Genomic DNA, 57,671 nt, shown 5'->3' on the forward strand with positions numbered 1-57,671 from the left:
ATTATTATAAAAATTCATTATTTTCGAATAGCCCCATATTTGTCTTTCTTTGTTATCCGATAAGAGCGCCATCCTGCCTAGAAAAAATTCTAAAACATCATCGAAAGGCTCCAGCTTCAATGCCTTAATCTCCTCTTTGAATACATTTTTTAAAAGTTTAATATCTTGACATTGTAAAAAAGTATCCATTAAGGCATAAATTTCCAAATTTTCCCTAGTGTGCGTAGCTAAAATATTACTACTAATATTACTTTTTTTTTCAAGCTCTCTTCGATATTTTATAAGTTGCCTTTCTATGAAAATGGGTTTACCTCTTAAGAGTAAATTGATATGTATTTGCGTATCTTGTTGATTACACATAGAACTTGGCAAAGGAAAGAAATCACAAAAATCTTTTTTTATCATCATGCCAGGAGAAGTAAGTCCATTTCCTTTCATGAAAAGATAGTGCAACAACTCTATTCTATCTTGAAAAACTTCTTTATGAGTGGTTTTAATGATATTATTATCTTCATCAATCCATAAAGTTCTAGGGTATGCAACAATTGCATCACTTGTACTTAAAGTTTTATACAAAATTTCCAAAGCATCAAATTCAAACATATCATCGCTAGCCATAAATACTATATAATCTCCATTTGAGTTTTCAAAAGCGGTGTTTAGGGCTGCATTTATACCTTGGTTAAATTCATGCTTTATAAGCTTTATTCTAGGATCATGAAATTTTTCTATTTCTTTTATGCTTTGGTCACTAGAACAATCATCTACTATAATAAGTTCAAAATCATTAAAAGTTTGATTTAATACACTCTGTAGATAAGCACTGATATATTTTTCATGGTTAAAACATGGCGTTAAAATTGAAATCTTAGGCATTTTCTAACCTTTTGTAGTAGAATTTAATTTTATGAAACAACACAATAGATTTTCCCATTTTATCTCTTTCTTTCCTAAAAAAATAATCTCTTATTATTCTATAAGGTTTTAAAAGTTTTTGGTTTTCATCTAAATATCTTTCAATCTGATTTTTTTCTTCGTTATTGAAATTATGCTTGTTTTTACAATATAACTCCTGTAAACTATAAAACATTTTATATCTATCTTGATTAATTTTCTTTATTATATCTTTAGACATATTAAAACTTTTTGCCAAAGTCTCTAGCTTATAAAGACCTTTAAAGGTATCAAACAATTTTATACTTAGTTTTTTAGTGACACTATCTTCATTTTGATAATATATATACACACCATTTTTAGCAAAAGCAATATATCTAGAATTAATAAAAAATTCTCTAGTGCTATACTCATCGCCATTCATCCCCTCTTCATACCATTTAAGCTTTTTAACTAATATTGTCTTATACATTCCCAAACCCGATATTCTCCAATCCAAACTATAAGAAAATGCTTTTTTTCCATCTAAAATTTTGCTCTCACTCCCGCATTGGTTAACTATACCGCAAATAGTGCGCTTTTTAGCCTGATTGGGATATAAAAATACAAGTTTTGGTATAATAATATCAACATCAATATCTTTTGCTTTTAATTCCTCGTAGCGTTTCACACACTCACTAAGACACTCTGGGTTGATTTCATCATCACTATCTAAAACAAATATAAAGTCACCGCTGATAAATTCTAAAGCATAATTTCTATTTGGAGCTGCCATCCCACTGTGCTTTTTTGTAAAAGCTTTTATTCTATTATCCTGTCTAGAAAATCCTAATAATTTATCATATGTACCATCGGTAGATCCATCATCAACACATATTAATTCCCAATTTTTATAAGTTTGATTCAAAACAGACATTACACTTCTTGACAAATAAGCAGTGCAATTATAACAAGCCATAATAATTGAAATTTTTAACATCTAAAAAACTTTTAATATTTTACAATAATAAGTTGCATTTGGTAATACATCTCTTGTAACAATTGCTCCAGCTCCTATCATTGCATTTTCACCTATGGTAATGCCTGGCAAAATAGTTGCATTTGCTCCTATGCTTGCGCCTTTTTTAACAATCGTTTTGGAAAATTCTTCGGGATATTGTTTAGATCTTGGATATTTGTCATTGCAAAAAGTTACATTAGGGCCTATAAAAACATTATCTTCTATTGTTATACCATCCCAAATTTGAACACCGCATTTAATTGTAACATTATTTCCAATTACAACATCGTTTTCTATAAAACAATGAGAGCATATATTACAATTATTTCCTATTTTGGCATTGGGTAAAACTACACAAAATTGCCATATATTTGTATCTTTGCCTATATTATTACTTTGCACATCTGACATTTTATGTATCATTAATATTCCTTAAAAATTCTTCATAGTCTCTAATGTATTCTTTTTCATTATAAAAATCGCTTGCTAATACAAGTAATTTCGCTCCATAAGAAAAATTTTTCATCTCTCGCCACATATTTTTACCTATAAAAATCCCCATATCCGGACGATTTAAGATTATATTTTTAATATTTTTTCCATCATTTAAAACAAGCTCGCATGATCCCTCCATCATGATTAAAACTTGCTCTAATTCTCTATGTGCATGAGCTCCTCTTGGAAATTCTGGCTTGGTATCATAAATATAATAAATCCTTTTTATTTCAAAAGGAATTTCTTTTAAATTTTCCAAAGCTATCAAACTTCCCCTATTATCACTTTTTGCATTAAAATTTAATATTTTATAATTCAAAAATTATCCTTATATTTTTCCACATACCATTCAATAGTTTTTAAAATTCCACTTTCAAAACTTTCCTTAGGCTTCCATCTAAGCTCTTTTTGCAATTTTGAAGAATCGATTGCATAACGTTTATCATGCCCTGCCCTATCTTTTACAAAGGTAATTTGCTCCTTATGGGATCTTGCTTTAGGAAATTTTTTATCTAAAATTTCACAAATTAAAGTAGCAATGTCTATATTTTTCCATTCTTCATTGCCTCCTATATTAAAAGTATCAAAAAAATTTCCTTTACTTTGCAAAGCAAAGTGTAAAATCTTATCAATCGCCTCACAATGATCGTTTACATAAAGCCAATCTCTAACATTTTTTCCATCACCATAGATAGGAATATTCTCCCCATTTAATGCCTTGCGAATTATAGTAGGAATAAGCTTTTCATCATGTTGCTTAGCTCCATAATTATTGGAGCAGTTGGAAATCACCGCATTTAAGCCATAAGTATGGTGAAATGATCTTACTAGCATATCACCAGAAGCCTTAGAAGCAGAATAAGGAGAATTTGGAGCATACGGAGTACTTTCGCTAAAATACCCCTCTTCTCCCAAGCTTCCAAAAACCTCATCGGTGCTAATATGATAAAATAAAGCATTTTCAAATCCTACTTTAGCTTTAAAAGGCTCATCAAACCATATTTTATATGCACCATATAAAAGATTAAAAGTGCCGTTAACATTTGTTTTTATAAACACATCAGGACTACTGATGGAATTATCCACATGAGATTCTGCGGCAAAATGAATGATAATGTTAATTTTATGTGCATTAATGATCTTTTCAACCAATTTTATATCACAAATATCACCCTGATAAAAAACATAGTTTTTATTACCGCTAATATCTTTTAGATTTTCTAAATTTCCAGCATAAGTTAATAAATCAAGATTAACAACTTTATCATTTGGGTATTTATTGCAATAAAATTCAATAAAATTCGAACCTATAAATCCTGCTCCACCTGTAATTAAAACATTATTCATCTTTTAAATACCTTGCTCAAGTAGTTTTCTAAGATAGACTCCGTAGCCACTTTTGTCAAGCAGCTTTGCGCGATCTAACAATCTTCTCTCATCTATCCAGTTATTTCGAAAAGCAATTTCTTCCAAACATGCAATCTTGTATCCTTGTCTAAGTTCTATTGTTTGCACAAATTCTGAAGCTTCTATTAAGCTGTCATGCGTACCTGTATCAATCCAAGCAAAACCTCGTCCTAAAATTTGCGACTTTAATCTATTTTGTTTCAAATATTCTATATTAACATCAGTAATTTCAAGTTCTCCTCTAGAGCTAGGTTTTACACTTTTTGCTATTTCAATAGCTGAGTTATCATAAAAATAAAGCCCAGTTACCGCATAATTGCTCTTAGGATATTGAGGTTTTTCTTCCAAACTTAAAACCTCGCCATTTTTAGAAATTTCAGCTACACCAAAACGATCCGGATCTTTTACATGATAAGAAAATATACTAGCATAGCCATTTTTAGAATCATTTTTAGCATTTTGCAACAAATCGCTAAATCCTTGTCCATAAAAAATATTATCCCCTAAAATTAAAGCTATATCATCATTTTTTATAAAATTATCCGCTAAAATAAGTCCTTCTGCTAAGCCTTTTGGCTGCTCTTGTACACAATACGAAATTTCCATGCCAAGCCAAGAACCATCACCAAAAAGCTCTTGAAATTTACTCGTATCTTTAGGCGTGGAGATAATCAAGACTTCGCGAATTTTAGCCAACATCAAAACAGATAGAGGATAGTAAATCATGGGCTTATCATAAATTGGCAAAAGCTGCTTACATAAAGTTAAAGTGATAGGATAAAGCCTCGTACCACTACCACCGGCTAAAATAATTCCTTTCAAACACACTCCTTAAGCAAGATCTAAAGTATCTATTTTAGCAATTCTAGCCTTTAAATCTTTTTCCTCTTTCTCCAAAACCTCAAGCAATCTTTTACAAAATTCATCGTCTTTTGATTCCAAAGAAAGCTTTTTTATAAGCTCATTGCTTCTTTTTTTGTCTTTGTAATTTTGCCACAAAATTTCTTTATTTTTGTTTTCATATCTACCCTTTTCATTAAATTCATAATGATAAATACACTCTTTAAAAACACCTATTTTATCGCATTCTAAAAAATTCATATAGCAAAAAAGTACATCTTCGCCATAGCTCAAACGCTCGTATAAATTTATCCTTTCAAAGCTTTTCAAAATCAAATCTTTCCTAAAAAGCTTCGCCCAAACCGACCAGCAAAAATGTCTTTGTTTGCCTAAAAATTCGAAAAATTCTTTTTGATTAAAAACTTCATCTTGTTTAAAACGATAAAATTGTTTGGTTTTGACTCTATGCACAAAAGCATCAAAGCAAATCAAATCAAAGCCTTGTTTTATTTTACCTAAAGCCACCTCACAAGCATTTAAAGCTAAAAAATCATCGCTATCTAAAAATATGATAAAATCAGCCCTAGATTTTAAAACTCCTAAATTTCTAGTCGCAAAAGTGCCTAAATTTTCATCATTTTGAAAGATCCTTATCCTCTCATCTTTTTTAGCCAATTCTAAGGCTATTTTTACACTCTCATCTTTGCTTTTATCATCAATAACCAAAATTTCAATATCTCTTAAAGTCTGATTTATACAGCTTTGCAAAGCTCTTGTGATAAATTCACAAGAATTAAAAAGCGGGATTATGATCGAAAGTTGTGGCATATTTTTCCTAAATTTTGTTAAAATAATAAAAACAATTCTATCAAAGTTTAGGAAATTTATGAAAATTTTTATACATCTTCCCACTTGGCTAGGCGATGCAGTGATGGCTTCGCCTGCTTTATACGCTATAAAAGAACATTTTAAAAATGCCCAATTTATCCTTTATGGCTCTTTGGTTTCCACAGCACTTTTTAAAGAATTTCCTAATTCTAAAATCATCATAGAAAATAAACAATCTCGCTATAAACAAGCCCTATCTTTACGCAAAGAACTTGGCAAAATCGATTTTAGCTTTGCTTTTAGGTCTGCGTTTTCTTCTAAGATTATCTTACATATTCTTAAAACAAAGCAAAGATATTTTTTTGACAAAAACAAGCACAAAGAAGAACATCAAGTTTTAAAATACCTTTATTTTATAGAAAACTCACTTAGTATAAAAGCTCATTTTAAAGACTTAAAGCTTCCCTTTAAGCTAAAATTTCAAAACCCTCTTGTCTTAAAAAATGGTAAAAAAATTCTAGGACTCAACCCTGGTGCAAGCTTTGGAAGTGCAAAAAGATGGGATGTGAGTTATTTTGCTAAAGTGGCTTTAAATTTCAGCCAAAGTCATGAGATTTTAATCTTTGGTGCAGGAAAAGCCGAACAAGAACTTTGTAATGAAATTTATCAAATTTTAAAAGAACAAAACATAAAAGTAAAAAATCTTTGCAATAAAACTACCATCAAAACCCTTTGTCAAAATATCGCTTTTTGCGATCTTTTCATCACAAATGACAGTGGACCTATGCACATAAGTGCGGTTTATAAAGTAAAAACCGTGGCTATTTTTGGGCCTACCAAATTTACTCAAACTTCACCTTGGCAAAATGAAAATGCAAGATGGGTGCATTTAAATCTAGCTTGTATGCCTTGTATGCAAAAAACCTGCCCTTTAAAACACCACAAATGCATGAAAGATTTAAAACCAGAAATCATCATAGAAGTAAGTAAACAATTGCTATTTCTAAATTAATTAAAATTATACTTCACGTCTTAAAAATTTTATTGCCTTTTGTTTATATGTAAATTTTAAATAAATAAAATACAACCTACAAATTTCTTTAATTATTCTTTTAAAAATAGGTCTTTTGTCTTTTTTTCTCTCTTCAATAGTGGAATTAATATCTGTTGTCTTTAGTAAAAGAGGAGTGTAAGTTATAGTAAAAACTTTACTATAATAATACATATCCATAACATTATCCACTGGTTTAATCCAAAATTTTAAATTATCAATAAATTTTAAAGCCGAAATAGGTTTTATAAGATACCCTTGTGTTCCGCCAATACTATCCAAAGTAAACAAAAAATTATCATTAAGCTTCAACATTTTACCTTGTGTTAAATAACAAAGTCTTACATATTCATACTCACTCTTTGATAATTCTTCTATGTATTCTTCCCCATTATTTAAAAATTCATCGCTAAATTCCACATCATCTTCTAGGATGATTATAGGCTCATCAATTTTTACGCATTCTTGCCAAAGTTTATAATGACTCGCAAAACAAGCCTTTTCTCCATCGCTAAGCTCTCTACCTAAAACCCAAGAAGCCCACCAAGGAAAATGTTGTTTAAATTCTAAATGTTCTTTATTTTTAGCATCAACTGCCTTAAAGAAAATAAATTCTAGCTTGTTTTTTAAATTAGGATTCTTTTCAAAAAGTTTTTGAATTTGCTTTTGCATGTACTCTTTTCTATCTAAAGAACGCTCTAAATTAATGATAAATGCCTTCATCAAAAGTTCTCATCCACTATCTGACAAAGCGTGTGTATGATTAAGATATGCATTTCTTGAATTCTAGCCGTATCATCACTTGGCACGACAAGATTATGATCGCAAAGCTCATTCATCTTTCCACCTCCTTTGCCACTAAGCCCCAAGCAAAGCATATTTAGTTCTTTAGCCTTTTTAAATGCTTCTAGGACATTAGGACTTTTTCCACTGGTTGAAATGCCTATTAAAATATCATTTTCATTTCCCAAAGCTTCTACTTGCCTTGAAAAAACAAACTCAAATCCATAATCATTGCCTATAGCACTAAGTGCTGAAGTGTCTGTTGTCAAAGCTATACCCGCTAAAGCTTTGCGTTCTTTTTTATATCTGCCGCTAAGCTCCGCTGCAAAATGTTGAGAATCCGCGGCACTCCCACCATTTCCACAAATTAAAATTTTTCCACCTTTTTTTAAACACTCACACAAAAGCTCGCCTACTTTTGCGATTTGCCCTTTTAAAATTTCACTTGCTTTGGCAACTTTTTGATGTTCTTGCCATTCTTTTTCTACTAAATTTATCATTTTTTATCCTTGATTTTTTCTATAATCTTACTCGTACTAAAACCCTCTTCAAAATCGATCAATTCAACTCTTGAAACCAAATTTGAACCCACCACAAGCTTGTCTTTATAATCAGCTCCTTTTACCAAAACATCAGGCTTTAAAAAGCTTATAAGCTCTAAAGGTGTATCCTCATCAAAAATCACTACAAAATCCACAAAATAAAAAGCCGCAAGCATACAAGCTCTTTGAAATTCTGAATTTACAGGACGATCTTCGCCCTTAAGCCTTTTTACACTTTTATCAGAGTTTAAGCCCACGATTAAAATATCGCCCAATCTTTTTGCTTTTTCAAGATATTTTATATGTCCAAAATGTACGATATCAAAACAACCATTTGTAAAAACGATCCTTTTATCACTTTGTTCTAAAATCTTTAAAAGCTCTTCTTTGGTTTTGATCTTTTTTTCAAAGCCCACGCGTTTAAAGCTTTTCATCTCATCAAAACTCACACTCACGCTGCCTATTTTACTCACTACAATAGCTGCTGCTTCATTTGCTATCTCACAAGCTTTAAAAATTTCCACTCCACTAGCTAAACAAAAAGCCAAAACAGCGATCACGCTATCACCTGCTCCAGTTACATCATAAACTTCTAAAGCTTTAGCAGGAGCTATGCGTAAATTCTCATCAAAAAAAGCAATCCCTGCTTCTGAAAGTGTGATGATAGAATAACGCAAACTAAAATCTTCTTTTAGTTTTTTAATACCTTTTTCTAAATTTTCGCCCTCTAAATTCTCAAATTTCAAAACCTCTAAAGCTTCTTTTTTATTGGGTGTTAAAAGCGTTGCTCCACTGTATTTACCAAAATCATTTCCTTTAGGATCGATTAAAATAGGTATATTTAGCTCATTTGCTTTTTGGATAAAAGCCTTACACACTTTAGGCGTTAAAACTCCTTTTGCATAATCACTTAAAACCACAGCTTTAAAATTTTCAATTCTTTTGTTAAACAATTCTACAAGCTCATCTTCTAGCAAAATCGCACTCGTATCCTCTTCATCAAGTCTTAAAACTTGCTGATTATGTGCCATGATGCGATTTTTAAAAGGGGTTTTGCGTCCTTTTTGGATTAAAAATTCTCCTTTTAAATTTTCTTTTAAAAATTTCCCACTCTCATCATCTCCTACGACACCAAGCGCAAAAACATCTGCTCCTAGACTTTTTAAATTTGCATAAACATTTGCCGCTCCGCCTAGTCTTTTATCTTCTTTTAAGGTTTTTGCCACTAAAACAGGAGCTTCAGGACTAATGCGCGAACAATCACACCAAGTGTAATTATCCACCATGAAATCCCCTATGATAAGAATTTTTGGATTTTGATCACTTAAAAATTCAAGCATTCACTTCCTTTTCAAAAAGTCTTTTGATTTCTTCCAAATAATCCCTTATACCCTCTTCTAAACTAAATTTTGGCTTATAACCCCAAGTTTCATCTAATTTTGCTTGAGTATGAAATTGATAAGATTTTGCATAAGGATTAGGGATATACTCGCAAGTTAAATTTGTATGAAGTTCTTTTTGTAAAATATCTACTATATCTTGAAAGCTTCTTGCTACTCCACTTCCTACATTATAAACCCCGCATTTTGATTCAAGAGCGATTAAATTTGCACTGATAACATCTTTAATATAAGTAAAATCTCTAAAAATTTGATCACTTCCTTCAAATAAACGCGGATTTTTTCCAGCTAAAATTTGATGAGCAAACTGCACCACCATCGAAGCGGTTTTATTTTTATAAAACTCACCCTTACCATAAACATTAAAATACCTAAGTCCTACCAAATGGGCTTTATCGTAGTATTTTTTAGCTAGCTTATCCATCATAAATTTGGAAAATGCGTAAGGATTTTTAGGCTCTTCATCCTTGCCTACGGTTTGTGGGCTTTTTGCATCGCCATAAACAGAAGCTGAACTAGCATAAACAAGCTTTGCGTGAAGTTTTATGCTGAGTTCTATAAAATCTTTAAAAGTATTAAGATTCGTCTGTAAAACCTTAGTTTGATCAAAAACCGTTGTATCTGAAATCGCTGCTTGATGAAAAATCACTTCGGGTTTAAAATCTTCGATTTTTTTTAAAACCTTTTCATCATTAATATCACCCACAAAAAGCTCACCATTAAAATCGAGTAAATTTTTAAAGTGTCCAAAACTTTGCAAATTTCCATTTTCAAAAGTCGCATAACTACGCATTTTATCGATGATTAAAATTTCATGCTTATCTTGTAAATTTAAGGCAAGTTGTGAGCCTATAAAACCTGCGCCTCCTGTGATTGCTATTTTCATCTATCTTCCTTTTTTTTTGAAAAAATCTAAAAGTTCGTTTAAATTTTTAAATTGTCTAAAAAAATCGCCTTCTTTTTCTTCTTCATTTACCAAACACAAAGTGCCAATTTGTGCATTTTTTCCAGCTTGCATATCGCTAAGATTATCCCCTATAAAAATGGAGTTATCCATATCTATATCAAATTCTTCCCTAGCTTTTAAAAGCATCCCTGCCTTAGGCTTGCGACACTCACAACCCTCCAAATGAGGACAATGATAAATTTTATCAATCTTTATATTCTCTTTCAAGAATTCATTAAGCATAAAATCACAAAGCTTAAAAAAGTCTTCTTGGGTGTAATATCCTCTCGCAATGCCTGATTGGTTTGTGGCTACAAAAAGCAAGTATTTTTGCGCTAAAAAATATCTACAAAGCTCAAAAATTCCATCACAAAACTCAAAATCCTGAATTTTATAGACATATTTTTTATCTATATTTATAATACCATCCCTATCTAAAAATAACGCTTTTCTTTTCATAGAATATATTATAATATAATTCAAATTAAAGAAAATAAACATTTTGATATTTTTAAGAAAAATGTTAAAGTTAAAAATATATAATTATTATGTATTAAAACTTTTCAAGGAGAATATAATGAAAAAATTATTAGTAGTTTCTGCTTTAGCATGTCTTGGCGTATCAGCTTTCGCCGCAGATGGAGCTACACTTTTTAAAAAATGTGCAGTATGTCACGGCGCAAAAGCAGATAAAGTTTATCTAAATAAAGTTCCAGCATTAAAAAGCATCTCTTCAGCTGAAAGACTTCAATATATGAAAGAATACTCAGAAGGTAAAAGAAATGCTTATGGACAAGGCGCTATCATGAAAATCAACCTTAAAGGTTTAACTGAAGAAGATTTCAAAGCTATCGAAGCTTATATCGAAACTTTATAATTTTAAGGCTTTCAAAATTTAGAAAGCCTTTATTTTCTCTTTTCTAAAGCTTCTTTTTTTCTTTTTTCTAATTCTATAGCATCGCGCAAAGCATCCTCATCATCATTTAGAGTAGTAAATTTATAATCATCATCAAATTGTTTAGTCCTTATCCCCCAAAGCAAGGTAGCCAGTATAATAAAAAAACCCAGTATTGAAACCCCTATCATCATCATGATTACACTATTCATTTTTTATCCTTAAAGCATTTAAAATCACCATTATACTACTAAAAGACATAGAAAGCGCTGCAATTAAAGGATTAATTAAACCTAAAAATGCCAAAGGTATGGTAAAAGCATTGTAAGCTAAAGAAAGGATTAAATTTTGCTTGATAATTTTATAAGTATCCTTAGAAAGCTTAATGGCGTATTTTAAAGAAAGCAAATCATTTTTTAAAAGCAAAATATCACTATTTTCAATCGCCAAATCACTCCCTTCTCGCAAAGATATTGCCACAGCAGCATATTTTAAAGCCAAGGCATCATTGACTCCATCGCCTACAAATAAAACTTTTTTCTTATGACTTAAATTTTCAATTGCTTGCATTTTATCTTGAGGCAAGCAGGAAGCATAAAAAGAAGTAATTCCTAATTCTTTGGCAATTTTTTCAACCGCTCTTTCATTATCTCCACTTAAAATCATCGTATCAATCTTAGCTTGTTTAAGATAAGATATAAGCTCTTTAGCACCTTCTCTTAATACGCTTGAAAATTCAAAATAAGCAAGAATTTCATTATCACGCACAAAGATAAAATGAGAATTGTTAAATTCTTTTTTACATTTTATCCCATTATCTTCTAAAAATTTCGAACTTCCGCCCAAAAATAAAGTATTATCAAGACAAGCTTTAATGCCCTTTGCTTGAATATTGCTCAAACCCTTAAAATCCAAATTTAAAAGCTTTGCATTTTTATCTTGTAAAAACTGCGCTACACTTTTAGCAATAGGATGATTTGAAAGCGATACAAAGCTATAAAACTCATTTAAATTTAGCCTTTCATCTAAAAAAACTTCAGCTATTTTTAATTGGGTTTGAGTAAGAACTCCTGTTTTATCAAATACTGCTATATCGCATTTTGAAAGTTTTTCAACCACGCTTGAATCCTTAAATAAAATCGCTCTTTTTAAAGCCTGACCCAAAGCGATAAGATTGCTTACTGGAGTAGCTAAAGCTAGAGCACAAGGACAAGCAATGATTAAAACAGAAATCGCATGAACAAGTGAAATTTCGACACTTTCTTGATGATAAAACAGCCAAAAGAAAAAACAAAGCAAGGCAAGAGTTAAAATGGTACGAGAAAAATAAGCAGAAATTTGAGAAACCAAGCTTTCAAGTCTAGCTTTTTTGGTGCTAGCAAATTCCAAAAGCCTTATGATTTGATTTAATTTAGAATCCTTATAAAGCTTGCTTGCTTCATATTCTATACTTCCATCTAGCACAATACAAGCTGAATTTACAACACTACCCACGCCCACAAAGCAAGGCTCATTTTCGCCACTTAAAGAAGAAGTATCGATACTTGCTTCACCCTTTTTGCAAATTCCATCTATGAGAATTTTATCCCCACTTTTAAGTAAAATCCTATCTCCGATATTGACCTTTTGAACATCTTTAGGCTCAAAATCTTTGCCATTGAAAACCAAAACTTCATTTTGTAAAAAATCATTTAGGCCATCTACTGTATCCAAAGCGCGTTTTTTGCTAAACATTTCAAGATATTTACCTATAAAAACAAAGCAAATAATCATAGCCACAGAATCAAAATACACCTCGCCTACTCTAAAAAACATCGCCCATAAAGAGTATCCATAAGCCAAACTTGCTCCGCTTATAACCAAGCTATCCATATTTAAACTACGCATTTTTAGAGCTTTAAAAGCACTTTTATAAAAATTTGAACCTGCATAAAAAAGCACAGGAGAGCAAAGGATAAATTCAGCAAAATTTAAAATATCTTTAATATCCCTATCCATACCGCTAAAAAATCCCGCATATTTTGCTACTGCTATCCACATGATATTCATCACACAAGCAATGGCAACTATGAGCTTAGAGTAAAATTCTCGCTTGATCAAATCTGCTTTTTTGGAATTTTTAGATGGATCATAAGCACTGGCTTTATATCCTATACTTTCGATAAGATTTAAAATTTGCGCCAAAGAAACACTTTGTTCATCAAAAACAATGCGTGCTTTATGCGAAAGATGATTGATATCTAACTCCAAAATTCCTTCTTGTTTGGTTAAAACTCTCTCATTAAGCCAAACACAAGCGGAGCATTCTATGCCGTGTATCATGAGATAAATTTCGCTAAAACCCTCTTTGGTTTTGGTGATAAACTCATCATAATTTTTGTTAGAAAATTCCAAGCTAACTGGCTTTAGTGCGTTATTGCCCAATCTTTCGTAAAATTCATCCAAGCCACTTTCATGTAAAATTTCCCAAACACTCAAACAGCCCCTACAGCAAAAAAATTTACCCTTAGCTTCTATCATTTGAGATTTTTGATAATCTAGTCTACAATGTTCACATTTCATAATCATTCTTTAAAAAAATATTTTTTATAATTATAGACAAATTTGACAAAAAGTATATTTTTTTACTAAAATCACGGTTTTAATTTGCTACAAAATTACTGCTTTCTTGCGAGGACTTATGGAAAAAGAAAAAAAACAACATCAAAGAACCCACATTCCAGTGGAGGGTTATAAAATTGAAGACTTAAAACTACTTGACTTAGAAAACCTAGTTAAAATAGCTAATGAATGCGAGATAGAAAATCCTAGAGAATTTCGCCGTCAAGAACTCATTTTTGAAATTTTAAAAGCCCAAACCAAAAAGGGTGGTTTTATCCTTTTTACAGGAATTTTAGAAATTTCTTCAGAAGGTTATGGCTTTTTAAGGGGTATGGATTCAAATTTAAGCGATAGTGTCAATGATGCTTATGTTTCAAACTCACAAATTCGTAAATTTGCTCTACGCGTGGGCGATATAGTAACTGGACAAGTTAGAGAGCCTAAGGATCAGGAAAAATACTATGCTCTTTTGAAAATAGAAGCGATTAATTATTTGCCTTTGCAAGAAGCTAAAGAAAGACCTTTATTTGATAACTTAACTCCTATTTTTCCAACAGAAAAAATCAAACTCGAATACGATGCTATGAAATTAACTGGAAGAATTTTAGATCTTTTTACCCCTATAGGTAAAGGACAACGCGGACTCATCGTAGCACCGCCAAGAACGGGTAAAACAGAACTTATGAAAGAGCTAGCAAGTGCGATTGCTAAAAATCATCCTGAAATGCATTTAATCGTTCTTTTAGTCGATGAAAGACCTGAAGAGGTTACTGATATGCAAAGATGTGTAAAGGGTGAAGTGTTTAGCTCTACTTTTGATTTGCCTGCTTATAATCATGTTCGCGTGGCAGAACTAGTTATCGAAAAAGCAAAAAGAATGGTAGAAACAGGCAAAGATGTTATCATTTTGCTAGATAGTATCACAAGGCTTGCTAGAGCTTATAACACTGCAACTCCAAGCAGTGGAAAGGTACTAAGTGGTGGGGTAGATGCTAATGCACTTCATAAACCTAAACGCTTTTTTGGTGCAGCAAGAAATATAGAAAATGGCGGATCTTTGACCATAGTAGCAACTGCACTTATCGACACAGGTTCAAGAATGGATGATGTGATCTTTGAAGAATTTAAAGGAACGGGTAATAGCGAAATAGTCTTAGATAGAAATATTTCAGATAGAAGAATTTATCCTGCGATTAATATCATCAAATCTGGAACTCGAAAAGAAGAACTTTTACAAGGAGTGGCAGAACTACAAAAAATTTGGGCTATTCGTTCAGCGATTTCTCAAATGGATGATATCGAAGCGCTTAAATTTCTTTATTCAAAAATGTTAAAAACTAAAGACAATGTAGAACTTTTATCTATTATGAATGAGTAGAGATGCTTCAAGCCTTAGCGATTAAATACAGACCTAAAACCTTTGATGAACTCATAGGACAAAAAACAGTCAGCACAAGCTTAAAATATGCATTAAATCACAATCGCCTAGCTCATGCTTATCTCTTTTCAGGCTTACGCGGAAGCGGTAAAACTTCAAGTGCCAGAATTTTTTCTAGAGCTCTAGTTTGTGATAATGGCCCAAGTGATACTCCTTGTGGAACTTGCAAACAATGCCTTGCCGCACTTGAAGGTAAACATATAGACATCATAGAAATGGACGCCGCTAGCAATCGCGGGCTAGAAGACATACAAGCTCTTATTGAACAAACTAAATATACCCCTTCTATGGCAAGATTTAAAATCTTTATCATCGATGAAGTGCATATGCTAACACCTCAAGCTGCTAATGCACTTTTAAAAACACTAGAAGAACCTCCAAGCTATGTGAAATTTATCCTAGCGACCACCGATCCTTTGAAATTGCCCGCTACCGTGCTTTCAAGGACACAACATTTTCGCTTCAAACAAATTCCACAAAATGAAATTTTAAATCATTTAAAAGAAATTTTAAACAAGGAAAATGTCAAATTTGAAGAAGAAGCCTTGAAATTTGTCGCAAGAAGTGGAAATGGCTCTTTAAGAGATACTCTTACCTTGCTTGATCAAGCTATTATCTTTTGCCAAAATGATATAAGCACGAGTAAGATTACTGATATGTTGGGTTTTTTAGATCCTGCTAAAATCAAAGAATTTTACCATGCCATTTTAACCAAAAACAAGGATAGAGTTTTTGATTTTTTAGAAGAGCTTAAAGACTATGAAGCCTCAAGCGTGATCGATGAAATGCTTTTTTATCTAAAAGAAAGTTTTTTTGCAAAAAGCAGTGAATTTTCAACTCTCATTTATGAAAGGTTTTTCCGTATCCTAGCAAGAGCAAAAAATCTCATCTGTGATGATGATGGCTTTACGCTTTGTGTGATGGCTTTTATGATGATGGAAGCAAGTCATTTAAAAGAAATCGATACACAAATTAATGAAATTCAAAAAAACCTTACAAATACAAATTCTAATCTAGAAAAACAAGAGGTGAAAACCCCTATAGTATTAGAGATTCAAAAATCTTCAACGATTAAAAATGCATACGAAATTTTACTTGAAAAAATCTACGATAGAGATTATGAACTTGGAGAATGCTTTAAACAAAGCACTCAATTTATAAGTTATGAAAATGAAATTTTAACTATTAGTTCAAATGCGCAAGGAAGTAACCGCGATAAGCTTAATAAGGGCTTTAAACTCATTCAAGAACTTTTTAGAAATCATTTTGGCTCTAATGCTAAAATTGTCGTGCAAAAAGCAATCATTATAGATGAGAGCAAATTACAATCCCTAACCCAAGAACTGCCTCAACAAAATAATGAAGCACAAGCTCCTAAAAAAATAGATCTTCACTCTTCTTTTAATGAGCTAAAACAAGGAGCAAAGAAATTTGATCCTCAAGAGGATACAAAAGAAGCTTTAAGAGAATATTTTGGCGAACCCAAAATAGAAAACTAAGTCTCTAAAGCTTAGACTTTTCTAAGTCTTAGAGAATTAAGCACTACACAAAGTGAGCTAAAACACATTGCAAGTGCTGCTAAATGAGGACTTAAAGTGATGAAAGGCACAAAGCCTGCGGCTATGGGAATACAAAGAATATTATAAAAAAACGCCCAAAAAAGATTGAGCTTAATAATATTTTTTGTCTTTTTAGCAAGCTTAAAACACCAAGAAATAAGCCTTAAATCATCTTTCATAAGTATAAAATCTCCAGCATTTTTAGCTAAATCACTTCCTTCTTTAAAACTCATACTCACACTTGCTAAATTTAAAGCAGCTGCATCATTAATCCCATCTCCTACAAAAAGTGAATTTTGCTTATGCTCTTTAATGATTTGCAATTTTTCTTCAGGCAACAATCCTGCCTTAAAATCAGCAATACCCAATAAATTTGCGACACTTTGTACGCTTTTTTCATTATCTCCACTTAAAATAATGCTTTGAATTTTTTGCTTTTTAAAATCCTCTATAAGCTCTTTAGCCCCTTCTTTTAAGGTATTTTTTAGAGTAAGCACCCCTAAGCACTCACCATTTTTAGCAAAATACACACAAATTAAAGCTTCTTCTTTTAAACTCTGTAAAAATTCATCTGCCTTTTCTAAATTTTTTACTCCACTCTCTTGCATAAATTTTAAATTTCCTAGCAAGTATTCTTCATTTTCTTCTATGTATTTTACACCCTTGCCTATAAAAATTTCACTACTTCCTTTTAGAATTTGAGCTTTTATCTTAGAAGCTTCAAAGATAGCCTTAGCGATAGGATGAGAACTTGAACTTTCGATTAAGGCTAGCATTTGAAAATCTTTAGCATTTAAATTGTGCCTAAAAAGTTCTAAATTATTTTGCGTTAAGGTGCCTGTTTTATCAAAAAAAGCTGTCTTGATTTTATTTAAATTTTCTAAAGCAGCAGGGTTTTTGATTAGGATAAAATTTTTCATCGCCGCACCTTGAGCGGTGATTAAAGCGATAGGAGTTGCAAGCCCTAAGGCGCAAGGGCAAGAGATTAAAAGGACTGCACAAGCGTGTAAAAAAGCTTCACTTACGCCTGCTTTAAAGCTCCAAAATACAAAAACTGCCAAGGCAAAAGCGATTATTGTGATGACAAAATATCTAGAAATTCTATCGACTGAATTTTCCAAAGGAGTTTTGACATTTCCTGCTTTAAAGACAAGATCTTTGATCTGTTCTAAAGTACTATCCATAGCCTTTTTACTTGCTTTTATATGTAAATTTCCATTTAAAAGTATAGAGCCTGCCTTTATCTCATCATCAACTCTTACACTGCTAGGCAAAAATTCTCCGCTTAAAAAACTCGTATCAATCTCGGCCTTACCTTGGATCACTACCCCATCAACTGCTACGCTTTCACCCTCTCTTACTACTATAATATCTCCATTTTTAACAAAAGCACTTAAAATTTCATTAAGCTCCCCTGCTTCGTTTAAAATTTTAGCCTTTTTTATATCAATTTCATTGAGTCTTTTTTGATAATTCAAAGCCTTAAATTTAGCATTTGTCTCTAAAAATTTACCCAAAAGCACAAAACTTATAATCATGGCCGCACCACTAAAATAAAGGTGCTTTTCATCTTCAAAAAGATTTAAATATATACAAAAAGAGTAAGCAAAGGCACTGATACAGCCTAAAGCGATTAAGGTATTCATATCTAAATTCCAATTTTTTAAACCCTTAATCGCATGAGAAAAAAAAGTCCTACCGCAATAAAAAATCACAAAAAAGCTTAGAAGCATTTGCATATTTTGACTTAAAAAACTTGTGTCAAACATTTCAAAATACATAATCAAAGCACTTAAAACTATGCTTAAAAGCAAATTTTTACGCAAGGAGATGAGTTCTTTTTTACGGTATTCTTCCAAATTTTGCTCATTTTCTAAAATCTCAAAGCCAAGACTTTGAATTTTTTCAATCACATCTTGACTCCTTGCCTCATCTTCGAGTAAAAATACCCCACTAGAATTCACATAAGAAACACTTGCATCACTCACTCCTTGTATTTTCTTACAAGCACGCTCTATGGCATTAGAGCAATTTACGCAAGTCATTTTGCCTATTTTTACACGAAATTCTTGCATTATTCAATCTTTTCTAAAACTTCAAAACCAAGTTCGCCAAGTTCTTTTTTAAATTCTTCTTCTCTTGAGCTATCTAAATTCAAACTTAGCGTGCGGGGATTTGCATCAAGATCTATTTTGATCTCTCCAAAAATATCTTCTAAAGAATTTTTAATCAAATTTGCACAATTTTGACAATTGATATTTGCGACTTTAAATTTCATTTTTACTCCTTAAAGGTTGAATGGTAATATGCCCTATTTCAAATCGGTGTAACAAATCATGCGACAAATCATAAGATAATTGTTCAAATTCTTTTAAATCATCGATATTAACTCGTAAATGCATAGAAGCTACTAACATTTTATTGGTAATTTGTGTGATATGCAAATCAATCACCTCTTCTACTTTAGAATTTAAAAGCAAAGCTTGTTTTACCTCTTCTATATCCACAGGAGAGGTTTCAAGTAAAATATTTACACTTTGCTTAAGAAGTGTTATAGCCCATCTTAAAAGTAAAAGCGATAAAATAATAGCTAAAATCGTATCTATATAAACTATACCGCTAAAATATACAGCAATACCACCTATAATCACTACCAAAGAGCCCAGCAAATCACTCATCATATGCAAAAAGGCTGATTTCATATTGACATTTTCTAAATTTGCGCCTCTAAACATCATAAAAGCATTTATAGCATTGACTAAAAAACCTAAAACAGCTACTATAATCATAGTTTTAGCATCGATACTGCTTGGATTTATAAGCTTTTCTATAGCTTCATAGATGATAAAAATCGCTGATAAAATGATAGTTAAAGCATTGATAAATGCGACCAAAATTTCTAAGCGAAAATAACCAAAAGTCTTTTGATGATCCTGCCATTTTTCTATAGCGATAATAGCTAAAAAACTAAGTGTTAGAGCAAAAACATCTGAAAACATATGCAAAGTATCACTTAAAAGCGCAAGAGAATTAGAAAGTAAAGAGTATATAAATTGAACCAGCATCATTGAAAAAGTCATCAAAAGAGAAATTTTCAATATTTTTTTATCCACACTCCTTGCATCAGCATGATGATGTTCATGAGAGTGATCTTCGTGGTTATGTTTAGATTTATTCGCTAAGGGTTCGTGTAGTAAAAATTCATACATTTTATATCCTTTTTGCTTGATATTTTAAGATATTAAACTAAAAAGGATATAAAGATTTATATTTTTCATAAAAATTAAAAATCAAAAAGTTCGCCTAGCCAGCTTTCTCTTTTTTTCTTTTTGTAATAATGATCGTGGCTTTGGTGACTATAAGAATGATCATTATATCTAGGCTCTTGTCTTGGAGCTTGGTTAAAACTTGCCGTATTAGGAGTGCTGCGTTCTATGATTTTATCAAGTTCTCCACGATCAAGCCAAACACCACGACACTTTGGACAATAATCAATCTCAACTCCGCTTCTATCGCTCATTACCAAATCAACATTACAAACAGGACACAACATGTATTTTTCCTTTTTTATAAAATTTTCAAAATTATAATAAGAAAGATTAAACAAAAATCAATGCTTTTTAGCATGCCTTGTCATCATAAAACTTTGCTCAAAGAATATAAGCAAGGTAACGCTTACCCCTATAGCCAAAGCCAAAGTTACCGAAAGTGTGGTAAAAAAATAATCAAAAAACTGCACCAAAAATTCAGACTTAGCCTTTAAATCATCACTGCGTATAAAAGAGATAAGATATAAAATAGCCTTATAAGCATAAATACCAGGTATCATAGGAATAAGCGCAGGAAAAGCAATAACCTCAGCAGGGGTTTTAATAATCTTAGCCAAAGCAATACCCAAACAACCCACGCAAAAAGAAGCTACAAAAGTTGCAATTGCCAAAGTTTCAAAATGAAAATATTCTATCAAAGTAAAGCGAAGTCCGTGAGCAATGGCCGCTAAGAGTGCAGATAAAATAAGAGTTTTTAAAGGAGGATTACAAGCATACGCGAAACCAAACCCAGCCATAGCAGCAAAAAACATATCTTTTAAGATAAATTCAATCATTGTAAAATCCCAAATTTTGAAATACTAAGAGTCATATAAATTCCAAGAGCAATACAGCAAATTAAAATAGCTACGCTGATAATACGACTTAAACCCATTAAAATATGATCTTTTAATATATCGATTATAGAATTGATAAAAAATACCCCCGGTATAAGATATAAGATACTAGAACCAAGTGCTGCATCAGAAGTATTTGTATAGCCCATATCTAAACCCAAAAATACAAACCAAGAAGAAACAAAAGAGCAAAGAATGTATTGAATTCTTAAATCTATTTTTATCTTAGTAAGAGCAAATCTTAAAAGCAGTCCTAAAAAAGTCGCAAAAAATACCAAAACCCCTGCGCCAAAATCCCCGCCAAAAAGTCTACAAAAACCTGAATTAGCTATAGAAACAAATAAAAGATTTAATACATAAGAATGTTTTTTTTGAATACTTATAGCATTAAAGGCTGATTTTGCTTTTTCAAGTTCGTATTTGTGATCGTATATGGCCCAACTTAAAGCACTTAATTCAAAAATAAGTTTAAAATTAATATGAGCATGATGATTAGGTATCACATAGGTTCTTTGTATGGAATTATCTTCAATATCTACAATATTTAAAGTGATATGGTGAAAAAAGAAATTAATATTGATCTCATATCCATAAACTTGAGCTATCCTGCCAACGCATTTAGCAACTCTAGCTGTGTAGGTTCCTGCGCTTAAAAGTGTTTTGGTATAGTCGATTAGAAAATTTGTTAAACTTTGAATATCAGGCTTTTGCATATTTATAATTTCTTTAAAATCAAATTTATATAATTATAACAAAATTTCAAAGCAAAGGAAATAAAATGTCAAAAATCGGTATTGTGGGTTTGGGTTTTGTGGGTGCAGCAAGTGCTTATAATATTGTTGTGCAAAATATTTGCTCCGAACTTTATTTATATGATATCAAGCAAGACTTAGCCTTAGCACACGCGAGAGATTTAGAAGATATGTCTGCGATTCATTCTTCTTATACGAGAATAATTCATGCTACAAATTTAGAACAACTAGCAAGTTGTGATATTATCATCCTAGCTTTCAGAAAAGAAAATTTAAAAGAATTATCCAGTCGTTTAGTTGAGCTTCAAAACAATATCACCGAGCTTAAGGATATTGTTTTGAGTTTAAAACATGCAAATTTTAAGGGTAAATATATCGTTGCTACAAATCCAAATGATACGATTACTTATTATACTCAAATTCTAAGCTCTTTACCTAAAAACCATGTTTTTGGAAGTGGAACCAATCTTGATAGCTCTAGACTTAAAAAAATTCTAGCCAAAGATTTAGATCTTAATCCTAAAGATATCACCGCTTATATGATAGGAGAGCATGGGGATTCGCAATTTGCCGCCCTTTCTACGGCTAGTGTTTTAGGGCAAAATTTACTAACATTTTGCGATAAGATGGGTAAAAAATTAGATATAGAAAATATCGAAAAAGCAGTTGTTGATGAGGGGTATTTTATCTATAAACGCAAAGGAAGAACCGAATTTGGCATAGGAACTTCTTGTGCAAATTTAGCTAAAGCTGTTTTAGAAGATAGAAAAAGCTTGTATCCTATAAGTGTGGTTTTTGATGATTTAGCATTTTCATTGCCTGCTATCATAGGAAAAAATGGGGTAGAAAAAATCTTTGAACTAGATTTTAACGAAAGAGAAAAAATCAAGCTAGAAAATTCAAAACTGCAAATTAAAAATGCTATACAAAGTGTGAGCGATAAAATTTAAGCCTTTTTAGCAAAAGGCTTTTTTATTTTTATATAAATTAAACTTGCCAAAACTATAAAAATAATTATAACAATAAGAATTTGAGTCAGATAAGCTTTAATCAATTCTTCATTTTCTCCTATATAATAACCCAAAAATGCGAGTATACTTACCCAAATAGCACTACCTAGTGCAGTAAAAAGCACAAAATTAACAAGTTTCATTTTAACCAAACCCGCAGGCATGGAAATATACTGACGAATTCCTGGCAAAAGCCTACAAGTAAAAGTGGAAAATTCTCCGTGTTTATTAAAAAATTCTTCAAATTTGGCAAATTTAGCTTCATTGATACCAAAATATTTACCCCATCTAAGTACAAATTTTTTACCCCAAAAAAAGCAAATATAATAATTAATCAAAGCTCCTAAAACAGAGCCTAAAACTCCACTTAATATACAAAAAACTATATCAAGCTCGCCCTTATGCGCTAAATATCCTGCTGGAATCATCACAACTTCACTTGGAAAAGGTATAAAACAACTTTCTAAAGTCATTAAAATAATAATGCCTAAATATCCCCAATCACTAGCAGTTTCGATAATAAAATGAATGATTTCTTGCATATTAGCCTTATAGAAGAAAAATTTCCAAAATTGTAACTTAAAAAAATAAACAAATTAAAGCAAGTATTTAAAATCATACTTTCTAACTAAGATTTATACAGAAGCTATCTTAGCTAGTCTAGTAAAAGACCAGCTTTAGTAGGCAAGATAAAAATTAATGTAAATTAGATTTTATCACAGATTTTAATATCGATGATTTTATCACCTTGACGAATAGAATCTAGCACTTCCAAACTTTCTTTATCTTCGGGATTAATTTGCCCAAAAACAGTATGAACTCCATCTAAATGAGCTTGAGGGCTGTGACAAATAAAAAATTGAGAGCCACCCGTATCGCGTCCTGCGTGTGCCATAGATAAGGTTCCACGCTCATGTTTATGTTCTTGATCATCACATTCGCAAATAATTTCATATCCAGGCCCACCTACACCATTGCCGTGTGGACAACCTCCTTGTATGACAAAATTTGGGATCACACGATGAAAATTTAAATCTTTATAAAATCCCTCATTAGCCAAAGTAGCAAAATTACAAACCGTTTGCGGAGCCTCATCGCCAAAAAGTTTTAATTTCATTGTGCCTTTTTCAGTTTCTATAAGAGCAAATTTGTATTCATTTACTTTGCTTGTTTCGATTGTTTTTATCATTATTTCTCCTTAATCTATATTTGTATAAACAGCTTGAACATCATCATCATCTTCTAACTTATCTAAAAGTTTTTCTATATCGCTAAGCTGTTCTTCGCTAAAGCTTACAGGATTGTTTGGTATATACTCAAGTCCTGCTTTTTTAAGAACTAAACCCTTAGTCTCTATAGCAGAACTTAGCTCACCAAAGGCAGTATAATCACCGCTAATTACTAACTCTTCTTCATTTTGTTCTAATTCTTCAAGCCCTGCATCGATCAAATCAAGTTCTAATTCTTCTAAATCTCCTGCAAATTTTTCAAGATGAAAAACCGCTTTTCTAGCAAACATAAAGCCTAAAGATCCATTTTGTAAAACTTCTCCACCATTTTTGCTAAAAATGGCTTTAACATTAGCCACGGTGCGCGTAGGGTTATCGCTCATACATTCAACTATAACCAAAGCTCCATGTGCAGCTTTTCCTTCATAATGAATGTTTTTAATATCTGCGCTATCTTTTCCACTCGCACGCTTAATAGCCGCATCTATATTATCTTTTGGCATATTATTTGCTTTTGCTGTGGCTATAGCACTTCTTAATTTTGGATTCATATCAGGATCAGTGCCACCTTCTTTAGCAGCTACTTGTATGGCTTTAGCAAGCTTAGGAAAAAGCTTACTCATTTTATCCCATCTAGCCTCTTTAGAGGCTCTTCGGTATTCAAACGCTCGTCCCATAAATTCTCACTTTCTTTAAGATTTCTAAAGTTAAAAGTATAAAACAAAAAGGCTAATTAAAGCTTTAAATGATATGATTTTACCGTTTATTTTTAGGAGGGCTTTCTTGAATTTAATAAAAAAAGAACTTTTTGTTGCTTGGTTTTTCTTGATTGCTGCTATTGTATTTGAAGTTTTAGGTACTAGTTTTTTAAAAATGGAAAATCAAATTTTAGGCTATATATTTATGGCTTTATTTATAGCTTTTTCTTATTTTTTTATGGGCAAGGCGATTAAAAAAATTCAAGTAGGCATAGCCTATGCTGTATGGGAACTTTTAGGGATTATTCTTATACTTTTAGTTTCTTTTATAGTTTTTAAAGAGAGTTTAACCTTAACTCAAATTCTAGGCATTATTCTTTCTATCGTTGGAATTATCATGATTAATATAGGCGAGGTTAAAGAATAATGTATATTTTTATTATTGTTCTATCGGCATTGTTAGATATCGTAGCAAATTTATTGCTAAAAAAATCAGATGGTTTTAAGAATAAAATTTGGGGCTTAGCTGCGATTGTCAATGCTATACTTGCTTTTTTTCTACTTTCTTTTTCTTTAAAATATGTTCCTTTAAGCATAGCTTACTCAACTTGGGGTGCTATAGGCATCATAGGAACTTGTCTTGGTGGATGGATTTTATATAAAGAAAAATTAAACAAAATAGGAATTTTAGGTATCATTATCGTGATAATAGCAGTATTTTTGCTAAATTATTAAAACAGCAAAATGCTGTTTTAATGTTCCATTTTGTTTTTTGCTTCAATACCCATTAAAGAAAATGCGGTTTTAATACTAAGAGCAACCAAAGAAAATAATTTAAGCAAATCATTTTCATTTGCAGAGCCTACAACTTTATTTTCATTGTAGAATTTATGAAAATTTGCAGCTAAATTTTTAAGATAATCAGGAATTTTTTGCAAAGCTCTAGCCTCAAAAGCATCGTTTAAAATAGCTTTTAAATTCAAAGCTTCAAAAAGCAAATTTACTCCATCTTGATTTAGGCTTTGTAAATCTGCATCAATCACATCATCAATTTTTTTACCAGCTTTGCCAAAAACTTGATGAATTCTAGCGTGTGCATAGTTGATATAATACACAGGATTAGAATTGTCTTCTTTTTGTAAATCACTGATATCAAATTCTAAATGAGTATCGCATTTTTTACTTAAAAAGATATAACGCAATGCATCGCTTCCTATCTCTTCTACCACATCACTCATTAAGATAAAATTTCCTGCTCTTTTACTCATTTTATAAGGTTCTCCATTTTTAAGTAAAGAAACCATTTGTGCTAAGATAATTTCAAGATCATCAGCCTTAAAGCCTAAAAATTCCATAGCAGCCTTCATTCTAGATATATAGCCATGATGATCTGCTCCCCAAATATTGATACATTTATCATAACCTCTACTCATTTTATCCTTATGATAAACTATATCCGCTGCTAAATAAGTCCCACGGCCATCTTCACGGATAATAACACGATCTTTTTCATCGCCTTTTTGCGAAGAAGCAAGCCAAATTTTACCTTCTTGCTCGTAAATTCCTTTATGCTCTTTTAAAGATTCTAAAGTTGCATTTAAAGCATCATAATACGATCTTTCGCTTACATAGCTGTCAATTTTAATCTTTGCTTGTTCTAAATTTTGTTTAATCAAAACAAGCATTTTATCTTTTGCCCAATCAGCCAAACTAGGGATATTTTCTTCGCTAAAAAATTCTTTACCAAATTTTTCAAAAGCTTCTTTTGCTAAATCTGCTATATACTCGCCTTTGTAATATTGCTCTGGATATTCAACATTTTCATGAAGTATACTTTCTTTCACACTTAGTAAAATAGAAAGTCCTAGTAAATAAATTTGATTACCCGCATCATTGACATAATATTCTGTGTCAAATTTATATCCTAAGTGTTTTGCAATGCGTGCCAAAGTATCACCAAAAACCGCACCTCTTGCATGCCCTATATGTAAAGGGCCTGTAGGATTAGCACTGACATATTCAAGCAAAAAACTTTCAGTTTTATCCTCTCCTTTGGAAAATTCATTTGGATTTTGTAAGGCTTTATTTGCAAGCTCATTTAAAAAGGTTTTTGATAATCTAAAATTCAAATATCCATTGAGTGCTTCAACCTTATCAAAATAGCTATGTTCTTGAAATTTAGCAGCTAGTTCATTTGCTATAGAAATAGGTGATTTTCTTAATTCTTTAGCTAAAGAAAAAGCCAAAGGGGTAGCAAAATGAGCTAGATTTTTATCCTTTGGATTTTCAAGTGCAAAATCGCACTCTAAAATTTTTTTAACTTCATTAAAAATAATATTTTTCAAAAACTAAGCCTTAAGATTTTTTTACTTCATCTATATTTGCATCAGTATTTGCATGATTGGTTGTATTTTGCTTTTCTTCGATTTTATGCGCATTTTTTGCTGCTTCATCCTCATTGCTCATTTCATCTTTAAAAGTCTTAATACCCTTACCCAAGCCTTTTGCAAGCTCTGGTATCTTTTTGGCTCCAAAAAGTAATACAACAATTAATAAAATAATTAACCAATGACTTGGACTTGACCAACCACCCATTTTATTCTCCTTTGTTCCAAATATTTTGAATTTGCTCTAGATTTTGCCCTTTAGTCTTAAACTTATGGGCAATTAAAATTGCTCTTAATGCTTCGTAACTTTCCTCTAGCTTATCGTTAATGATAAAATAATCATACTCATTAAGCTCTTTCATTTCATCACTTGCATTTTGCAATCTCTTCTCTAGTTGCAATATTGTATCAGTATTTCGCTTAATAAGTCTTTTTTTTAATTCATCTTTATTTTTTGTAGTGATAAAAACAGAAATGATTTTTTCAGCCATTTTCTTTTTGACTATCTTAAAACCTTGTACATCTATATCAAAAACAACTATTTTTCCATCATTTAAAGCATTTTGTATATGCTCAAGCGAAGTGCCGTAAAAATTTTCATGCACTTTAGCCCACTCTAAAAACTGCTCTTTATCTATACCTTGCTGAAATTCATCATGCGTGATAAAATAATAATCCACTCCATGTTGCTCACCTTCTCTTGGTAAGCGTGTTGTCGAAGAAATAGAAAAATAAAGCTCTTCTTGAAATTCATCAAAAAGCTTTTTTAAAAGAGTGGATTTTCCAGCTCCACTTGGCCCTGAAACCAACAATATAAAAGCACTCAATTTTTATCCTCATTAAAACTAATGCTAATATTTATATTCATATTCATACCCTTAAGTGCTGCTTTTAAGGTATCATCTTTAATGCTTGAAGTGATAGCCCCTGCTATACTTTGGCTTAATTCATTAACAATTTCTTCACCTGCTTCACTTGCTAGTTGATCTTCTTTGATTTTTAATTTCTCGCTTTTGTTATCCTCTAAAGTAGATATTTCTTCGCCTAAAGCTTCTTGTATATCGCTTTCTTTTAAACTATCAAAATCATTGATTTGTAATTTTGGAACAACGATTTCCTCATCATTATTTGGCAAATCTTTATCGTCTAAAATAGGCTCTTCTTTAAAATCCTCTAAAACCTTAATATTATCATCGCTATCAATATCGTATTCAAGCTCATCAAGTTGTGCTAACTCTTCTTTGATTTGATCTTGAGTGCTTAAGCTACTCATTTCTTCAAAATCATCATGTTCATTTAAATTTTCTTGATCTTCTACAACAGGCAAGAAATCCTCTACAGCTTCATCCTCTTCTTTTCTTTGACCTAAAAATTCAGCATCTTCTGGAATATCATCAAAATCGATTTTTCTTTCTTGCTCTTCAACGATAGGAAAATCATCTGTAATAAAATCTTGCAACTGAGTTTTACTAGGCTCCTCTGCATCTTCTAGTACTTCCGGTTGAGCTTCTTCTGCATCTAAATTATTATTTACAATTGCCTCTTGAGCTTCAGAGTTTTCATTATCTTGCACTAAGTCACCATTTAAATTATCAACTTGATCTTCAAGTTCTTGAGTATCTTCTATTTTATCTTGTTCATCTTGGTTTGCATCTTGTTCTTGTGTATCTTGCTCTTGAATTTCAAATTCTTCTTCATTTTCTTCGCTAGTTTTGTCATTTAAAATATCATCTTGAAATGCTACTTCCAAAGCTTGCTCATCTTCTTTTTTTTCCTCTATATGATTAGCTGTGGTTTGTTCTGACGCATCATTCTCTTCTTGATCTTCATCAAGACTTAAATCATCTAAATTTAATTCTTTATCGGTATTTTCACTAGCAATTTCTTTCTGGTTTGTTTCTTCTTCCATGTCATATAAAGCTAAAGATTCTAAATTTTCTTCCATAGAAAGCTCATTTTCTTGCGTATCTTCAGTATTTTCATCAGGCAAGTCATCTAAATTTAAACCATCTAAATCTAAACTGATATTAGCGTAAGGATTTTCAGCTTCTTCGATTGGCAAAATAATGTCATCTGCGATTTTAAGATTTTCTTGATTGAGTAAATTTAAAAAGTCTGTAGGTAAAAATGGTTTATGCAAAATTAAGGCATCAATATCCGCACTTTGATTACGCGGCGCTAAAAAAATTAATTTATCGCATTTTTCTTTAAGAATTTTCAAAGGAGCAGGTGTATCACTGTCGACTATAATCACATCATAATGACCTAAATTTTCATCATAGGCATTAATTTCCTCAAAATCATAAGACATTTTTTTTGCACTCAAGCTTATAAGTCTTGATACAACAGGGTTTTCATTCAAAAGTAAAATTTTCATCACTTTAATCCTTAAAAATAATTGCTATTCTATAACATTTTCATTTATCCTTTGCTTAGGCGAAAAACAGAGTTTGCATATGAGTAAAAACCTCCAAAATCAAATCTTTAAAATATTGCATCATCACAAGCAAAATAGCTATTAGAACTACAAATCCTAAAGCTATCTTGATAGGATAACCAATTACTAAAAGATTAAATTGTGGCATAGTTTTCATTAAAAGCCCAAAAATAGTATCTGCCAAAAGAGAAATTCCAAGTATTGGAAAACTCATCGTAAAACCTATAATGAAAATATTCAACATCCCCATATTTAGATAATGCATTAAATTTTCATGAGGATAAAAACCGCCAAGATTTATATAACCCAAAGAATGACTTAGAAATAAAAGCATTAAATGATGACCATCAAAAGCAAGAAAAAATAATAAAGCAATCAAATGCAAAATTTGAGAAGTAATAGGCATATTTGTTCCAGAACTTGGATCTAAAACGCTTGCCATAGTAAATCCCATAGTAAAAGCTATCTGCTCGCCCGCCATCATAACAATAGCAAAAACAATCTGCAGCATAAGCCCTGCTATCATTCCAAAAACAATTTCACTTAAAAGCTGTATAATAAAAAAACTATCTAAATGCAAAATTTCAAGTTTTGCTAAAGGAAATAAATACATTGTTAAAAATAATGCAAAAGTAGTTTTGATAATCATAGGGATAGAATTATGAGAAAAAAAAGGGAAAAATACTATAAGCCCACTCATTCTAGCAAAAAGCAACATAAAGGTAGCTACATTTTTATCTCCTAAATAATTAACAAATTCCATTGGTATTTAAAATATAAGTTTTATCACAAAATTGAGCAAGCTTAGAATCATGAGTAACAAAAAACAAAGCAGCATCATTTTCTTTAGCATAAGAAACCAAAAGCTCTATGACATTTTTAGCATTATCAAAATCTAAATTTCCTGTAGCCTCATCGGCAAAAATAATTTTTGGTTTTTTACAAAGCACTCTAGCTATACTCACGCGTTGTTGCTGACCTCCGCTTAATTTACCTATTTTTTGTTTTAAAAGCTCGTGAATGCCTAGTTTTTTTAAGATTTTTTCATCTAAATCTTGGTTTGATAAAACACTAGCAAGTTCTATATTTTCTAAAGCTGAAAAACCTTTAAAAAGATAATGGGTTTGAAAAATGATGCCCAAGTCATAACGACGAATTTTCAGTCTTTCATTTTCACTTATCTTGTAAAGATTTTGACCCTTAAAAAAAACTTCGCCCTTATTTGGCTTTAATAAAGAAGAAATTATATGCAAAAAAGTAGATTTTCCGCAACCACTACTGCCTTGTATAGCAATGCAATCTTTTTGATTTAAAGAAAAATTTAAATTTTCAAAGAGCGGATAATCAAAGCTGTGACCTAAATTTTCCGCTCTTAATAATTCCATTTTGATACTTTAAAGCTGTGCAGCAACTTCAGCAGCAAAATCTTCGGTTTTCTTTTCTAAACCTTCTCCTACTTCAAAACGAATAAATTCAACGATTTTAATTTTTCCACCTAATTCTTTTTCTTTTTCAGCAATTACTTGTTCAATGGTTTTTTTATCATCCATTACATAAAATTGACCCATTAAAGTAAGTTTGCTGTCAAGTTGAGAATTATCCGCTATAAAGCTATTCATTTTACCAGAAATAATATTGTCCCAAATTTTCTCAGGTTTGCCTTGAGCTTTGAGCTCTTCTTTTATATTTTCTTCTGCTTCTTTTAAAATCGCATCGCTAAGTTGTTTGCGGCTTGCAAATTTAGGAATTTTATGCTCTGGTTTGTTTGGATCTTTAAGTCTGCGTCTTTCTTCATTTTCTTTTTCAAGCTCTGCAACTAAAGCTTTGTATTCATTTTCTACAAATTCTATATCCAAATCTTCATAGCTTAAATAGCTTGGCTTCATAGCAGCTATATGCATACAAAGTTGTTTTAAGAAATCTCTTGATTTATTTGCTACCTCAGCATTATCACAAGCTGCAGCGATGATAACACCCACACGACCATTAGTATGGATATATCCATTTACCACACCATTTGCACTTGCTTTTAAGCTAGCAAATCTTCTTACAACCAAATTTTCACCGATAGTTGCAATTTGACTTTTTAAATATTCTTCAAATTTTACGCCGTTGATTGTACTAGAGTGAAGCTCTTCAACACTTTGCAAGCTATTGTTTTGAATGTGTGCTGTTGTATCTTTTGTTAAAGCAATAAATTGATCATTTTTAGCCACAAAATCTGTTTCTGAGTTAATCTCACTTACTGTTGCGCTTGTAAAATCATCACTTACCTTAACACTTACCAAGCCTTCTGCGGCAAGTCTATCAGCTTTTTTAGCAGCTTTACCTAAGCCTTTTTCTCTTAAAAGTTGAACTGCTTTATCAAAGTCTCCATTTGTTTCACTCAAAGCATTTTTACAATCCATCATCCCCGCGCCTGTACTTTCGCGGAGTTCTTTTACCATTGCAGCAGTAATTTCAGCCATTATTCTTGCTCCCCATTAAAATCTTCTTCACTCATTGCTTCATCTAAAACTTCTTTTTTTTCTTCATCTGTGATTTCTTTTTCTTCACTTGGTAAAGCTTCACCATCTTGTTCTCTTAACGCTTTTCCTTCATTGATAGCTTCAGCCATTTCTTGGCAGAAAAGTTGCACTGAGCGGATTGCATCATCATTTCCTGGAATAGGATAAGTTACAAGATCAGGATCGCAGTTTGTATCTAACGGAGCTACTACAGGGATTCTTAGTCTATTTGCTTCTTGAACTGCAATTTTTTCTTTTACTGTATCTATAACAAAAATCATATCTGGTTGTGTTTTCATATAACGAATTCCACCAAGATAAGCCAATAATTTTTCTTTTTTTCTTGTAAGCATTAAAGCTTCTTTTTTGGTTAAAAGTTTAATACTTCCATCTTCTTCCATTTTTTCAATAACTTCTAATTTTCTAATTGATTGGCGAATAGTTCCAAAATTTGTCATCATACCGCCCAACCATCTGTGATTTACATAAGGCATACCGCATTTTTCAGCATATTCTTTAATCGCTCCACCCGCTTGTTTTTTTGTACCAACAAAAAGTATAGTTTTTCCTTCAGCAGCAGCATCGCGAACGATATTGTAGGTATATCTAAAATATCTCAAAGTTTTTTGTAAGTCTATTACATAAATACCTTTTCTCTCACCAAAAATAAATTTTTTCATTTTTGGATTCCAGCGTCTTGTTTGGTGTCCAAAGTGTACACCACATTCCAATAAATCTCTCATACTTACCATGAGTTTCTCCTTATAATTTAGCTTTATTCCTCCGCATCCCTTATCTATAAAACAAGCTAAAAGGACTTGATGCGTGTGAAATGAAGCTAAAATTATATCAAATTTAAGTTTAGTATTTACTTATAAATATACTCTTTAGTAAGGCTAAGATTATTATTGATTTCTTTCGTAATTAAAAATTGAAACAAATCTACACTTCCAACGCGAAATGCAGAAGCACAAGAACGAAGATACAGATCCCACATTCTTACAAATTCTTCATCATATTTTTCTCTGACTTGAGGTAATACTTGATTAAAATTCTCACTCCATATATCTAAAGTTTTAGCATAGTGTATTCTCAAGCTTTCTGCCAAAAGAAGATGAAAATCCCACTCACTCATAGCACTTACAACCTCTCTTAACGATGGCAAATAACCTCCTGGAAAAATATATTTATCTATCCAAGCATTAGTTTTTCCTTCAAACATTGCCAAAATTGAATGCAAAAGCATAGAACCTCCTGGTTTTAATACTTGTTTTGCCTTCATGAAATAAAGTCCTAAATTTTCTTTACCCACATGTTCAAACATTCCCACTGAAACAACCTTATCAAAATAATCCTCAAATTCTAAATCTTGATAATTTTGAAGTCTTATCTCCACTCTATCTTCAAGCTTAAGCTCTCTTACTCTTTCTTGGGCTTTCTTGCATTGCTCTTCTGAAATAGTAACTCCAACAACCTTAACTCCATATTTTTGTGCCGCCATAATAGAAAGCCAACCCCAACCACAACCTATATCCAAAAGCTTTTCGTTAGGTTTTAAATCGAGTTTTTTAAGAGTATGCTCTATTTTATTGATTTGAGCTTCATAAAGAGTATCGCTAGAAGTCTTAAAATAAGCGCAAGAATAACTCATCGTATCATCAAGCCAAAGTCTATAAAAATCATTGCCTATATCATAATGACTTTTGATGTTTTTACTTTCTTCTTTTTGGGCTATTTTACTCAAGATATCTTCTTTATTTTTTAAAAAACGTTTATTGGAAAAATAATACAAAACTTTAGCTATTTCATCATAATCACCCTCTATTTCTAACTTGGACTCCATATAATGTTTTGCAAAAACTAAACTCGTATCACTAAATAATTTTAACAAAGGTATTTTTTCTTTGAAAATTAAAGAAAATTTAGCAGGTTGATTACCCACATAAAATTCTTCTTGATCCCAAAATACAATTCTAAAATTTCCATAATTCCATTTTGAAAGAATAAATTTAATCATTTGTTTTTCAAGCATGATATACTCCAATTAATAAAAATTATTATTTGTAGTATCTCTTAATTAGGTTTAAAATTTAATAAAATCGAAGAAAAGAAGGATTTTTGCCACAGATGTAAAATAGTGGCAAAAATTTTATAATATTAATGTAGTTTAGACCAAACAGAACGCTTCCAGCCTATAGCAAAAATACTTAGAATTACAAAGAATATCATTATATAAATTCCTGTGCTTTCTCTTTCTTCTTTTTTGCTATCGCCCACTTTTTCAAGATAAGAAACAACTTTAACTTGTGCATCTTCTGTTAAACCTACTCTTGGCATAGCAGTTCCTGGAAGAAGTTTTTGAGTATTATTGATAAAATCATGCAAGTATTGCTCCCCGCGAGATCTAATCATCATAGAAAGATCAGGTGGAACCGAACCTAAATAATTTGCCAAGTCATTATGGTTAGATGGGGTAAAGAAATTATCATACTTAATATCATGACAACGACCACAAGCTTCTATAAAAGTACTTTTATCTTTAGCAAAAGCAATTTCTTTTTCAACTAAAGCTGATTTCTCGTTAGCGTCTTCAATTTTTGAGTACTTAAGCTCTGCCTCTTGTTTAATTGTAGCATTTTCCTTAGCTTCAAATTTAAGACCTACTTCTTTTAAATAAGCAATAACATCGGCTATATTTGCATTTACAAGCTCTTCACTATCTCCTGAAACCTCACTATTGTAAGCAGTCATAATGAAAGCATCACCAAATTTATGATCTACCTTCAAAGCAAGAGCAGGATTCATGATCAAAGCAGCTAAAAACTTCTCATCAAAAATAACACCTGCTGAGCTAAGATCTGGTGGAATTACACCTAAAGAAGAATCTGTAATATTTGCTGCTATATCATCTTCTTTAACGCCATGACATGCAAAACAATTATTATTAAAGAACTCCTTGCCTTTTGCGGCGTTTCCTTTAGTAAAATCAATTTTTGCAACATCTGCCCAAAGCTCTTCTACTTTAGCTAAATTTTCTTTAGCCTTATCTAGATCTTTTTGAGCACTTTCTATTCTTTTTGCGTCATTTGATTTTTTCGCATCTTCTAAAGCTATTTCTTTTTCTGCTATAATACCTTTAGCATAAGCTGTATCTTCTGCTGCATAATCAAAATTAGCAGGAGCAACATGGGGTTTCATTACAGAGTGGGCATAAGGCTCAACTCCCCAATAAACAAGAGCAGTAAAAACTACTACTACTAAAAATATTTTTAGCTCTCTCATTGCTTAGCTCCTTTTCTTTCCATGATAGTTATTACAGGTAAAACGACTATAAATAAAAGTAAAAATATTATAGAAGCATAAAAACCAACCCAAGCATTTACACCTGTTGGAGGTAATTTTCCATAAATAGTTAAAACTATGAGATCTATAAGCAATACCCAAAACCAAATAAAAAATAAAGGTCGTTCATGAGCAGGTTTAACTACATCACTTCTATCAAGCCAAGGAAGCAAGAAGAAAATAATTTGTGCGATACCAAAAGCAGCCAAACCTATATCAAAAGCTTTAATACCTGCAATATCAAAGAAAAATCCTCTTAAAACTTCATAACTCCACAAGAAATACCACTCAGGATAAATATGTGCTGGGGTTTTAAGTGCATTAGCTGGATCAAAGTTGATAGGATCCATTGCAAAACCAAATTTAAAACTTACCAAATAGAAAAAGAAAATCATAAAAAGACAAATATACATAAAGTCTTTAGATAAAAATCCTGGCCAAAAAGGAATTACTTTAGAACCTTTTGTATCACCTGCCATGTATTTTTCAGCTTCTAAATCAAAATCTAATTCTTCAGCAATTTCATTATTTACATGAGGAATTCTTAAAGAATAAAAGTGGAATGCTATGATAGCAATGATTACTATAGGAAGTAAACATACATGAAGCATAAAAAATCTTGTCAAAGTTGGATCAGAAACTGCATAATCACCACGAATCCAAATAACAAGCTCAGGTCCAATAAGTGGAATTCCACCAAAAAGATTAGTAATAACTTGAGCTGCCCAATAACTCATTTGTCCCCAAGGAAGCATATATCCACTAAAAGCTTCGGCAGAGAATACTACAAAAAGTAGCATACCGCTTACCCAAATCATCTCTCTACCACGCTTATAAGAACCATAATAAATTCCTGTTAGCATATGAATATAGATAATTAAGAAGATAACCGAAGCGGCAACACCGTGCATATGACGCCAAAGCCAACCATATTCCACTTCCTGCATGATAGTTTTATTTACACTATCAAAAGCAAGAGCAGTATCAGGCTTATAATACATAACAAGCAAAAGCCCTGTAATAAAAAGCACAGTAAAAAGAGTAGTTAAAATAACTCCCATTGCCCAAAGAAAATTGATTTGCTTTGGAATCCAATATTTTACCATTAAAACATCAAGTAATTTATGTACTGCTAGTCTTTGATCAAGCCAATCCACTAGCCCATTAGCCTTTCTAATATGCGCCATATTAAGCTTCCTCCGTCATTTTTTTGTATTCTGGACCTTCTTCACCTAGAACAAGTTTGGTTCCATCTATTTTAAAAGGAGGTATATCAAGAGGTCTTGGAGGAGGCCCAAAGGTATTTTTTCCACTTGTATCAAATTCACCACCATGACAGGCACATTTAAAAAGTTGCTCACTTGCGTGATAAGCAGGAATACAACCCAAATGAGTACAAAGTCCTATAACAACAGTATATGCAGCATTATCTACCACAACATCTCGCTTTGTATCCTTTTCCATATTTGGATCTTTTTTTAAGATAAAAATAGGCTTTTTACGCCATTCTATAGTTCTAAGCTCTCCATCTTGCATTCCTGATAAATCTACTGTAGTAAAACCCGCAGCTTTAACACTTGGAAGCGGATCCCAAGTTTTTTTCACCGCAACAAGTGAAAAAACACCGCCTACAGCAGCTACTGTTCCAAATGCAAAACCCATAAAGCTTCGTCTACTTTCAGATGTAGCCATAACTTTGTCCTTTCGTTTTTTTATTTTTAACCAAATTATTAGTGTATCTAAAATAAAATAAATTTTTTCTTTGTTTACTAAGTTTTGTTTTAATATTGTAAAACAAGTGCAAAAAGTGAACAAGTAAGTACTGGTAAAGTGATTAAAAAACCAAATTTACAATACTTCCAAAAAGAAATTTCTATACCTTTTTTTGCTAAAAGTCCCAACCAAAGCAAGGTAGCTAAAGAACCTATGGGAGTAAGTTTTGGTCCTATATTAACTCCTAAAAGATGTGCATAAACCATACTTTGAGGAAAATTTTTTAAAGCCAAATCGCCAATCAATGCCATAGGCAGATTATTAAATACAGAAGAAAGAAAAGCCGAGATAAACCCTGTTCCAAAAATAGCAGTAATTGCATTTTGAGCCAAAATATCATAGATAAAAATTAAAATATCGCTGATTCCAACTTTATGTAAGGCAAAAACCACCATATAGAGTCCAAAACTAAAAGCAAAAATACCCCAAGGTACATTTTTGATAATTTTCAATGCCTCTCTTTTTTTTAAAAAACAAACAAAAAACCAAAAGAGTAAAGCGCCGCTTACAGCAAAAAAACTAGCATTTAAGTTATAAATTTCTCCTATAAAAAAACTTGATACAAAAAATATTAAATAAATAACACAAAAAATAAAAAGCTTTACCGAAATACAATCATTTGATGAAATATTGATTTCAAGCCCCTTAGGTAATATTTTTGCAAAAATCAAAAATACCATTATAATAGTAGACAATAGCACAAATAAATTAGGCAAAAACATAGTCTTAGCGAATTCTAAAAAATCAAGATTAAAATAATTAGCTGTAATAATATTTGTCAAATTTGAGATAATTAAAGCATTTGAACTTGCATCGCACAAAAAAGAAACACTGAGTAAAAATGCACTTAAGATAGCGCTTTCTTTATAATTTTTAAGAGTTGAAAAAAGCGCAAGTACAATAGGCGTAATGATTAAAATAGCTCCATCATTTCCAAATAAAGCCGAAAGACAAAAAACAAAAGCGAGCATAAAAAGCATTAATTTTTTAGTGTGAATTGCATGAGAATTTTTAAGTTTTGAAAGGCGCAAAATTCTTATAGCTATAAAGCTAAAAAACCCTAACACTTCCAAGCTAAAGGAAAGTATAATCAAGCCCACAAGTGTTAAGGAGCTATCCCAAACAAGATCAAAAACAAAAGAAGCATCCTCTAAATTAACCAGCTTAAAAATAAATGCAAACAAAGCCCCAAAAATAGCAATCAACCATAAAGGCAAATTCCACGGACGCCAAAAAAGTAAAATCAAGGTAATTATAAAAATTACACTGGCAAGCATTAAGATTTTTTCTTTTGCATTTTTATATAAATTTGTAAAATATCCAAAGCCGCAGGGGTAATCCCACTGATCTCACTCGCTGCAAAAAGCGTTAAAGGCTTATGTTTTTGAAGTTTTTCTACAACTTCATTACTCAATCCACTCACACTTGTAAAATCAAAATCACTTGGAATTTTCATATCAATTAAATTTTTCATTTTTTCAACTTGTGATTTTTGCATAGCGATATAATGATAATATTTAGCCTCATTTAAAATTTCTCTTAAAGAATACTCATCCATATTCTCAAAAATCGTATTTAATTTTTTTAGCTTTTCTATATCAAAACTCGATCTTGCGACAATTTTTTGCAAATTGACTATGGAAGTGATTTTTTCCTCTCCTATACTCGCTAGAAAGGCATTATTTTCAGTATTTGGAGTAAATTCTTTTTCAAGAAGTAATTCAAGTCCTTTTTGAGTATTTAAACGAATATTTTCTATAAACTGATAAGACTCATCTTCTAAAAGACCCAACTCTTTACCATACTTTCCAAGTCTTACGATGGCATTTTCTTCTCTTAAAAGCAGTCTAAATTCAGCCCTTGAAGTAAACATTCTATAAGGCTCTTTTGTGCCTTTAATGACTAAATCATCAATCAAAACACCGATATAAGCTTCATCTCTACGCAAAATAAAAGGTTCTTTATTATCCAAAGCTAAAACAGCATTCACTCCCGCCATAAAACCTTGAGCCGCTGCTTCTTCATATCCTGTAGTGCCATTAATTTGTCCTGCGCAATAAAGATTTTTAATTTTTTTTGTTTCTAGAGTATGATAAAGCTCCGTTGGTTCTATATAATCATATTCTATAGCATAGCCAAAGCGTGTAATTTTAGCCTCTTCAAAACCTTTTACTGAGCGTAACATTTGAGTTTGTACTTCATAAGGTAAAGAAGTAGAAAAACCGTTAATATAATACTCCGTCGCATCGATAGTTTGAGGCTCTATAAAAAGATGATGACTTTCTTTGTCGCTAAAACGATTGATTTTATCTTCTATAGAAGGACAATATCTTGGCCCCACACCTTCAATCTGTCCCGTAAAAAGTGGAGCACGATAAAAATTATTCTTAATAATCTCATGAGTATTTAAATTGGTTCTTGCAATATAGCAAGGAAGTTGTATAGGATTAAAATTTTTTGTTCTAAAGCTAAAAGCTTTAGGGTTTTGATCGCCGTATTGAATTTCTAATACATCAAAATCAATACTCTTAGCATCCACTCTTGGGCAAGTCCCTGTTTTTAGTCTACCCATTTTTAAGCTAGTACTTAATAAATTCTGACCCAAATTCACAGAGGCAAGCTCCCCTACCCTACCCGCTGTAAGTTTATTTTCCCCCACATGAATAAGTCCGTTTAAAAAAGTCCCTGTAGTTAAGATCACTTTCTTTGCTTCATAAGTATTTTGAAGATTGGTTTTAACCCCTACAACACTACCATTTTCATAAATCAATTCGCATACTTGCTCTTGAGAAATTTCTAAATTTGGAAGTTTTAAAAGTTTATTACGTGCAATGATACGGTATTTATCCATATCAATTTGAGCCCTACTTCCTCGCACCGCAACACCCTTACTTTCATTTAAAATACGAAATTGTATCCCTGCTTCATCGGTGATTTCACCCATAAGACCACCCATGGCATCAAGTTCTTTTACCAAATGTCCTTTTGCAAGCCCTCCTATAGCCGGATTACAACTTGCTGCTCCTATTTGCTCAATCAATGTAGTTAAAAGTAAGGTTTTTTTACCCATTCTAGCAGCAGCAGCACTTGCTTCAACACCCGCATGTCCGCCACCTATAACAATGACATCAAACATATTTTGCCTTAAAAATGTGAATTATTAAAAGAAAGATTATATAATACTTAGACTTAAAACAAACTCGTTTTAAGTCTAACAAAAAATTATCTAGTTTCTTGAAGAGAGAAAATTAACTCATTATAAGTTTTATCTGCATCTTTGCAGAAATTTTTAAGCATCTCAACACCCTTATTTAAATCTTGTTGTTGTTCTGCTCTTAAAAGATCACTATAAAGGCTTTCTATCGTAGAAATAGCGCTTTTATTTGGCATACGACGAACGGAATAATAGCCTATGATATTATTATTAATATCTATTGATGGAGTTACATTTGCAAAAACCCAATAATAATTATTATCTTTGGTTTTGTTTTTTACGTAAGCAAAAATTTCCTTACCCTCTCTCATATAATCCCATAAATATTTAAAAACAGTTTTTGGCATCTCTTCATGTCTTACTATGTTATGAGGTTTATTTAAAACTTCACCCATGGTATAACCTGCATACTTTAAAAAATCATCATTTGCATAAACTATTTTACCTTTTAAATCTGTTTTAGAAGTAATTAAACTATCTTCTTGTAAAAAAATTTCTCTTGACATTTTCCCACCCTCTTAATTTATATTTTTAATTTTGCTAAGATTTCAGCACTTCTTTGCTCTAGTGATTTAATATCATTTACAATCGCATCATAAGCTTTTTGATCGATATAATCTTGACTTGATTCTTCTATTGCTTTTTTAGCGTTATCTTTTATAAATTCTTTAGCTAAATTTAATTCAGTTTCAGAACTAAGCTCATTAATAACACCTTGAGCTCTCTCATCTTGACAAAGATTAGAAATTGGATCTACACTTTCAAGATTGAAATTTTGAGCCCCATTTAAATTTAAATATATATTTGATTTATAAAGAATATGATCGATTTTAACCACAGATAAAATCAATCTCTTTGCAAAGGATCCAAAATTAACACCAAGAGCACTACTATTTTCTTCTAGACGTTTAAAAGCTTGAGAAAATTTATTAATTCTTTCTTCAGATTCACTAACAATGTTAAAAACTTGCTCACTGCCACTTTGGATATTTACAAAATCTTGTTGCATAGTCTGAATTGCAATAGAAATTTCACTTGTAGATCTTTGAGTCCTTTCTGCTAATTTTCTAACCTCATCAGCCACAACAGCAAATCCTCTACCATGCTCTCCTGCACGCGCAGCTTCAATAGCAGCATTTAAAGCTAGAAGATTGGTTTGATCAGCTATATCACGTATTACTTCAACCACTGAAGTGATATTTTGTGAATTAGCCACAAAAGTTTGTACTGTCTCCTTGCTCGAATTTACAACATCCATTAAAGAACCCATAGCACTTTGAAGAGAATCCACCTCTGAACCATTTTCTGTAGCTGTATGAGAAATGGCATCCACTGTATCATATACATTTTTCATCATGCTAATATCTTGATTTAATGAGCTAGAAATTTGAGACATGTCTTTATTTTGATTTCCAAGGCTTAAATCCATTAAAGTTCTTGATAAAGCATTTTTAAAAGTAGATCTTGCTGTCACTTCTATGTTTGCTAAAGCTTTATTTATAAATTCGATATTATGAGCAAAAATTCCTTTTAAACCTTCAGGCAAAGCCTTGCGATAAAATTCACCTTTTTGAGAACAAGAAATAGAAGTATTAATTTCCCTTAAGTAAGCTTCTAGCCCATCAATAGTATTGTTAAGATTATCTGCTATTTCAGCTAATTTTTTGCTTTTTGTTTTTACATAGATGATTCTATTGTCAAAATTTCCTTCTTTTAACTCTCTACAAAGAACCAAAAGTTTATCTATCATTATTTGCTCATCTTTGTGTTGTCTAAGCAAATAAATCATTAAAACAGCGATTAAAACAAAAATTATCGCTCCAACAAAAATATGAATAAAAATGGCACCTAAAACACCGATAATACTTAGAAAAATAGTTGATAATAATCCATTTTTCACCATAATTTATCCCTTTATTAAAAATTTTTGAAGTCATAAATTAAAGTAATACTTTAATAATATATTACTTTAATTTTTAGGCGAAGATTGTACAATAAAAAAGATTAAATATATCTTATTTAGTTATTTTCTTGTAAGTGAAAAACAAGTTCATTATAAGTCATTTTATAAGAACTCACAATATCCATTAAAGCTGAAACTCCAGCATTAATGCCTGATTTTTGCTCTTTTTCAAGTAAAATTTTATAAACTTCTTCAATTATAGGAAGAGATTTTCTATTGGGTGCACGACGAACAGAATAGTAGTTGATGATATCTCCATTGGCATCAAATGAAGCACTTACATTTGCAAACACCCAGTAAAAACTACCATCCTTGGCTTTATTTTTTACAAATGCAAAAATTTCTTCTCCTTTTTGAATATAATCCCAAAGACATTTAAATACAGTACGTGGCATATCTTCATGTCTTACTATATTATGGGGCTTTGATAAAAGTTCACCAACACTATAACCTGCATATTTTAAAAAATCATTATTGGCATAAATGATATTTCCCTTAAGATCAGTCTTGGATGTGATAAGAGCATCTTTTGCTAAGAATATTTCTTCCATAGTTTAATTTTAATTCCTTAAAATTTTAAATATAATTTCAAATTATTATAATTTATTTATAATAAAAAATAAATAAATTAATTATGATATTTATAAGATAAATAAAATCATAATAATTGAAAAATTTAGTAACACGATTAAAAAAATTGATTTTACTAAAAACTTGTTTTAATTATTTAAACTATGTTCTATTTATTTTTTGCTAAACTTTTAGAATTAACTTAATCTCTAAAAGTGGAATTATAAGGAGTTATTTTGGAAACTTTAAGTCAAACCTTTGTAGAAAGAAAACCTCCATTATATAAACGTATGTTTAAAAGTTTGGGTTTTTGGGTTATTGTAGGTATTGTTGCAGGCATTGTGCTTGGCTATGTAAATAAAGAAATGGCTATAGCGAGTAAACCTGGAGTTGATTATTTTATAAGCGCTTTAAAAGTTCTTATTGGTCCTATTATTTTTGTTACCCTAGTTTTAGGTATCATTAGCCTTGAAAGCCTTAAAAAAGTTGGAAGTATAGGTGCTAAAGCAGTTATTTATTTTGAAGTTGTAAGCACCTTAGCGCTTGCTTTAGGTATTTTTATGGCAAACATAATGCAACCTGGTCACGGGATGAATCTTGATCCAAAACAACTTGATACTACAAGCGTGCAAAAATACATTTCTCAAACCACAGAAGTAAGTGCAAGTTCAGAGATCATGCATATTTTACAAGATGCTATGCCAAGGGATATCATAACTCCTTTTACCGAGGGCAAAACTATGCAAGTTTTAGTTATTGCTATTATTACAGCTCTTATTATTTCTTTAATGAGAATAGAAGATAGACAAGCTATTCAAAGAGTTAGTTGCTGCTTTTTCGGCTATGGCGGTACTTATAGCCCAATACGGTTTAGGCTCTTTAATTAATCTTGCATATTTATTACTAGTTATGCTTGTATCATGTCTTATTTTTATTTTTGGAATTTTAGGTTTAATTTGTTATTTTGCAAAAGTCAATATATTTAAATTTATGCGCTTTATTTCTAGAGAAGTACTTATAGTATTTGCAACAAGCTCTAGCGAATCCGCTCTTGCTCCTTTGATGAGAAAACTTGAAAAAGCAGGTCTTTCTAAGGCCACTGTCGGACTTGTTTTACCAACAGGTTATAGTTTTAATCTTGATTGTACCAATATATACCTAGCTATGAGTTTGATTTTCTTAGCTCAAGCTTTCAATGTAAATTTAAGCTTAGCTCATGAAATAAGTATTCTAATAGTCTTGATGATAGCTTCAAAAGGTGCAGTAGGTGTTACAGGATCAGGATTTATTGTTCTTGGAAGTACTCTAGCCGCTTTAGGCAATATGGAAATTTCTGAAGCAAATGCAACTTTAGCACAAGTTTTACCTGTAGCTGCGATAGGAGTTCTTTTAGGGGTTGATAAATTTATGTCAGAAATGAGAGCGGTTGGAAATCTTTGTGGAAATTCAGTTGCAGCTTTAATCGTAGCAATATGGGATAAGCAAATTGACTGGGAAAAATTCCGCTACGCTCTAGATAATCCAGAAAAATTCCACAATGCTGGTATGCATTAACGCACCCTTTGCAAGAAGTCATAACGATTAACTTCTTGCAAGGCATTATCCTTTTTTCTAAGTTGCTTCACAAAGCTCTCATTAAAATTGAAACTAAAACCCACCTGCAAAACAGTATCGTCAATAGCTTCATTTGCACTAAAATCACGGCGTAATATTTTTAAACTCAAAACACTATAGGGCGAATACGACACTTGATAATTTATCTTCTCACTATCCTTGCTGATATCAAAGATAAAAGCACTATAAGATGGTATAGTAAAACTTACTCCAAACTGCAAATTTTCATCTGCTTCATTTGGAACATAATAATTACTATAAGCTTTTACAAATTGATAATAACCCAATTCAGCTCCAAAGCTTTTACTTTCTTTTTGCTCTTTTTGCCCATCAATAAAGCCATTTATACCCAATAAAAAATCATCTTTCTCATAACGATTGATTAAACCACCTGAATAATTATAACTATCTTGTGTAGCATAAAATTCTTTTTGAAAAAGCAAAGAATTATTCTCCCCCTCATAAAGCGAGTTTAAATTTTTAATTTGCACATTTTCATTTTGAAAATCTAAATTTCCATCCGTTTTATCAATACCATTTTTATTTTCTAATACATTAGATAATATACCATTTAAAGCACTTTTAAAATCAATATTTTCTTCCTTTATTGTCGGTGCTTTTTGGGTAGCTTGATAATTAAATTTTTGCCATTTATTTTGATTATTTTTTAAGGCATTATCTAACTCATCGGCATTTAGCAAAGAGAAAAAAAGTATAAGCATATATAAAATACTTTTCATCACTTTTCCTAAAATTATAATTTATTTATTTTTCATTATAAAAAATTAAAATAAATAAAAATTAGCTACAGAGAATAAGAGCTCTAAAATTTGCAAATTCAGGATTATAAGGGTATAATTAAAGTTAAAAAAGGCTTAACTTTATGCAAAAAGATAATCTTATCGCATTTATCATCTTTACCATTAGCGTAATCGCATTTATCATTTGGGGATTTGGCTATATCTCCCAGCACCAACTCATACTCTTTATACTCGCTTCCATTTTTGGCATATTTATGGCATTTAACATAGGCGGAAATGATGTAGCAAATTCTTTTGGTACTAGTGTGGGAGCTAAAACCGTAACCATAAAACAAGCTTTGATCATAGCAGCTGTTTTTGAACTCAGCGGTGCTATTTTTGCAGGGGCTGAAGTAACCAAAACTATACGCAGTGGAATAGTTATATTTCCTGAACAATTTGATCCTATGCTTTTTGTTGCTATCATGCTAGCCGCTCTTTTAAGCTCGGGTGTTTGGATTTTTATCGCCACAAAAAAAGGCTTGCCTGTATCTACTACACATAGTATCATTGGTGGTATAGTTGGAGCTAGTATCATGATGGGGCTTTTAAAATTTGATGGATCACAAACCTTATCCATGGTTAAATGGAGCGAAATAGTAAGGATTGCTGTATCTTGGGTGATTTCACCTCTTTTAGGAGGACTTGTAGCTTATATCATCTACTCTTATATAGATAAAAAAATACTCAAACCCTCAGAGAAACTTGGCGAAGAATTAAAAAATTTAAAGAAAGAAAGAAAGAAATTTAAAGAAAATTATTTTTTAAATCTTAAAACCAAAAGTATGGAAGAGCAAATCAAAGAACTCTCAGCCATAGCCTTAGAGGATGAAGGACAAGAAAATAGCTTCTATAAAAATCAAATCAAAGAATTTAAAGAAAAAGAAAAAAATATAGATATTTATTCTGTTTTAAAAACACATATGCCTATTATCGCTTGCATTGGAGCTGCTATAATTGCTGCTATGTTTTTATTTAAAGGTTTAAATAATGTTAGCACTTTAGATATTTTGCAAAATTTTTGGATTATAGGAATTGTAGGAACCATAAGCTATGTTGTAACCTTTGCCATAGTAAAGATTGTTAAAAAAACCGAATTAAACAAAACGACCGATAGACTTTTTGCTTGGTTTCAAATTTTTACCGCTTCTAGTTTTGCTTTCTCTCATGGGGCTAATGATATAGCTAATGCTATTGGCCCTTTTGCTGCGATTTTAGATGTTCTTAAAAACGGTACTATCAATGCAAATTCTCCCGTACCTTTTGCTGCTCTAGCTATGTTTGGAGTCGCTTTGGTTATAGGACTTTGGTTTTTAGGAAAAGAAGTAATTACCACTGTGGGTTCTAAGCTAGCTTCTATACGCCCTACCACAGGATTTAGTGCAGAACTTGGAGCAAGTATAGTCATACTTTTAGCAACTCAATTTGGAATTCCAGTAAGCTCAACACATATTTTAATCGGTGCAGTTTTGGGTATAGGGGTATATAATAAAAATGCAAATTGGATGATGATGAAACCTATAGGTTTAGCTTGGATTATTACTTTGCCAGCCGCTGGGATAATGGCAGCACTTGTATTCCTAGGATTTAAATTAAGCTTAGGACTTTAAGCTTAATTTAAAATTATTTTTTCACCCTTTACAAGATGTAATTTAACCTTTCCAAAAAGTTTGTCATTTGCATAAAGTGAGCTTTTTGGAGCAGAAATTTCTTCATTTTGATCAAAAAGAACCAAATTTGCTTCCTTACCAACTTCTATAATTCCACTATTTAAACCTAAAAATTCACTTGGATTTTGGCTTGTTGCTTTGCAAAGATTTTGCCAAGTTAGAAGATCTTCTTTGATAAGAAAAGTATAACAAAGGCTCATAAATTCACATACACTATGAATGCCAAAAGCCGCCTCATCAAAAGCTAGATCTTTTAAAGAAATAGACTTTGCGCTATGTAAAGAACTTAAGAAGTCTATCTTTCCTTGTTTTAAAGCTTGTTTCAAACTTTCTTTATCTTCTTTGCTTCTTAAAGGTGGATTGAGTTTTGCTGCTGTATTAAATCCAGCACATGTACTATCATCTTTGATTAAATGATGTATGCTGATAAGTTTTAAATTTTCATCCTCTAAAAGCTCTATAGAACGCTTAAGACTGAGCAGATCAAAAATCACTTTAACACCATAAAATTTAGCTATTTCTTGAATCTTTGCTACTTCACTACTTTCAGCTACTGCGCTCATGCCTGCAAGACCTAATTCAAAACCTGTCTCACAATCATTCATCACGCCATTATCATCAAAATTCTCATCATGACATTTTACAAAAATACTTTTTTCTTTCATTAAAGCATATTGCATACCTACACGCAAAATATTTGCATTACTCGAACTCTTAAGTTCTAGAGCATGCGCACCTTTGTTAAAAAGCGTAGCTAAATTCTTAAGCTTGCCTTGTTTGTCTAAAGCACAAATACTTGGAAAAATTTGAATCTTTCTAGTTTTTAAATTCTGCAAAAAAAGCGAAAAGCTTTCTTCATCAAAATCCATGCAATCACGCAAGATTATAGCACCAACCCCTCCTCTTAAGCACTCTTTTTCTAAGAGTTCTAAATTGCTTAGGGAGAATTTATCATTTTTTAAATTTACACATAAATCTACAAAGGATGGCAATAAAGTCATTCCTTGAGCATCTAATACTTCATCATTATCGTCTAAATTTGCGCCTATTTTTACTATCTTTCCATCTTTAATTAAAAGATCTTGTAAATTTTCACCATAAATTTTAGCATTTTTAATCAGCATTGAAACTCCTAATTATCCTTTGTTTTTAATAAATTTTGTACTGCTTGTTTAACATTTTTTCCTTGCAAGATCTGTACTATTTCATTTACAATAGGTGTATAAATTGCTTTATCTTTTGAAATCTTTGCTATAGCATAGGCTGTTTTTACCCCCTCTGCCACCTCACCTAATTCCTGTAAAATATCATCGAGTTTTTTTTCTTTTGCCAAAGCCAAACCCACGCGATAATTTCTTGACAGTACACTAGTTGCAGTTAAAAATAAATCTCCTGCGCCCCCAAGCCCCAAGAAAGTTTCTTCCTTAGCTCCAAAAAATTTACCAAAACGATGCATTTCAATAAGACCTCTAGAAATCAAAGAAGCCCTTGCATTATTTCCAAGTCCTAAACCATCGCTTATACCGCTAGCAATGGCTAAAACATTTTTATAAGCGCCACAAATTTCAGCACCGCGCACATCATCATCTGTATATACTTTAATAAAATCTGGAAAAAAACTTGCAAATTTTTTACATAATTCTTCTTTTATCCCACTTACAACTAAAGCACAAGGAAGATTTTGCATTACTTCGGCTGCAAAAGAAGGACCGCTTAAAACACATAGCTTATCTCTATCTATAAATTCGCTAAAAATTTCATCTAAAAACTTACAAGTTGAAGTATCTATACCCTTAGAAGCGATAAGAATTTTTTGACCCTTGTTAACAAAATTTTGTTTAAGCCAAGAATAAATTCCTTGAGAGCTTAAAGCAAAAACCAAATATTCACAATTCAAAGCCTGCTCTAAACTCACAAAATAAGGCAAATCTCGCTGTGTGAGAGAAGTCATAAAACAAGTATTATTAATACTTAAAGCACTATATAAAGCACTGCCCCATTTTCCTGCGCCGATGATTGCAATTTTGCTCATCAGCCCAACTTTGCTTTTAAAATTTCATTGACCTTGTTAGGATTAAAGGCTCCCTTACCTTCTTTCATAGTCTGCCCTACAAAGAAACCAAAGAGCTTATCCTTCCCGCTTTTATACTCTGCAACCTTATCAGCATTGGCATTTAAAATTTGCTCAATTACTGCTTCGATAGCTGAATCATCGCTAACCTGCTTAAGCCCTAACTTTTCAATCGTTTCATCAATATCCATATCTGGATTTTCAAAAACATGAGCTAAAACATCCTTTGCTGCTTTTGCACTGATCACACCCTCTTCTATGCGTTTGATTAAGGTACCAAGTTTGATCGCATCTACTGGGGAATTTTCTATCGTTAATTCCCCTTTTAAAAGTCCCATAAGCTCAGTATTTAACCAATTTACACAAAGCTTAGGATTTAAATTTAAAGCAATCAAACTTTCAAAAAAACGACTTAATTCAAGCGATCCTATAAGCACCTCTGCATCGCTTTCTTTAATACCAAGTTCATTTATATAGCGCATTTTTTTCTCATCAGGAAGCTCAGGAATTTGAGTATCTAAAAATTCATCTTTTAGTAAAACAGGCAACAAATCAGGATCTGGAAAATAGCGATATTCTGCCGCTTCTTCTTTACCACGCATACTTCTTGTAACTAAATTTGTTGTATCAAAAAGTCTGGTTTCTTGAACTACTTCTTGTTCGTAAGTTCCATCTTCCCAAGCCTCACTTTGTCTTTTTACCTCATATTCTATAGCTTTTTGGATAAAACGGAAAGAATTAAGATTTTTAATCTCTACTCTAGTGTAAAGCTTAGTATCGCCCTTTGGTCTTATACTTACATTAGCATCACATCTAAAACTTCCCTCTTGCATATTTGCATCAGAAATATCTAAAAAACGTATGATAGAATGAAGTTTTTTAAGATACGCCACTGCTTCATCACTGCTTCTAAGTTCAGGTTCGCTTACAATTTCAAGCAAAGGAGTTCCTGCGCGGTTTAAATCTACTTTAGAATAATTATTTTCGTGGATATTTTTACCCGCATCTTCTTCTAAATGCGCTCTTGTAATACCTATGCGTTTATTTTCACCCTTTACATTGATAAAAAGCTCACCTTTTTCTACTATAGGAATATCAAATTGTGAAATTTGATAAGCTTTGGGCAAATCTGGATAAAAATAATTTTTTCTATTAAAAACACTTTTTTTGTTTATAGTGGCATTTACCGCTTTCCCAAAAGCGATGGCCTTTTTTACCGCTTCTTCATTTAAAACAGGTAAAGCACCCGGTAAAGCCAAACAAGTGGGACAAACATTTGTATTTGGAGCTTCTCCAAAAGAAGTTGCGCATGAGCAAAATATTTTTGTTTTGGTGTTTAGTTGAGTATGTACTTCAAGTCCTATAACTACTTCAAACATTGATTTTCCTTGAATTTTAATGCTTTATTTTATCCTTTTTTCTTTTAGAAAGGCTTTAAATATTATTTTTAAATGTTATAATCTATAAAATAATTTATATACAAAGGAGTTAAAATGCCATTACTTGATAGTTTTAAAGTAGATCATACCAAAATGCCAGCACCCGCTGTGCGTTTAGCTAAAACAATGAAGACACCAAAAGGCGATGATATTAGCGTATTTGACTTGCGTTTTTGCATACCCAATAAAGACATCATGAGTGAAAAAGGTACGCATACACTAGAACACTTATTTGCAGGTTTTATGAGAGATCATTTAAATTCGGATTTGGTTGAAATCATCGACATTTCGCCTATGGGATGTCGCACAGGTTTTTATATGAGTTTAATTGGCATACCTGATGAAAAAAGTGTGGCCAAGGCTTGGGAAGCTGCAATGAAAGATATTTTAAATGTGAGCGATCAAAGTCAAATTCCTGAACTCAATATCTATCAATGTGGAACTTGTGCTATGCATTCTTTGGATGAAGCAAAAGAAATTGCACAAAAAGTTTTAAATTCTACCATAGGCGTAATGAACAACGAAGAATTAAAACTTGAAAATATCTAAAAATTAGTCCTTAAATTTCTAAGGACTAAGCTTTTTTTAATATATTTTTTTATACAATGTGCAGAATTTAACTTTCTAAGGAGAAAAAATGAAACTGATGTGCCAGATGTGTAATATCTAGTGCGTCCTTTGGCTTTAACATTATGTTTCCAAAGGCCCAAAAGGTGGATAAGGAGATATAATGTGTAGAAAAGTCAAAAAGTTTATTTTTTTCAAAACACAACTTAAAATCCTAATTTTTAGTTAAATCTTACGAAACAAAATCTAAACATTAAAGATATCTTCTTATCCTTAAATATAATTTTAAGGAGAGAAAATGAATTTACCTGTACTTGATTTAAAGATTTATGAAAAAGACAAAAGTGCCTTTCTTAAAAATCTAAGAGAAGTTACTTCAAATGTAGGTTTTTTTTATCTTATCAATCACGGTATCGATAAAAATTTAAATGAAAAATTATTTAAACTTAGTAAAGATTTTTTCAATCTTCCTAGAAGCTCTAAAGAACTTATTTCCATGGTGCATTCGCCTCAATTTAGAGGTTATACAAGCGAAGGCTTTGAATATACTGCTGGAGAAAAAGATTATAGAGAACAAATTGACATAGGCACAGAAAGAAAAGCTTTAAAATGGGATTTAAATTCGCCCCTATGGCAAAGATTAGAAGGTCCAAATTTATGGCCTGATGAAATTCCTGAACTTAAAGAAATATTTTTAGCTTGGCACGAACAAACAAGAAACGCTTGTTTAAAAATTTTACAAGCATTTGCCGAAGCTCTTGATCTGTCTAGCAATGCCTTTGGCAAACTCTATGGTGAAAATTCTTATGAACATTGTAAAATCATACACTATCCAAAAATCTCCAAAGATGCCTCTCAAGGAGTAGGACCACACAAAGATGGTGGACTTATTACCTTTGTTTTTCAAGAAGAGCAAAACGGACTTGAGGCTTTCATAGACGATCAATGGATTAGTGTTCCTCCACTTGAAGGTAGTGTTGTGGTTAATATAGGAGAATTTTTAGAATTAGCCACTAATGGTTATCTAAAAGCTACTATACACCGAGTAAATTTAAGCCCTAAAGAACGCTTTAGTATAGCTTATTTCCTTGGAGTGCAGCTTGATAAAGATATTCCTATTTTTCCATTAAATCCTGAACTTGTCCAAGAAAGCAAGGGCGTGGATACAGATCCAAAAAATCCACTTTTAAGAAATGTTGCTAGCAACTATTTTAAAAGAATGATACGCTCACATCCTGATGTAGCACGCATTTATCACAGCGATTTAATAGAAAAATTCAGTTTCGCATAAAAAGGAGGGAATAATGACTATATTTGCAAAAGCTTTTTGCATAGCAACTCTTTTTACAGGCTTTGCCTGGGCTAATGAAGAACTTAAAGTAGGTTCTTCAGTTGTCCCACATGCAGACATTTTAAAGTTTATCAAACCTACTCTTCAAAAGCAAGGTTATGATTTAAAAATTTACGAATTTAATGATGGGGTGATTCCTAATATTATGGTGGAAAATGGCGAACTTGATGCAAATTATTTTCAGCATGAACCTTATTTGAAAGAATTTAATCAAAGACAAGGCACTCATCTTGTAAAAGTTGCTAGTATTCATATCGAACCTATGGCGGTATATTCTAAAAAACATAAAGAATTTCAACCTAAAACAGGGGCAAGTATATCAATACCTAACAATCCTACAAATGAAAGTCGTGCTTTACGCATAGTAGCAAGTGCGGGATTAATCGAGATTAAAGATAGCGAACTTGTTACGCCTTTGGATATCGTAAAAAATCCTAAAAATCTTAAATTTGTAGAATTAAAAGATGCCCAACTTACAAGAAGTTTAGATGATGTAGATTACTCTCTTATCAATAGTAATTTTGCAATTTTATCGGGCTTAAATCCTATAAAAGACGGGCTTTATACAGAAAATAAATATAGCGAATATGGCAATATCATCGCCGTTAAAGCAGGAAATGAAGAGCTTGATAAAATCAAAGCCTTAGTCAAAGCTTTACAAAGTGATGAAGTTAAAAATTTTATAGAAGAAAAATATCAGGGTGCTTTAATCCCTACTTTTTAATTTAACAACAAAGGAGAACAATATGAAAAATTCAATCATTTCTTACCCAAGAATAGGTGCAAATAGGGAATTAAAATTTGCTATTGAAAAATATTTTAAAGCTCAAAGTTCTAAAGAAGAGCTTTTAGAAACTGCTAAAAATTTAAGAGCTAGACATTGGAAAGATATCCAAAATGCGGGGATTGATTTCATTCCTAGCAATGATTTTTCGTTGTATGATAATGTACTAGATGCGGCTGTGCTTTTTAATATCACTCCAAAACGCTATAAAGATTTAAATTTAGATCCTTTAGATGAGTATTTTGCACAAAGTCGTGGTTATCAAGGAAAAAATGGAGATACCATAGCTCTAGCAATGAAAAAATGGTTTAATACAAACTATCATTATTTAGTACCTGAGTGTGATGATGCAAGTATTATAGCTTTAAGTGGAGATAAAATTTTTAAAGAATACCTTGAAGCAAAAGAGCTTGGCATAGAAACAAAACCTGTTTTAGTGGGAATTTTTACCCTCTTTAAACTCATAGCCTTTAAAGATGAAAATACTAAACAACTCGCTAAAGACAAGCTTTTACAAGCATACATTGAACTTCTTAAAAAGCTTAATTCATTAGGGGTAGCATGGTTAGAACTTGATGAACCTTATTTAGTTTATGATTTAAATCAAGAAGATATTGCTTTATTTGAAGAATTTTACAAAGAACTTTTAAAACACAAGGGAGAAGTTAAAATCTTGCTTCAAAGCTATTTTGGAGATTTAAGAGATATTTATACTAAACTTCTAGAAAGTGATTTTGATGCTTTGGGGCTTGATTTTGTAGAAGGCAAAGAAAGTTTAAATTTAATCCAAAAACATGGTTTTGCTAACGACAAAATACTTTTTGCAGGTATAGTAAATGGTAAAAATATCTATGCTAATGATTACGCAAAAAGCTTAAAACTTATCAAAGAACTTCAAAAATACACTCAAAATATAGTTATAAATACCTCGTGTTCACTCTTGCACGTTCCTTATAGCACAGAATTTGAAACTAAATTAGATTCAAGTTATCTTAAACTTTTCTCTTTTGCAAAAGAAAAACTTAAAGAATTACAAGACTTAAAAGCTATCATAAATAGCAATGAAGAAAATCCTCTTTTTAAAGCCAATCAAGAACTCTTTAAAAATATTCCTAATCGTTTAGATGAAAAAGTAAAAGCTAGACTTCAAACTCTAAAAAAAGAAGATTTTGTAAGAAAGCCTGAATTTAAAGAGCGTATCCAAATTCAAAAAGAATTTTTAGAACTTCCTGTTTTACCAACCACAACCATAGGATCATTTCCTCAAAGTGCTGATGTACGCTCTAATCGTCTTGCTTTTAAACAAGAAAAAATTTCAGCACAAAACTATACTGAATTCAATCAACAAAAAATTAAAGAATGTATCCAAATTCAAGAAGAAATAGGACTTGATGTTTTAGTGCATGGGGAATTTGAAAGAAATGATATGGTGGAATATTTTGGAGAAAATTTAAAAGGCTTTTTATTTACTCAAAATGGCTGGGTTCAAAGCTATGGAACAAGATGCGTAAAACCACCTGTAATTTGGGGCGATGTATCACGCACAAAACCTATCACTCTAGCATGGTCTAAATTTGCTCAAAGCTTGAGTAAAAAAATCGTAAAAGGTATGCTAACAGGTCCTGTGACTATACTCAATTGGTCTTTCCCAAGAGAAGACATCAGCCTAAAAGAAAGCACCGAGCAAATAGCTTTAGCTTTAAGAGATGAAGTTTTAGATCTTGAAAATGCGGGCATTAAAATCATACAAATTGATGAAGCGGCTCTAAGAGAAAAACTGCCTTTAAGAAAAAGCGATTGGCATAGTGAATATTTAGATTGGGCGATTCCTGCTTTCAATCTTGTACATAGCGGAGTAAAAACCAAAACACAAATTCATACCCATATGTGTTATAGCGAATTTAGCGATATCTTAAAAGAAATTGATGCAATGGATGCAGATGTAATATCTTTTGAAGCTTCAAGATCAAATCTCAATCTTTTAGATACCCTAAAAGCTGTTAACTTTCAAACTGAAGTTGGACCAGGAGTTTATGATATACATAGCCCTAGGGTGCCTAGCGTGGAAGAAATAAGCTCAACCATAGAAAAAATTCTTAACAAATTGCCTAAAGAGCAAATTTGGATCAACCCAGACTGCGGACTTAAAACAAGGGGTTATGAAGAAGTTGTAGCTGCTCTTAAAAATTTAGTTATTGCCACACAAAAAATAAGAGAGAAATTATAAGGGGGTTTTATGTGTAGCTTTTCTTTTGAAATTTTTCCACCAAGAAGAGATGAAAACATTAAGAATCTTAATGCAATTTTAGATGATTTAGGACAATTAAGTCCTAACTTCATCAGTGTAACTTTTGGTGCTGGCGGCTCTATAAATTCAAAAAATACCCTAGAAACAGCAAGCTTAATTCAAGAAGAATATAAAATTCCTAGCATAGTGCACCTACCTTGCATTCATTCTAGTAAGGAAAAAATTATAAGCATACTTCAAGAATGCAAAGAAAGACAACTTGATAAAATTCTTGCTTTAAGAGGGGATGTATGTAATGATTTGGAAAAAAGTAAAGATTTTTCTTATGCAAGTGATTTGATCTCTTTTATCCGAAAGCAAGGAGAATTTGAAATTTATGCGGCTTGTTATCCTGAAAAACACAACGAATCTCGAAATTTTATAGAAGATATACACCATCTTAAAAATAAAGTTGATGCAGGCACAGACAAACTCATCACTCAACTTTTCTACGATAATGAAGATTTTTACACTTTTAAGCAAAATTGTGCTTTAGCGGGTATTAATATTCCTATTTATGCAGGCATTATGCCTATTACAAACAAAAGACAAGTATTAAAAATTTCACAGCTTTGCGGAGCTAAAATTCCACCTAAATTTGCCAAAATTTTAGAAAAATACGAAAACAATACTTTAGCCTTAGAAGATGCTGGAATTGCTTATGCCATAGATCAAATTGTAGATTTGATTACTAGCGGGGTGGATGGAATTCATCTTTATACCATGAATAAATCCAAAGCAGCTATAAAAATTTATGAAGCCGTAAAATATTTATTAAAAGAAGAACTTCACGCTTAAAAATAAAACTTACTTGCTTTTATCTTGATTGATTTTAAGTTTTAATTCATAATTTTCTATAAGACAAACAAAAACTAAAGATAAAAGCAAACCCGGAAGAAGTCCTAAGAAAAAATATAAAAAAGAATGAAATTTAAAAAAGAAAAAAAGTGCGCCAAAAAGCATTAAAGCTAAGGACGCACCTTTGAAGAATTCTAAGATATAAATCAATGACCTTCCTCAACTATCGTTGCACCTGCTAGATAAACATAAGTCAAAATCATAAAAATGAATGCTTGTAAAAATGCCATAAAAGTTAAAAGAACATATGCAGGAAGCGGTGCAATATAAGGCACAAGAGCCAAAATTACCATTAAGAATAAATCATCACCCTTGATATTTCCAAAAAGACGAAAAGATAAAGAAATAACGCGAGAAAGGTGAGATACTACTTCGATAGGAAACATCAAAGGAGCAAGGAATTTAATAGGACCCATAAAATGAGCAAAATATTTTATAAAACCTTGAGTACGAATTCCTTCAAAATGATAATAAACAAATACAATAATAGCCAAAGAAAGTGTTAAATTTAAACTTGCTGTTGGAGCATGAAAGCCTGGTATAATACCGATGATATTACTAAAGAAAACTATAATTCCCAAGGTTGCTACAAGAGGAAGATATTTTCTCGCACCTTTTTCATCTCCCATAGTGTCGCGTCCCATTGACAAAACACCCTCTAAAAACGCTTCACCTAAATTTTGCATACCGCGTGGAACAAGTTGCATAGAACGAGTAGCCATTGAAGCACAAATGACAGCAATCAAAGCTACCAAACCTAAATGAAAAAAATAAGAAAAAGTATGACTTGAGTCAAGTAAAGAACTGAATAAAAATAAATCTTTCATAATTTCCTCGCTATTTTTTTAAACTCTAATTATATTATCATCTTGCTTATATTTTAATGAAAACTAACAAAATATTTACTCCTAATTTAATAAAAAAATAGCTCTAAATTTGTTGATGTTAAAACAAAAAATATAAGGCTTTATAGCAATAATCACATCCATTCTAAAACTTGGGCAAGCTCTTTGGCTACAAAGCATTTAAGCCCTACATCTTCTAAAGGTTTAGATGGAATAATAGCATTTTTAAATTTTTGCATTTTAGCTTCTTTTAAACGGGTATCAAGACTAAAAACTTCTCTTATTTCTCCATTTAAACTCAATTCCCCTATAAAAACACAATCCTTACTCAAAGGGCGATTTTTAAAACTAGAAATAATAGCCGCAACCACAGCCAAATCAGCCGCAGTTTCATTTACCCTTACTCCACCGCTAATATTTACAAAAACATCATAATGACCAAGAGGAATTTCTAATTTTCTTTCAAGTAAAGCCAAAAGCATATCAAGACGATTTTTTTCATAGCCTGTGGCACTGCGTTTAGGATAAGAACTCTCGCACACTAGAGCTTGCACCTCTAAAACCAAAGCACGAGAACCCTCCATTACAACACCTAAAGCACTGCCTGAAATAGCTTTACCTCGCGTAAAAAAACGATTGGCTAAATCTTTTGCACTAAT

General features: G+C 31.6%; 60 protein-coding genes and 1 pseudogene (1 of these 61 running past the window's edge). 14 read left to right on the forward strand and 47 right to left on the reverse strand.

The window, feature by feature from the left end; all coding sequences use genetic code 11:
• The 7 genes from CCO88_RS00915 to CCO88_RS00945 form a co-directional block, all read right to left on the reverse strand.
• Positions 1-876, reverse strand: an 876-nt coding sequence (locus CCO88_RS00915; protein ID WP_002839062.1) for a glycosyltransferase family 2 protein, incomplete at its 3' end; no start/stop codon positions are given.
• Positions 869-1,873 carry a glycosyltransferase family 2 protein gene (locus tag CCO88_RS00920; RefSeq protein ID WP_002799671.1) on the reverse strand — a complete coding sequence of 335 codons (1,005 nt, stop codon included), beginning with the start codon at positions 1,871-1,873 and terminating at the stop codon, positions 869-871. The genes CCO88_RS00920 and CCO88_RS00915, both read right to left, overlap by 8 nt.
• Positions 1,874-2,317, reverse strand: coding sequence for an acyltransferase (locus tag CCO88_RS00925; RefSeq protein ID WP_002806621.1), 444 nt, complete (start codon positions 2,315-2,317; stop codon positions 1,874-1,876).
• Entirely contained in the window at positions 2,307-2,708 is a 402-nt protein-coding gene (locus CCO88_RS00930) for a sugar 3,4-ketoisomerase (RefSeq protein ID WP_002839065.1), read from the reverse strand. The genes CCO88_RS00925 and CCO88_RS00930 overlap by 11 nt, the downstream gene beginning before the upstream one ends.
• Positions 2,705-3,736, reverse strand: coding sequence for a dTDP-glucose 4,6-dehydratase (gene rfbB, locus CCO88_RS00935; protein WP_002839067.1), 1,032 nt, complete (start codon positions 3,734-3,736; stop codon positions 2,705-2,707). The genes CCO88_RS00930 and rfbB overlap by 4 nt, the downstream gene beginning before the upstream one ends.
• Before the next feature lie 3 nt (positions 3,737-3,739).
• Positions 3,740-4,618: a glucose-1-phosphate thymidylyltransferase RfbA gene (rfbA, locus tag CCO88_RS00940; RefSeq protein WP_002839068.1), complete on the reverse strand. Its 879-nt coding sequence runs from the start codon at positions 4,616-4,618 to the stop codon at positions 3,740-3,742.
• Between the two features lie 9 nt (positions 4,619-4,627).
• Positions 4,628-5,464 carry a glycosyltransferase family 2 protein gene (locus CCO88_RS00945; RefSeq protein WP_002839069.1) on the reverse strand — a complete coding sequence of 279 codons (837 nt, stop codon included), beginning with the start codon at positions 5,462-5,464 and terminating at the stop codon, positions 4,628-4,630.
• Between the two features lie 58 nt (positions 5,465-5,522).
• Here CCO88_RS00945 and CCO88_RS00950 point away from each other — a divergent pair, with 58 nt between their 5' ends.
• On the forward strand, positions 5,523-6,476 hold the full coding sequence (locus CCO88_RS00950; protein WP_002839071.1) for a glycosyltransferase family 9 protein: 954 nt from the start codon (positions 5,523-5,525) through the stop codon (positions 6,474-6,476).
• 6 nt (positions 6,477-6,482) lie between these two features.
• Here the strand turns inward: CCO88_RS00950 and CCO88_RS00955 are convergent, their stop codons facing one another.
• Genes CCO88_RS00955 through CCO88_RS00975 form a run of 5 tightly spaced genes read right to left on the reverse strand, consistent with a single transcriptional unit; the run spans position 6,483 to position 10,687 of the window.
• The gene (locus tag CCO88_RS00955) at positions 6,483-7,238 is read right to left on the reverse strand and encodes a glycosyltransferase family 25 protein (RefSeq protein WP_002839073.1); all 756 of its coding nucleotides are present in this window, start codon (positions 7,236-7,238) and stop codon (positions 6,483-6,485) included.
• Positions 7,238-7,798, reverse strand: coding sequence for a D-sedoheptulose 7-phosphate isomerase (gene gmhA / locus CCO88_RS00960; protein WP_002806601.1), 561 nt, complete (start codon positions 7,796-7,798; stop codon positions 7,238-7,240). Before gmhA ends, CCO88_RS00955 begins: the two co-directional genes overlap by 1 nt.
• Positions 7,795-9,180: a D-glycero-beta-D-manno-heptose-7-phosphate kinase gene (gene rfaE1 / locus CCO88_RS00965; RefSeq protein ID WP_002786305.1), complete on the reverse strand. Its 1,386-nt coding sequence runs from the start codon at positions 9,178-9,180 to the stop codon at positions 7,795-7,797. The genes gmhA and rfaE1 overlap by 4 nt, the downstream gene beginning before the upstream one ends.
• The gene (gene rfaD, locus CCO88_RS00970) at positions 9,173-10,126 is read right to left on the reverse strand and encodes an ADP-glyceromanno-heptose 6-epimerase (protein WP_002780616.1); all 954 of its coding nucleotides are present in this window, start codon (positions 10,124-10,126) and stop codon (positions 9,173-9,175) included. Before rfaD ends, rfaE1 begins: the two co-directional genes overlap by 8 nt.
• Positions 10,127-10,687, reverse strand: coding sequence for a D-glycero-alpha-D-manno-heptose-1,7-bisphosphate 7-phosphatase (locus CCO88_RS00975; protein ID WP_002839075.1), 561 nt, complete (start codon positions 10,685-10,687; stop codon positions 10,127-10,129).
• 76 nt (positions 10,688-10,763) lie between these two features.
• Between CCO88_RS00975 and CCO88_RS00980 the strand changes: the two genes are divergently transcribed.
• Positions 10,764-11,063 carry a c-type cytochrome gene (locus tag CCO88_RS00980; RefSeq protein ID WP_002777238.1) on the forward strand — a complete coding sequence of 100 codons (300 nt, stop codon included), beginning with the start codon at positions 10,764-10,766 and terminating at the stop codon, positions 11,061-11,063.
• A 29-nt stretch (positions 11,064-11,092) separates the two neighbouring features.
• On the opposite strand, the gene CCO88_RS00985 is transcribed toward CCO88_RS00980, so the two are convergent.
• Positions 11,093-11,293, reverse strand: a complete 201-nt coding sequence (locus CCO88_RS00985) for a cbb3-type cytochrome oxidase assembly protein (RefSeq protein WP_002777240.1) — start codon at positions 11,291-11,293, stop codon at positions 11,093-11,095.
• Positions 11,286-13,649, reverse strand: coding sequence for a heavy metal translocating P-type ATPase (locus CCO88_RS00990; protein ID WP_072233352.1), 2,364 nt, complete (start codon positions 13,647-13,649; stop codon positions 11,286-11,288). Before CCO88_RS00990 ends, CCO88_RS00985 begins: the two co-directional genes overlap by 8 nt.
• A 112-nt stretch (positions 13,650-13,761) precedes the next feature.
• On the opposite strand from CCO88_RS00990, the gene rho reads away from it, so the two are divergent.
• Both rho and CCO88_RS01000 read left to right on the forward strand, forming a co-directional pair.
• Positions 13,762-15,060, forward strand: a complete 1,299-nt coding sequence (gene rho, locus CCO88_RS00995; RefSeq protein WP_002780613.1) for a transcription termination factor Rho — start codon at positions 13,762-13,764, stop codon at positions 15,058-15,060.
• Positions 15,061-15,062: 2 nt separating this feature from the next.
• Positions 15,063-16,619, forward strand: coding sequence for a DNA polymerase III subunit gamma/tau (locus CCO88_RS01000; protein WP_002787752.1), 1,557 nt, complete (start codon positions 15,063-15,065; stop codon positions 16,617-16,619).
• Positions 16,620-16,630: 11 nt separating this feature from the next.
• On the opposite strand, the gene CCO88_RS01005 is transcribed toward CCO88_RS01000, so the two are convergent.
• The 6 genes from CCO88_RS01005 to CCO88_RS01030 form a co-directional block, all read right to left on the reverse strand.
• Positions 16,631-18,754, reverse strand: a complete 2,124-nt coding sequence (locus tag CCO88_RS01005) for a heavy metal translocating P-type ATPase (protein WP_002810027.1) — start codon at positions 18,752-18,754, stop codon at positions 16,631-16,633.
• The gene (locus CCO88_RS01010; RefSeq protein WP_002777252.1) at positions 18,754-18,957 is read right to left on the reverse strand and encodes a heavy-metal-associated domain-containing protein; all 204 of its coding nucleotides are present in this window, start codon (positions 18,955-18,957) and stop codon (positions 18,754-18,756) included. Before CCO88_RS01010 ends, CCO88_RS01005 begins: the two co-directional genes overlap by 1 nt.
• The gene (czcD, locus tag CCO88_RS01015) at positions 18,947-19,888 is read right to left on the reverse strand and encodes a CDF family cation-efflux transporter CzcD (protein ID WP_002777254.1); all 942 of its coding nucleotides are present in this window, start codon (positions 19,886-19,888) and stop codon (positions 18,947-18,949) included. The genes CCO88_RS01010 and czcD overlap by 11 nt, the downstream gene beginning before the upstream one ends.
• Before the next feature lie 74 nt (positions 19,889-19,962).
• Positions 19,963-20,232 carry a TFIIB-type zinc ribbon-containing protein gene (locus CCO88_RS01020; RefSeq protein ID WP_002777256.1) on the reverse strand — a complete coding sequence of 90 codons (270 nt, stop codon included), beginning with the start codon at positions 20,230-20,232 and terminating at the stop codon, positions 19,963-19,965.
• A 57-nt stretch (positions 20,233-20,289) separates the two neighbouring features.
• On the reverse strand, positions 20,290-20,784 hold the full coding sequence (locus CCO88_RS01025; RefSeq protein WP_002780608.1) for a threonine/serine exporter family protein: 495 nt from the start codon (positions 20,782-20,784) through the stop codon (positions 20,290-20,292).
• Positions 20,781-21,557, reverse strand: a complete 777-nt coding sequence (locus CCO88_RS01030) for a threonine/serine exporter family protein (protein ID WP_002780607.1) — start codon at positions 21,555-21,557, stop codon at positions 20,781-20,783. Before CCO88_RS01030 ends, CCO88_RS01025 begins: the two co-directional genes overlap by 4 nt.
• A 65-nt stretch (positions 21,558-21,622) precedes the next feature.
• Between CCO88_RS01030 and CCO88_RS01035 the strand changes: the two genes are divergently transcribed.
• A complete protein-coding gene (locus tag CCO88_RS01035; protein ID WP_002780606.1) occupies positions 21,623-22,546 on the forward strand; it encodes a lactate/malate family dehydrogenase in 924 nt (307 codons plus the stop codon).
• On the opposite strand, the gene CCO88_RS01040 is transcribed toward CCO88_RS01035, so the two are convergent.
• The 3 genes from CCO88_RS01040 to CCO88_RS01050 all read right to left on the reverse strand — a co-directional run bounded on the left by CCO88_RS01040 (position 22,543) and on the right by CCO88_RS01050 (position 24,512).
• Complete coding sequence (locus CCO88_RS01040; protein WP_002777264.1) at positions 22,543-23,148, reverse strand: DedA family protein; 606 nt, start codon at positions 23,146-23,148, stop codon at positions 22,543-22,545. The two genes, CCO88_RS01035 and CCO88_RS01040, sit on opposite strands and share 4 nt — an antisense overlap.
• A gap of 164 nt (positions 23,149-23,312) precedes the next feature.
• Positions 23,313-23,795, reverse strand: coding sequence for a peptidylprolyl isomerase (locus CCO88_RS01045; protein WP_002786311.1), 483 nt, complete (start codon positions 23,793-23,795; stop codon positions 23,313-23,315).
• Between the two features lie 9 nt (positions 23,796-23,804).
• Positions 23,805-24,512, reverse strand: a complete 708-nt coding sequence (locus CCO88_RS01050; RefSeq protein WP_002839081.1) for a YebC/PmpR family DNA-binding transcriptional regulator — start codon at positions 24,510-24,512, stop codon at positions 23,805-23,807.
• A gap of 73 nt (positions 24,513-24,585) precedes the next feature.
• Here CCO88_RS01050 and CCO88_RS01055 point away from each other — a divergent pair, with 73 nt between their 5' ends.
• Both CCO88_RS01055 and CCO88_RS01060 read left to right on the forward strand, forming a co-directional pair.
• On the forward strand, positions 24,586-24,960 hold the full coding sequence (locus CCO88_RS01055; protein ID WP_072233351.1) for a DMT family transporter: 375 nt from the start codon (positions 24,586-24,588) through the stop codon (positions 24,958-24,960).
• Entirely contained in the window at positions 24,960-25,268 is a 309-nt protein-coding gene (locus CCO88_RS01060) for a DMT family transporter (RefSeq protein ID WP_002777309.1), read from the forward strand. Before CCO88_RS01055 ends, CCO88_RS01060 begins: the two co-directional genes overlap by 1 nt.
• Positions 25,269-25,285: 17 nt before the next feature.
• Here CCO88_RS01060 and argS read toward each other — a convergent pair whose 3' ends face one another.
• From argS to cetC, 17 genes are all read right to left on the reverse strand, one after another.
• Complete coding sequence (argS, locus tag CCO88_RS01065; RefSeq protein ID WP_002839085.1) at positions 25,286-26,878, reverse strand: arginine--tRNA ligase; 1,593 nt, start codon at positions 26,876-26,878, stop codon at positions 25,286-25,288.
• Between the two features lie 10 nt (positions 26,879-26,888).
• Positions 26,889-27,128, reverse strand: coding sequence for a Sec-independent protein translocase subunit TatA/TatB (locus CCO88_RS01070; protein WP_002777313.1), 240 nt, complete (start codon positions 27,126-27,128; stop codon positions 26,889-26,891).
• 1 nt (position 27,129) lies between these two features.
• Complete coding sequence (gene gmk / locus CCO88_RS01075) at positions 27,130-27,747, reverse strand: guanylate kinase (protein ID WP_002810035.1); 618 nt, start codon at positions 27,745-27,747, stop codon at positions 27,130-27,132.
• Positions 27,744-29,297 carry a hypothetical protein gene (locus CCO88_RS01080; RefSeq protein WP_002780593.1) on the reverse strand — a complete coding sequence of 518 codons (1,554 nt, stop codon included), beginning with the start codon at positions 29,295-29,297 and terminating at the stop codon, positions 27,744-27,746. Before CCO88_RS01080 ends, gmk begins: the two co-directional genes overlap by 4 nt.
• 55 nt (positions 29,298-29,352) lie before the next feature.
• Positions 29,353-30,120, reverse strand: coding sequence for a flagellar biosynthetic protein FliR (gene fliR / locus CCO88_RS01085; protein WP_002780591.1), 768 nt, complete (start codon positions 30,118-30,120; stop codon positions 29,353-29,355).
• The gene (locus CCO88_RS01090) at positions 30,107-30,742 is read right to left on the reverse strand and encodes an ABC transporter ATP-binding protein (RefSeq protein WP_002780580.1); all 636 of its coding nucleotides are present in this window, start codon (positions 30,740-30,742) and stop codon (positions 30,107-30,109) included. Before CCO88_RS01090 ends, fliR begins: the two co-directional genes overlap by 14 nt.
• A 9-nt stretch (positions 30,743-30,751) precedes the next feature.
• Positions 30,752-31,825, reverse strand: coding sequence for a translation elongation factor Ts (tsf, locus tag CCO88_RS01095; protein ID WP_002839088.1), 1,074 nt, complete (start codon positions 31,823-31,825; stop codon positions 30,752-30,754).
• Entirely contained in the window at positions 31,825-32,616 is a 792-nt protein-coding gene (gene rpsB, locus CCO88_RS01100) for a 30S ribosomal protein S2 (RefSeq protein WP_002777325.1), read from the reverse strand. Before rpsB ends, tsf begins: the two co-directional genes overlap by 1 nt.
• A 116-nt stretch (positions 32,617-32,732) precedes the next feature.
• On the reverse strand, positions 32,733-33,896 hold the full coding sequence (locus tag CCO88_RS01105; protein WP_002777326.1) for an SAM-dependent methyltransferase: 1,164 nt from the start codon (positions 33,894-33,896) through the stop codon (positions 32,733-32,735).
• Between the two features lie 125 nt (positions 33,897-34,021).
• Positions 34,022-35,146: a c-type cytochrome gene (locus tag CCO88_RS01110; protein WP_002777327.1), complete on the reverse strand. Its 1,125-nt coding sequence runs from the start codon at positions 35,144-35,146 to the stop codon at positions 34,022-34,024.
• Complete coding sequence (locus tag CCO88_RS01115; protein WP_002780567.1) at positions 35,143-36,393, reverse strand: cytochrome b; 1,251 nt, start codon at positions 36,391-36,393, stop codon at positions 35,143-35,145. Before CCO88_RS01115 ends, CCO88_RS01110 begins: the two co-directional genes overlap by 4 nt.
• A gap of 1 nt (position 36,394) precedes the next feature.
• Entirely contained in the window at positions 36,395-36,898 is a 504-nt protein-coding gene (gene petA, locus CCO88_RS01120; protein WP_002780564.1) for a ubiquinol-cytochrome c reductase iron-sulfur subunit, read from the reverse strand.
• Positions 36,899-36,987: 89 nt separating this feature from the next.
• Entirely contained in the window at positions 36,988-38,256 is a 1,269-nt protein-coding gene (locus CCO88_RS01125; RefSeq protein WP_002777331.1) for an arsenic transporter, read from the reverse strand.
• Positions 38,256-40,115 carry a tRNA uridine-5-carboxymethylaminomethyl(34) synthesis enzyme MnmG gene (mnmG, locus tag CCO88_RS01130; RefSeq protein ID WP_002839090.1) on the reverse strand — a complete coding sequence of 620 codons (1,860 nt, stop codon included), beginning with the start codon at positions 40,113-40,115 and terminating at the stop codon, positions 38,256-38,258. The genes CCO88_RS01125 and mnmG overlap by 1 nt, the downstream gene beginning before the upstream one ends.
• A gap of 86 nt (positions 40,116-40,201) precedes the next feature.
• Complete coding sequence (gene cetB / locus CCO88_RS01135; protein WP_002839092.1) at positions 40,202-40,699, reverse strand: bipartate energy taxis response protein CetB; 498 nt, start codon at positions 40,697-40,699, stop codon at positions 40,202-40,204.
• A gap of 17 nt (positions 40,700-40,716) precedes the next feature.
• Positions 40,717-42,096, reverse strand: coding sequence for a bipartate energy taxis response protein CetA (cetA, locus tag CCO88_RS01140; protein WP_002839094.1), 1,380 nt, complete (start codon positions 42,094-42,096; stop codon positions 40,717-40,719).
• Positions 42,097-42,212: 116 nt separating this feature from the next.
• Entirely contained in the window at positions 42,213-42,707 is a 495-nt protein-coding gene (gene cetC, locus CCO88_RS01145; protein ID WP_002839096.1) for an energy taxis response protein CetC, read from the reverse strand.
• 255 nt (positions 42,708-42,962) lie between these two features.
• On the opposite strand from cetC, the pseudogene CCO88_RS01150 reads away from it, so the two are divergent.
• Positions 42,963-44,280: pseudogene (locus CCO88_RS01150) on the forward strand (cation:dicarboxylate symporter family transporter).
• On the opposite strand, the gene CCO88_RS01155 reads toward CCO88_RS01150, so the two are convergent.
• Positions 44,277-45,080, reverse strand: a complete 804-nt coding sequence (locus CCO88_RS01155; protein WP_002777344.1) for an inverse autotransporter beta domain-containing protein — start codon at positions 45,078-45,080, stop codon at positions 44,277-44,279. The pseudogene CCO88_RS01150 and the gene CCO88_RS01155 overlap by 4 nt on opposite strands.
• A gap of 143 nt (positions 45,081-45,223) precedes the next feature.
• Here CCO88_RS01155 and CCO88_RS01160 point away from each other — a divergent pair, with 143 nt between their 5' ends.
• Entirely contained in the window at positions 45,224-46,750 is a 1,527-nt protein-coding gene (locus tag CCO88_RS01160; protein WP_002777345.1) for an inorganic phosphate transporter, read from the forward strand.
• Between the two features lie 2 nt (positions 46,751-46,752).
• On the opposite strand, the gene CCO88_RS01165 is transcribed toward CCO88_RS01160, so the two are convergent.
• Genes CCO88_RS01165 through gatB form a run of 3 tightly spaced genes read right to left on the reverse strand, consistent with a single transcriptional unit; the run spans position 46,753 to position 50,260 of the window.
• A complete protein-coding gene (locus CCO88_RS01165; protein WP_002839099.1) occupies positions 46,753-47,934 on the reverse strand; it encodes a metal-dependent hydrolase in 1,182 nt (393 codons plus the stop codon).
• Positions 47,935-47,942: 8 nt separating this feature from the next.
• Positions 47,943-48,842 carry an NAD(P)H-dependent glycerol-3-phosphate dehydrogenase gene (locus tag CCO88_RS01170; RefSeq protein ID WP_002784382.1) on the reverse strand — a complete coding sequence of 300 codons (900 nt, stop codon included), beginning with the start codon at positions 48,840-48,842 and terminating at the stop codon, positions 47,943-47,945.
• On the reverse strand, positions 48,842-50,260 hold the full coding sequence (gatB, locus tag CCO88_RS01175; protein ID WP_002839101.1) for an Asp-tRNA(Asn)/Glu-tRNA(Gln) amidotransferase subunit GatB: 1,419 nt from the start codon (positions 50,258-50,260) through the stop codon (positions 48,842-48,844). Before gatB ends, CCO88_RS01170 begins: the two co-directional genes overlap by 1 nt.
• A 114-nt stretch (positions 50,261-50,374) precedes the next feature.
• Between gatB and luxS the strand changes: the two genes are divergently transcribed.
• The 5 genes from luxS to metF all read left to right on the forward strand — a co-directional run bounded on the left by luxS (position 50,375) and on the right by metF (position 56,107).
• Complete coding sequence (gene luxS / locus CCO88_RS01180) at positions 50,375-50,869, forward strand: S-ribosylhomocysteine lyase (protein WP_002784381.1); 495 nt, start codon at positions 50,375-50,377, stop codon at positions 50,867-50,869.
• Between the two features lie 316 nt (positions 50,870-51,185).
• A complete protein-coding gene (locus CCO88_RS01185; RefSeq protein ID WP_002777355.1) occupies positions 51,186-52,178 on the forward strand; it encodes an isopenicillin N synthase family dioxygenase in 993 nt (330 codons plus the stop codon).
• Between the two features lie 13 nt (positions 52,179-52,191).
• A complete protein-coding gene (locus tag CCO88_RS01190; protein ID WP_002781303.1) occupies positions 52,192-52,962 on the forward strand; it encodes a MetQ/NlpA family ABC transporter substrate-binding protein in 771 nt (256 codons plus the stop codon).
• Between the two features lie 22 nt (positions 52,963-52,984).
• A complete protein-coding gene (gene metE, locus CCO88_RS01195) occupies positions 52,985-55,249 on the forward strand; it encodes a 5-methyltetrahydropteroyltriglutamate--homocysteine S-methyltransferase (RefSeq protein WP_002777360.1) in 2,265 nt (754 codons plus the stop codon).
• 9 nt (positions 55,250-55,258) lie between these two features.
• A complete protein-coding gene (metF, locus tag CCO88_RS01200) occupies positions 55,259-56,107 on the forward strand; it encodes a methylenetetrahydrofolate reductase [NAD(P)H] (RefSeq protein ID WP_002777362.1) in 849 nt (282 codons plus the stop codon).
• 9 nt (positions 56,108-56,116) lie between these two features.
• On the opposite strand, the gene CCO88_RS01205 is transcribed toward metF, so the two are convergent.
• The 3 genes from CCO88_RS01205 to radA form a co-directional block, all read right to left on the reverse strand.
• Positions 56,117-56,317 (reverse strand): hypothetical protein, encoded by a 201-nt coding sequence (locus CCO88_RS01205; protein WP_002777366.1) that lies wholly within the window; start codon positions 56,315-56,317, stop codon positions 56,117-56,119.
• Positions 56,314-56,994 (reverse strand): F0F1 ATP synthase subunit A, encoded by a 681-nt coding sequence (locus CCO88_RS01210; RefSeq protein ID WP_002813412.1) that lies wholly within the window; start codon positions 56,992-56,994, stop codon positions 56,314-56,316. Before CCO88_RS01210 ends, CCO88_RS01205 begins: the two co-directional genes overlap by 4 nt.
• A 152-nt stretch (positions 56,995-57,146) precedes the next feature.
• Positions 57,147-57,671: the 3' end of a DNA repair protein RadA gene (gene radA, locus CCO88_RS01215; protein WP_002815522.1), read on the reverse strand. It continues 816 nt past the right edge of the window; the window shows 525 of its 1,341 coding nt (coding positions 817-1,341); the start codon falls outside the window, past its right edge; it ends in the stop codon at positions 57,147-57,149.

Source organism: Campylobacter coli LMG 9860 (genome assembly GCF_000254135.1).
In the GTDB taxonomy this organism is placed as follows: Bacteria; Campylobacterota; Campylobacteria; order Campylobacterales; family Campylobacteraceae; genus Campylobacter_D; species Campylobacter_D coli.

Bases quoted from the DNA above. Each gene is read 5' to 3' on its own strand.
- CCO88_RS01115 (WP_002780567.1), bottom strand. From the start codon at position 36,393: ATGGCGCATATTAGAAAGGCTAATGGGCTAGTGGATTGGCTTGATCAA.
- CCO88_RS00975 (WP_002839075.1), bottom strand. From the start codon at position 10,687: ATGTTTATTTTCTTTAATTTGAATTATATTATAATATATTCTATGAAA.
- petA (WP_002780564.1), bottom strand. From the start codon at position 36,898: ATGGCTACATCTGAAAGTAGACGAAGCTTTATGGGTTTTGCATTTGGA.
- CCO88_RS00990 (WP_072233352.1), bottom strand. From the start codon at position 13,649: ATGATTATGAAATGTGAACATTGTAGACTAGATTATCAAAAATCTCAA.
- CCO88_RS00925 (WP_002806621.1), bottom strand. From the start codon at position 2,317: ATGATACATAAAATGTCAGATGTGCAAAGTAATAATATAGGCAAAGAT.
- CCO88_RS01020 (WP_002777256.1), bottom strand. From the start codon at position 20,232: ATGTTGTGTCCTGTTTGTAATGTTGATTTGGTAATGAGCGATAGAAGC.
- CCO88_RS01070 (WP_002777313.1), bottom strand. From the start codon at position 27,128: ATGGGTGGTTGGTCAAGTCCAAGTCATTGGTTAATTATTTTATTAATT.
- CCO88_RS01155 (WP_002777344.1), bottom strand. From the start codon at position 45,080: ATGAAAAGTATTTTATATATGCTTATACTTTTTTTCTCTTTGCTAAAT.
- rfaD (WP_002780616.1), bottom strand. From the start codon at position 10,126: ATGAAAATAGCAATCACAGGAGGCGCAGGTTTTATAGGCTCACAACTT.
- gatB (WP_002839101.1), bottom strand. From the start codon at position 50,260: ATGTTTGAAGTAGTTATAGGACTTGAAGTACATACTCAACTAAACACC.
- CCO88_RS01170 (WP_002784382.1), bottom strand. From the start codon at position 48,842: ATGAGCAAAATTGCAATCATCGGCGCAGGAAAATGGGGCAGTGCTTTA.
- CCO88_RS01010 (WP_002777252.1), bottom strand. From the start codon at position 18,957: ATGAAATTTAAAGTCGCAAATATCAATTGTCAAAATTGTGCAAATTTG.
- cetC (WP_002839096.1), bottom strand. From the start codon at position 42,707: ATGGAAGAAATATTCTTAGCAAAAGATGCTCTTATCACATCCAAGACT.
- CCO88_RS00985 (WP_002777240.1), bottom strand. From the start codon at position 11,293: ATGAATAGTGTAATCATGATGATGATAGGGGTTTCAATACTGGGTTTT.
- CCO88_RS01090 (WP_002780580.1), bottom strand. From the start codon at position 30,742: ATGGAATTATTAAGAGCGGAAAATTTAGGTCACAGCTTTGATTATCCG.
- CCO88_RS01160 (WP_002777345.1), top strand. From the start codon at position 45,224: ATGCAAAAAGATAATCTTATCGCATTTATCATCTTTACCATTAGCGTA.
- CCO88_RS01045 (WP_002786311.1), bottom strand. From the start codon at position 23,795: ATGATAAAAACAATCGAAACAAGCAAAGTAAATGAATACAAATTTGCT.
- CCO88_RS01040 (WP_002777264.1), bottom strand. From the start codon at position 23,148: ATGCAAGAAATCATTCATTTTATTATCGAAACTGCTAGTGATTGGGGA.
- cetB (WP_002839092.1), bottom strand. From the start codon at position 40,699: ATGTCAAGAGAAATTTTTTTACAAGAAGATAGTTTAATTACTTCTAAA.
- luxS (WP_002784381.1), top strand. From the start codon at position 50,375: ATGCCATTACTTGATAGTTTTAAAGTAGATCATACCAAAATGCCAGCA.
- mnmG (WP_002839090.1), bottom strand. From the start codon at position 40,115: ATGTTTGATGTCATTGTTATAGGTGGCGGACATGCGGGTGTTGAAGCA.
- czcD (WP_002777254.1), bottom strand. From the start codon at position 19,888: ATGTATGAATTTTTACTACACGAACCCTTAGCGAATAAATCTAAACAT.
- CCO88_RS00955 (WP_002839073.1), bottom strand. From the start codon at position 7,238: ATGAAGGCATTTATCATTAATTTAGAGCGTTCTTTAGATAGAAAAGAG.
- CCO88_RS01000 (WP_002787752.1), top strand. From the start codon at position 15,063: ATGCTTCAAGCCTTAGCGATTAAATACAGACCTAAAACCTTTGATGAA.
- gmhA (WP_002806601.1), bottom strand. From the start codon at position 7,798: ATGATAAATTTAGTAGAAAAAGAATGGCAAGAACATCAAAAAGTTGCC.
- metF (WP_002777362.1), top strand. From the start codon at position 55,259: ATGTGTAGCTTTTCTTTTGAAATTTTTCCACCAAGAAGAGATGAAAAC.
- metE (WP_002777360.1), top strand. From the start codon at position 52,985: ATGAAAAATTCAATCATTTCTTACCCAAGAATAGGTGCAAATAGGGAA.
- CCO88_RS01185 (WP_002777355.1), top strand. From the start codon at position 51,186: ATGAATTTACCTGTACTTGATTTAAAGATTTATGAAAAAGACAAAAGT.
- rfbB (WP_002839067.1), bottom strand. From the start codon at position 3,736: ATGAATAATGTTTTAATTACAGGTGGAGCAGGATTTATAGGTTCGAAT.
- CCO88_RS00950 (WP_002839071.1), top strand. From the start codon at position 5,523: ATGAAAATTTTTATACATCTTCCCACTTGGCTAGGCGATGCAGTGATG.
- CCO88_RS01190 (WP_002781303.1), top strand. From the start codon at position 52,192: ATGACTATATTTGCAAAAGCTTTTTGCATAGCAACTCTTTTTACAGGC.
- rho (WP_002780613.1), top strand. From the start codon at position 13,762: ATGGAAAAAGAAAAAAAACAACATCAAAGAACCCACATTCCAGTGGAG.
- CCO88_RS01210 (WP_002813412.1), bottom strand. From the start codon at position 56,994: ATGAAAGATTTATTTTTATTCAGTTCTTTACTTGACTCAAGTCATACT.
- CCO88_RS01165 (WP_002839099.1), bottom strand. From the start codon at position 47,934: ATGCTGATTAAAAATGCTAAAATTTATGGTGAAAATTTACAAGATCTT.
- CCO88_RS00920 (WP_002799671.1), bottom strand. From the start codon at position 1,873: ATGTTAAAAATTTCAATTATTATGGCTTGTTATAATTGCACTGCTTAT.
- CCO88_RS01050 (WP_002839081.1), bottom strand. From the start codon at position 24,512: ATGGGACGAGCGTTTGAATACCGAAGAGCCTCTAAAGAGGCTAGATGG.
- rpsB (WP_002777325.1), bottom strand. From the start codon at position 32,616: ATGGTAAGTATGAGAGATTTATTGGAATGTGGTGTACACTTTGGACAC.
- CCO88_RS01080 (WP_002780593.1), bottom strand. From the start codon at position 29,297: ATGAAAATTTTACTTTTGAATGAAAACCCTGTTGTATCAAGACTTATA.
- CCO88_RS01060 (WP_002777309.1), top strand. From the start codon at position 24,960: ATGTATATTTTTATTATTGTTCTATCGGCATTGTTAGATATCGTAGCA.
- CCO88_RS01055 (WP_072233351.1), top strand. From the start codon at position 24,586: ATGATTTTACCGTTTATTTTTAGGAGGGCTTTCTTGAATTTAATAAAA.
- fliR (WP_002780591.1), bottom strand. From the start codon at position 30,120: ATGGAATTTGTTAATTATTTAGGAGATAAAAATGTAGCTACCTTTATG.
- CCO88_RS00980 (WP_002777238.1), top strand. From the start codon at position 10,764: ATGAAAAAATTATTAGTAGTTTCTGCTTTAGCATGTCTTGGCGTATCA.
- tsf (WP_002839088.1), bottom strand. From the start codon at position 31,825: ATGGCTGAAATTACTGCTGCAATGGTAAAAGAACTCCGCGAAAGTACA.
- CCO88_RS01105 (WP_002777326.1), bottom strand. From the start codon at position 33,896: ATGCTTGAAAAACAAATGATTAAATTTATTCTTTCAAAATGGAATTAT.
- CCO88_RS01035 (WP_002780606.1), top strand. From the start codon at position 21,623: ATGTCAAAAATCGGTATTGTGGGTTTGGGTTTTGTGGGTGCAGCAAGT.
- CCO88_RS01025 (WP_002780608.1), bottom strand. From the start codon at position 20,784: ATGATTGAATTTATCTTAAAAGATATGTTTTTTGCTGCTATGGCTGGG.
- cetA (WP_002839094.1), bottom strand. From the start codon at position 42,096: ATGGTGAAAAATGGATTATTATCAACTATTTTTCTAAGTATTATCGGT.
- CCO88_RS01125 (WP_002777331.1), bottom strand. From the start codon at position 38,256: ATGCTTGCCAGTGTAATTTTTATAATTACCTTGATTTTACTTTTTTGG.
- CCO88_RS01030 (WP_002780607.1), bottom strand. From the start codon at position 21,557: ATGCAAAAGCCTGATATTCAAAGTTTAACAAATTTTCTAATCGACTAT.
- CCO88_RS01005 (WP_002810027.1), bottom strand. From the start codon at position 18,754: ATGCAAGAATTTCGTGTAAAAATAGGCAAAATGACTTGCGTAAATTGC.
- CCO88_RS00945 (WP_002839069.1), bottom strand. From the start codon at position 5,464: ATGCCACAACTTTCGATCATAATCCCGCTTTTTAATTCTTGTGAATTT.
- CCO88_RS01110 (WP_002777327.1), bottom strand. From the start codon at position 35,146: ATGAGAGAGCTAAAAATATTTTTAGTAGTAGTAGTTTTTACTGCTCTT.
- rfaE1 (WP_002786305.1), bottom strand. From the start codon at position 9,180: ATGCTTGAATTTTTAAGTGATCAAAATCCAAAAATTCTTATCATAGGG.